Source organism: Pseudomonas sp. B12(2026) (assembly GCF_057767015.1).
The window spans coordinates 5,765,001-5,822,164 of the sequence record NZ_CM173430.1 but is presented as its reverse complement, the minus strand read 5'-3'; the positions used below and the strand labels follow the sequence as shown (position 1 = coordinate 5,822,164).

The window sequence follows — 57,164 nt, the reverse complement described above, 5'->3', positions numbered from 1 at the left end:
AAAAGCCTGATGGACGTCTCCGGCCTCAGTGACCAGCTGCAGCTTTCCAGCGCGCCGCTGGCCAGCGAGGAAGACCTGCTGCGGGTGCACCCGGCCAGCTACCTGGAGCGCTTCAAGGCCTGCAGCGAAGCCGGCCACGGCGACATGGGCGAGGAAACCATGGTCAGCCACGGCACCTACGACATCGCCCGGCAGTCCGCTGGCCTGACCATCGCCGCGGTGGACGCCGTGCTGCGCGGCGAGCTGGACAACGCCTACGCGCTGTCCCGTCCGCCGGGCCACCATTGCCTGCCGGATCGCGGCATGGGCTTCTGCTACCTGGCGAACATTGCCGTGGCGGTGGAGACGGCCAAGGCGCGCCATGGCATCCAGCGCGTGGCGGTGCTGGACTGGGACGTGCACCACGGCAACGGCACCGAGGCGATCTTCTACGGCCGCGACGACGTGCTGACCCTGTCGATCCACCAGGCCGACTGCTACCCCACCGGCTCCGGCGCGGTGGACGACATCGGCGCGGGCGCGGGCAAGGGCTACAACCTCAACGTGCCGCTCTATCCGGGCAGTGGCGATGACGCCTATCGCGTGGCGATGGAGACCATCATCGTGCCGGCGCTGGAGCGTTTCCGGCCGCAGCTGATGGTGGTCGCCAGCGGCTTCGACGCCAACGGCGTGGACCCGCTGGCGCGCATGCTCGCCCACAGCGAGACCTTCCGCTTCATGACCGCCGCCGTGCGCGCCGCCGCCGAGCGCCTGTGCGACGGCCGCCTGGTGGTGGTCCACGAGGGCGGTTACGCCGAAGCCTACGTGCCGTTCTGCGGCCACGCGGTGATCGAGGAAATGGCCGGCGTGCGCACCGAGGTGGTCGATCCCTTCCTGCCGATGCTCGAAGGCCAGCAGCCGGACGCGGAGTTCCGCGCCTTCCAGCGCCAGGCGCTGGCGCGGATGGCGGGGAAGTTGCTGGGCTGACGGTTTGGCCGGGTGGCGTATAACCGGGAACGGTTATGCGCCCTACGGACCGATCCCGCCCCGAAGCTGCCCGGCGTTCGCGCCGGGCATCGGTCCCGCGTTCCGCGCCATGACGACGACACCCGCCAGGCGCGGTGATCGCCGGTCCTGGCATGGCGGCTGACCTTCGCCGTCAATGGCCGGGCGGTGCCCCGCTACGGTGTCCGAGCTGCTAGGGTGGGGGCCAAATCCAGAAGAACGGATCGCCTCCCCATGAAGCTTCTGCTCCTGCCCCTCGGCCTGCTGGCCGCCTCCACCGCCGCCCAGGCGGCCGACTGTGCCAATCCCATGGACCAGGCCACCTTCAATGCTTGCGCCGCCCGGGAATATGCCGCCGCCGACAAGCGCCTCAACCAGGCCTACGACGCCTATCGCCAGCGCCTCGACGCGAAACAGAAGGAGGGCCTGAAGGATGCCCAGCAGGCCTGGTTGCATTACCGCGACCTGCACTGCAAGTTCGCCGCCTCTTCGGTGGAGGGGGGCTCGGCCTACGCCATGGTGTTCGACGGCTGCCTGGCCGAAGTCACCGATGCGCGGGTGAAGGAGCTCAAGGGGCTGTCCAGTTGCGAGGAAGGCAGCTTCGACTGCCCCGCGCCGAAGCCTTGATGCGGCTCTTGCGGGAGCGAGCTTGCTCGCGAACGGGGTTCGCAGCTGGGCGGTTCGCGAGCAAGCTCGCTCCTACAGGATTTCACCTGTGATCTGCGGTGCGCCTGGGCGGCTCTCGTAGGAGCGGATCTTATCCGCGATCCGCACGGCACGGCGCTGGGCCGGGACATCGCGGACAAGGTCCGCTCCTACACGAGGCTTCACCTGTGGTTTGCGGTGCGCCCGGGCGGCTCTCGTAGGAGCGGATCTTATCCGCGAACCGCAAGGCACGGCGCTGGGCTGGGACATCGCGGACAAGGTCCGCTCCTACGGGCGCGCCGTGGCGTACGGCAAAAAAAGAGGGAGCCCGAAGGCTCCCCTGGAGAGACGGCCGCGGAAGTGGATCGCGGCCGTGGGCGGGTGCGCCGTCAGGCGGCGCGGAACAGGTTGTGCGGGTCGATGACGAATTTCTTCGGCACGCCGGCATCGAACTCGCCGTAGCCTTTCGGCGCGTCGTCCAGGGTGATGACTTCCACCCCGACGATGTCGGCGATCTTGATGCGGTCCCACATGATCGCCTGCATCAGCTGGCGGTTGTACTTCATCACCGGGGTCTGGCCGGTGTGGAAGCTGTGCGACTTGGCCCAGCCCAGGCCGAAGCGGATGCTCAGCGCGCCATGCTTGGCGGCCGCGTCCACCGCGCCCGGGTCCTCGGTGACGTACAGGCCCGGAATGCCGATCTTGCCGGCCACGCGGGTGATGCCCATCAGCGAGTTCAGCACGGTGGCCGGAGCCTCGTGCTGCGAGCCGGAGTGACCGTGGCCACGGGCTTCGAAGCCCACCGCGTCGACCGCGCAGTCCACTTCCGGCTCACCCAGCAGGTCGGCGATCTGCTCGTGCAGCGGGGTGTCCTTGGATAGGTCGGCGATCTCGAAGCCCTGCGCCTTGGCGTGGGCCAGGCGGGTCGGGTTGACGTCACCGACGATCACCACGGCGGCGCCCAGCAGGCGGGCCGAGGCAGCGGCGGCGAGGCCGACGGGACCGGCGCCGGCGATGTAGACGGTGCTGCCCGGACCGACGCCGGCCGTGACCGCGCCGTGATAGCCGGTGGGCAGGATGTCGGAGAGGCAGGTCAGGTCGCGGATCTTCTCCATCGCCGCGTCGCGGTTCGGCAGCTTCAGCAGGTTGAAGTCGGCGTAGGGCACCAGCACGTATTCCGCCTGGCCGCCGACCCAGCCGCCCATGTCGACGTAGCCGTAGGCGCCGCCGGCGCGGGCCGGGTTGACCGTCAGGCAGACGCCGGTGTGCTGCTCCTTGCAGGTGCGGCAGTGGCCGCAGGCGACGTTGAACGGCACCGAGACCAGGTCGCCGATCTTCATGGTTTCCACGCCACGGCCGATCTCGACCACCTCGCCGGTGATCTCGTGGCCCAGCACCAGGCCCTGCGGCGCGGTGGTGCGGCCACGGACCATGTGCTGGTCGGAGCCGCAGATGTTGGTGGAGACCACGCGCAGGATCACCCCGTGGTCGATCTGCTTGCCTTGCGGGTCCTGCATCTTCGGATAGGGGATGTTCTGCACTTCGACCTTGCCCGGGCCGAGATAAACCACACCACGATTGCCAGACATACGCATTCCTCATTGTTTGTGGGTACAAATGCGGCCCTTGGGGCGCGCGGTTTTGCACTGGGATGTCGTGTGTTGCGCGACAGGGCCGGAACAGCGGGCAGCCGGCGGTTCTGTCGGTGTTGCTCGGTGGTCGGGTGAGCGCTGGAAGAGCCTCTCACCCCGGCCCTCTCCCGGAGGGAAAGGGGTGTTTGTCGATGTTCCGGCTTCAGCCGGCTTGCGTTGCGTGCATGGGTTCGCGAGCGCCGCAGGGTTACAGCACCACCGTCCGGTTGGCGTTCAGGAACACTCGTTTCTCGATGTGGTAGCCCACGGCCTTGGCCAGGGTCAGGCACTCCACGTCGCGGCCCTTGGCGATCAGGTCCTCGGGGTAATGGGCGTGGTCCACCGGCTCGACGCCCTGGGCGATGATGGGGCCCTCGTCGAGGTCGTTGTTGATGTAGTGGGCGGTGGCGCCGACCAGCTTCACGCCCTTCTGGTAGGCCTGGTGGTACGGCTTGGCGCCCTTGAAGCCGGGCAGCAGCGAGTGGTGGATGTTGATCGCCCAGCCGTCCAGGCGCCGGCACAGCTCGGGGGAGAGCACCTGCATGTAGCGGGCGAGGATCACCAGCTCGGCGCCGGACTCCTCGATCACCCGCCAGACCTTCGCCTCCTGCGCGCCCTTGTCCTTCGGGTCGAGGGCGAAGTGGTGGTAGGGGATGCCGTGCCAGCGCGCCAGGGGTTCCAAGTCCGGGTGGTTGGAGACCACCGCCACCACGTCCATCGGCAACTGGCCGATGCGCTGGCGGTAGAGCAGGTCGTTCAGGCAGTGGTCGGCCTTGGAGACCATGATCACCACCTTGCTGCGGTAGCCCGGCGGGGTCAGCTCGACGTTCATCTGGAAGGGCGAGACGCGCTCGGCGAGGCCGGCGCGGAAGGCCGCCTCGTCGAAGCCGTCGGCGGCACGGAACTCGATGCGGATGAAGAAACGCTGCGCCAGGCGGTCGTCGAAGGAGTGGTGCTCGGTGACGTAGCAGCGCTGCTCGAACAGGTAGCGCGTGACCACGTCGACCGTGCCCAGCAGGCTCGGGCTGTCGGCGGTGAGGATCCAGGTATCGGGAGTGCGGCTCATGCTCTGGCTCCGATGGGGTAGCGCCCCTCTCCCGGCGGGAGAGGGGACCGGGCGCGGCTCAGGCGGCGACCTGCAGGCCGTACTCGGCGCAGGCGTCCTGCAGCCACAGCCAGAAGTAGTCGGAGAAGCTGCGGCGCACCACCAGCTCCCAGGTGTGCTCGCCGGTGTGGCGGATCACCAGCTGGGACTTGGCGAAATTGGTGCCGACCGCCTTGCCCACCGGGAAGTTGCTCGGATGCACGTCGTAGCCGGTGGACTTCATCAGCACGTCGCGGACCTTGGCGCCTTCCAGCTCCAGCAGGGTCTGGCCGCCGCTGACGTTGATCACCGAGTAGTGCAGGTCCTCGCCCAGGGCCTCGCGCAGCCGCTGTTCGACGGCGAATTCCTCACCGCCGGGGACGATCAGCAGCCACTCGTCCGGGCCGAGCCACTGCAGCGAGGTGTCGCCGCTGGCCACCAGGGTCAGGGCCACCGGCAGCTCCAGGCCCAGCGCCTTGTGCACGCCGCCGGCGAAGGCCGGGTCGTGGGCGTCGCCACGCAGGGTCAGGTGGCCGAGGAATTTCTTCTCGCGCAGGGTCACGCCGGCATTGGCCACCTTGCGCGCGGCGAGCCGGTCCAGCTCGGCGTGGTGCAGGGGCGATTCGGCCTGGATGCCGTCTTCGGGGCGTTGCTGGTAGAGGTTGGCTTTGCTCATGTTCTGTTCACCTTGGGGCGCGCTGCGCCTGGAAATCGGTCAGCCCGCTCCGCTGCCGGAGCGGGCGCGATGGATCAATCCACGTTCTGCCGTTCGCCTTTCGGGTCGTAGAACACCGAGCTGCAGATCTCCGCTTCCACCACACGGCCGTCGGCCAGCGGGGCGTAGACCTTCTCGCCCATGCGCTTGAGGCCGCCCTTGACCACCGCCAGGGCGAAGCCGTGGCCGAGGCTGCTGCTCATGTAGCTGGAGGTGACGTGGCCGACCATGTTCATGGGGATCGCCTGCTGGGTGCTGAACACCAGCTGCGCGCCCTCGGGCAGGACGTCCATGGGATTGCTGGGTTTGAGGCCGACCAGCTGCTTGCGGTCGTCGCGCAGGCAGTCGGAGCGGTTCATGCCGCGCCAGCCGATCCAGGAGAACGGCTTGGTGCGGCCCACCGCCCAGCCCATGTTGAGGTCGTCCGGGGTGACCGAGCCGTCGGTGTCCTGGCCGACGATGATGAAGCCCTTCTCGGCACGCAGGACGTGCATGGTCTCGGTGCCGTACGGCGTCAGGCCGTACTTGGCGCCGTGCTCGACCAGGGCCTCCAGCACGCCCATGGCGTAGTTGGCCTGGATGTTCACCTCGTAGCTCAGCTCGCCGGTGAAGGAGATGCGGAACACCCGCGCCGGCACGCCGGCGACCTTGCCTTCCTTCCAGGTCATGAAGGGGAAGGCGTCCTTGTCCAGGTCGATGTCGGTGACTTCGGCCAGCAGCTTGCGGCTGTTCGGGCCGGACAGGGTGAGGGTCGCGTAGTGGTCGGTGACCGAGGTGAAGTACACCTTCAGCTCCGGCCATTCGGTCTGGTGGTACAGCTCCAGCCACTCCAGCACGCGGGCGGCGCCGCCGGTGGTGGTGGTCATGACGAAGTGGTTGTCGGCGAGGCAGGCGGTGACGCCGTCGTCGAAGACCATGCCGTCTTCCTTGCACATCAGGCCGTAGCGCGCCTTGCCCACGTCGAGCTTGGTCCAGGCGTTGGTGTAGACGCGGTTGAGGAACTCGCGGGCGTCCGGGCCCTGGATGTCGATCTTGCCCAGGGTCGAGGCGTCGAGCAGGCCGACGCTTTCACGCACGGCGCGGCATTCGCGGGCCACGGCGGCATGCATGTCTTCGCCGCGCTTGGGGAAGTACCAGGGGCGCTTCCACTGGCCGACGTCCTCGAACTCGGCGCCGTTCTTCACGTGCCAGGCGTGCAGGGCGGTGAAGCGCACCGGCTCGAACAGGTGGCCGCAGTGACGGCCGGCGACGGCGCCGAAGGTCACCGGGGTGTAGTTCGGGCGGAACATGGTGGTGCCGGTGTCGGCGATGCTCTTGCCCTGGGCGCGGGCGGCGATGGCCAGGCCGTTGATGTTGCCCAGCTTGCCCTGGTCGGTGCCGAAGCCCAGCGCGGTGTAGCGCTTGACGTGCTCGATGGACTCGAAGCCCTCGCGGCAGGCCAGTTCGATGGCGGCGGCGGTGACGTCGTTCTGGGTGTCGACGAACTGCTTGGGCGCCCGCGAGGTGGACTTCTCGTGGGGCACCTGGAACAGCGCCAGGGTGGCGTCCTCGGCACGCTCGGCAGCGGCCGGCAGGTCGCCGTCCACTGCCTTGAAGCCCGCGTCGACAGCCGCCTGGCTGCCGGCCTGGTAGCCGTCGGCCAGGGCCTCGGCGAGGCGGAACACGCCGTTCACCGCGCCGGCGCAGATACGCTTCTGGAAGGCCAGGCCGGGGACGAAGGCAAGGATGTCCTCGCGCCATTCCGGCTTGCCGCCCAGGTGCGAGGCCAGGTGCACCACCGGGCTGTAGCCGCCGGAGCTGGCGATCAGGTCGCAGTCCAGCCATTCGCCCGGGGCGGTGACCTTGTGGCGGAAGGTGTCGATGGCGGCGACTTTCGCACCGCTCACGCGCTTGCTGCCGCGGGCCTCGATCACCGCGCTGCCGGTGATCACGCGCATGCCGCGCTTGCGTGCTTCCTCGACCCACTGGCCCTGCGGGTTGGGGCGCGCGTCGGCGATGGCGACCACCTGCAGGCCGGCTTCCTGCCAGTCCAGGGCGACGCGGTAGGCGTAGTCGTTGTTGGTGGACAGCACCAGCTTCTTGCCCGGCGCCACGCCGTAGCGGCGCACGTAGGTGGAGACGGCGCCGGCGAGCATGTTGCCCGGCACGTCGTTGTTCGCGTAGACCAGCGGCCGCTCGTGGGCGCCGGCGGCCAGCACCACGCGCTTGGCGCGCACGCGGTGCACGCGCATGCGCACCTGGCCCAGCGGCGCGGTCTCGCCGAGGTGGTCGGTGCGGCGCTCGTGGATGGTGAGGAAGTTGTGGTCGTGGTAGCCGTTGACCGTGGAACGCGGCAGCAGGATCACGTCCGGGCAGGCTTCCAGCTCGGCGATGGCCTTGGCCACCCATTCCTCGGCCGGCTTGCCGTCGAGGGTTTCGCGGGTGTCGAGCAGGCTGCCGCCGAATTCTTCCTGTTCGTCGGCGAGGATCACCCGCGCGCCGCTGCGCGCGGCGGCCAGGGCGGCGGCGAGACCGGCGGGGCCGGCGCCGACGATCAGCACGTCGGCGTGGTGGTTCATCCAGTCGTAGCTGTCCGGGTCCACTTCGGTGGGCGCGCGGCCAAGGCCTGCGGCCTTGCGGATGTACTTCTCGTAGGTCAGCCACATGGACTGCGGGTACATGAAGGTCTTGTAGTAGAAGCCGGGCGGCATCATTTTCCCGCCGACCTTGCCGAAGATCCCCATGAGGTCGTTCTGCACGTTCGGCCAGCCGTTGGTGGCGGTGGCCACCAGGCCGCTGTACAGCGCCTGCTGGGTGGCGCGCACGTTGGGCACCTGGGTCGCTTCGCGCGAGCCGATCTGCAGGATGGCGTTGGGCTCCTCGGCGCCGGCGGCGACGATGCCGCGCGGGCGCGAGTACTTGAAGCTGCGGCCGAGGATGTCGACGCCGTTGGCCAGCAGGGCGGCGGCCAGGGTGTCACCGGCGAAGCCCTGGTAGCTCTCGCCGTTGAAGCTGAAGGTCAGCGGCTTGTTGCGGTCGATGCGACCGCCACGGGACAGGCGATTGATCTGGCTCATGACTAGGCCTTCTCCACGGCGGGCTGGACGGCGGATTTCTTCTCGGCACCGGCGGCGGTGATGCTGGGTTTTTCGCCGATCTTGTAGGTTTCGAGGATTTCGTAGGTCACCGTGTGGCGGGTGACGTTGAAGTACTGGCGGCAGCCGGCGGCGTGCACCCACAACTCGTGGTGGATGCCGCGCGGGTTGTCGCGGAAGAACATGTAGTCGCCCCACTGCTCGTCGGTGCAGGCGCCGGGGTCGAGCGGGCGCGGGATGTGCGCCTGGCCCTTGGCGTGGAATTCCTCTTCGGAACGCAGCTCGCCGCAATGGGGGCAGAAGATGTTCAGCATGGTCGGGGCCCTCTTAGTGCGCGACGGCGGCAGCGCCGTGTTCGTCGATCAGCGCGCCGTTGTGGAAGCGTTCGATGGAGAAGGGCGCGGCCAGCGGATGCGGCTCGCCCTTGGCGAGGGTGGCGGCGAAGACGTTGCCCGAGCCGGGGGTGGCCTTGAAGCCGCCGGTGCCCCAGCCGCAGTTGAAGAACAGGTTCTTCACCGGGGTCTTGCCGATGATCGGGCAGGCGTCCGGGGTGGTGTCGACGATGCCGCCCCACTGGCGGTTCATGCGCACGCGGGAGAGCACCGGGAACATCTCGACGATGGCCTGCAGGGTGTGCTCGATCACCGGGTAGGAACCGCGCTGGCCGTAGCCGTTGTAGCCGTCGATGCCGGCGCCGATGACCAGGTCGCCCTTGTCCGACTGGCTGATGTAGCCGTGCACGGCGTTGGACATGATCACGCTGTCGATGATGGGTTTCAGCGGCTCGGAGACCAGCGCCTGCAGCGGGTGGGATTCGATCGGCAGGCGGAAGCCGGCGAGCACCGCCATGTGCCCGGAGTTGCCGGCGGTGACCACGCCGACGCGCTTGGCGCCGATGAAGCCGCGGTTGGTCTCGACGCCGATCACCGCGCCGTCCTGCTTGCGGAAGCCGATCACTTCGGTCTGCTGGATCAGGTCCACGCCCAGGGCGTCGGCGGCACGGGCGAAGCCCCAGGCCACGGCGTCGTGACGGGCCACGCCGCCACGGCGCTGCACGGTGGAACCCATGATCGGGTAGCGCGCGCTCTTGGTGCAGTTCAGGTAGGGAATCTCTTCGGCCACCTGCTGGGCGTTGAGCAGCTCGCCGTCCACGCCGTTCAGGCGGTTGGCGCTGACCCGGCGTTCGCCGTCGCGCATGTCCTGCAGGGTGTGGCAGAGGTTGTAGACGCCGCGCTGGGAGAACATGACGTTGTAGTTGAGGTCCTGGGACAGGCCTTCCCACAGCTTCATGGCGTGTTCGTAGAGGTGCGCGGCTTCGTCCCACAGGTAGTTGGAACGCACGATGGTGGTGTTGCGCGCGGTGTTGCCGCCGCCCAGCCAGCCCTTCTCGATCACCGCGACGTTGGTGATGCCGTGCTCCTTGGCCAGGTAGTAGGCGGTGGCCAGGCCATGCCCGCCGCCGCCGACGATGACCACGTCGTACACCGGCTTGGGCGTGGGCGTGCGCCACATGCGTTGCCAGTTCTCGTGGTGGCTCAGGGAGTGCTTGAACAGGCCGAAGCCGGAGTAGCGTTGCATGGGGTGCTCCTGAATATCTCGTGTCGCGGCGTTCTGCCTGTAGGAGCGAGCTTGCTCGCGAACCCGCTGCGGGGGTATTCGCGAGCAGGCTCGCTCCTACAAAAGAGCCTCGGGAAATCTCAACGGTAGACCGGGAAGTCCGCGCACAGCCCGGCGACCTGGGTGGCCACCTTGGCCTCGACGTCGGCGTCGCCCAGGTGGTCGAGCACGTCGCTGATCCAGCCGGCCAGCTCGCGGCACTGTTCTTCCTTCAGCCCGCGGGTGGTCACCGCCGGGGTGCCGATGCGGATGCCGGAAGTGACGAACGGGCTCTGCGGGTCGTTCGGCACGGCGTTCTTGTTCACCGTGATGCCGACGCGGCCGAGGGCGGCGTCGGCTTCCTTGCCGGTCAGGCCCTGCTTCACCAGGCTGATCAGCATCAGGTGGTTGTCGGTGCCGCCGGAGACCACGTCGTAGCCGCGCTGGATGAACACCTTGGCCATGGCCTGGGCGTTCCTGATCACCTGGGCCTGGTAGTCCTTGAAGCCGGGCTCCAGCGCTTCCTTGAAGCACACCGCCTTGGCGGCGATCACGTGCATCAGCGGGCCGCCCTGGGCGCCGGGGAACACCGCGGAGTTGAGCTTCTTCTCGATCTCCTCGTTGCCGCGCGCCAGGATCAGGCCGCCGCGCGGGCCGCGCAGGGTCTTGTGGGTGGTGGTGGTGACCACGTCGGCGTAGGGCAGCGGGTTCGGGTAGAGGCCGGCGGCGACCAGGCCGGCGACGTGGGCCATGTCGACGAACAACAGCGCCCCGACCTTGTCGGCGATGGCGCGGAAGCGCGGGAAGTCGAGGGTCTTGGAGTAGGCGGAGAAGCCGGCGACGATCATCTTCGGCTTGTGCTCCACGGCCAGGCGCTCGACCTCGTCGTAGTCGATCAGCCCGGTGGCGGTGTCCAGGCCGTACTGCACGGCGTTGTACAGCTTGCCCGAGGACGACACCTTGGCACCGTGGGTCAGGTGGCCGCCGTGGGCCAGGCTCATGCCCAGGATGGTGTCGCCGGCATTGAGCAGCGCGAGGTACACGGCGGCGTTGGCCGAGGAGCCGGAGTGCGGCTGGACGTTGGCGTAGTCGGCGCCGAACAGCTGCTTGGCGCGGTCGATGGCCAGCTGCTCGACTTTATCCACATGCTCGCAGCCGCCGTAGTAACGCTTGCCCGGATAGCCTTCGGCGTACTTGTTGGTCAGCCCGCTGCCCTGGGCCTGCATGACGCGCTTGCTGGTGTAGTTCTCCGAGGCGATCAGCTCGAGGTGGTCCTCCTGGCGGGCCTCCTCGGCATCCATTGCCGCGAGCAGTTCGTCGTCATAGCCCTGGATCTGGTCGTGCTTGCTGAACATCGCTGGGTCTCCTGCGGCGCGGGACGTGCGCCAATGGCTGGTGCGGGACCGAGCGGCCCCCTTGACTGCGATGGTATGACCGGCCCTGCGGGCCCAGATGCCTATGTACGCCACGGGGAAGTGCGTTTGCGACATGGTTGTCGCACGGGGGAAGGCCGGATACTCGTCGCGTCGGGGCCGAAGAGGCTGCCAGTTGCGACACGGACGCACTAAACTGCGCGTCTTACGAAACGCGAGGACGCCATGAACCGTTCCCTGACCCTGCTTTCCGCCCTGCTGGTCGCCGCGACCCTGCAGGGCTGCGGCGACGACAGCAAACCCGTGAAGGCCGCCACCCCCGAGGCCGCCCCCGCCGCCGCGGCCACCCCGGCCGGCGACAGCTGCACCGGCCACGAGCTGGAACAGGCGCTGCCGCCGACCAAGGCCGTCTACGGCTATCCCTATCTCTCCCGCGAGTGCGGCTACGACGACGCCACCATCGTCTACGGCAAGGCCGACGGCAGCCAGCGCCTGGTGGTGACCCTCACCGATACCGGCATGCCGGCGCCGGGCGCCGACCAGCAGGGCGAGGCCGCCCGGCAGTACCTGGCCGCCCAGGCCAAGGTGCGCGAGACCACCAGCAAGAACATCGCGCTGCTCAACTCCGCGCGCCAGGCCGCGCTGCAGAACGGCACCGCCGCGCAGTTCGGCGGCGAGCAGTACCTGCCGGTGATCGACAGCACCCGCATGGGCGACCCGCTGGCGATCAGCGTGCCGGGGCCGGACGACAAGACCGGCGAGTCGACCCTCACCGGCCTGATCAAGGGCCGTTACGTGCTCAACATGAGCTCGGTGGACAAGCCCAACGGCGGCACCACCCAGTCCCTGCGCGAGCTGTTCGTGCCGATCTCCGAGCAGATGGCGCTGACCAAGCTGCCCTGATCGACCGCCAGGCCTCTCGCACAGAGAGGCCCCGCGCCCCCTCCGGCGGCGAGCGACTATCCGTTGCTACGCTGCTGCCAGACGTACCACGTTTTCCGAGGCCGCCCATGACCGACAACACCCAGCAGTTCGCCAGCGACAACTATTCCGGTATCTGTCCCGAGGCCTGGGCCGCCATGGCCGAGGCCAACCGCGGCCACGAGCGCGCCTATGGCGACGACCAGTGGACCGCCCGCGCCTCCGACCATTTCCGCGAGCTGTTCGAGACCGACTGCGAAGTGTTCTTCGCCTTCAACGGCACCGCGGCCAACTCCCTGGCCCTGGCGTCCCTGTGCCAGAGCTACCACAGCGTGATCTGCGCCGAGACCGCCCACGTCGAGACCGACGAGTGTGGCGCGCCGGAGTTCTTCTCCAACGGCTCCAAGCTGCTGCTGGCGCGCACCGACGCCCAGGGCAAGCTGACCCCGGAGGCGATCCGCGAGATCGCCCTCAAGCGCCAGGACATCCACTACCCCAAGGCGCGCGTGGTCACCATCACCCAGGCCACCGAGGTCGGCACCGTCTACCGCCCGGACGAGCTGCAGGCGCTCAGCGCCACCTGCCGCGAGCTGGGGCTGCACCTGCACATGGACGGCGCGCGCTTCTCCAACGCCTGCGCCTCGCTGGGAGCGACGCCGGCGGAGCTGACCTGGAAGTCCGGCGTCGAGGTGCTCTGCTTCGGCGGCACCAAGAACGGCATGGCGGTGGGCGAGGCCATCCTGTTCTTCAACCGCGAGCTGGCCGAAGGCTTCGACTACCGCTGCAAGCAGGCCGGCCAGCTGGCCTCGAAGATGCGCTTCCTCGCCGCGCCCTGGGTCGGCGTGCTGCAGGACGACGCCTGGCTGCACTACGCCAACCACGCCAACCAGTGCGCGCGCCTGCTGGCCGAGCGCGTGGCGGACGTGCCGGGCGTCAGCCTGATGTTCCCGGTGGAGGCCAACGGAGTCTTCCTGCAGATGTCCGAGCCGGCGCTGGAAGCCCTGCGCCAGCTGGGCTGGCGCTTCTATACCTTCATCGGTGCCGGCGGCGCGCGCTTCATGTGCTCCTGGGACACCGAGATCGCCCGTGTCGAGGCGCTGGCCGCCGACATCCGCAGGGTGATGAACGCCGTCTGACTTGTCCCCAGGCGCTGGGGACGGTTGCTCGCGCAAGCTGTCCCCTTCCTGTGGATGAATGGCTGCAAGCCACGGTGGGCGTGGCTTGCAATGACGCGATCAAAATTCGATCAGTGGCGCTCTTCGTAGGAGCGAGCTTGCTCGCGAACCGAGGTCCGCCCGCCTCCCATATTTGCCAGGAATGAGCGGATGTTCGCGAGCAAGCTCGCTCCTACGAGGGGCCGGCAGTTCGGAGCAGGCTGCCGCTGGCCATCAAATCCTGGACAGCCTTGTGATAATGCTGTGGATAAGGTTTGCGGAAAGGCCCGCTGCCCACTGCCCGGCGAACCTCCCTAAAAGTCGCGTGTGGATTCGTGAAGGCCATATACGGCGCGGCTTTCAGCGCTTTTTCGGCGACTACCGAAACACTCCACAATGACTGTGGAGCCAACGCTGGCAAAACTGTGGATAGACTGTTGGCGCGTGGCTGCGAGGCAGGCGTGGCGTGCCTCCGGAAAGGTTGCCTGTTTTTTGATCAACCGCGGTTTTTCAATGGCTTGCGAGCCTGTGTATCGATTCTCCGGACTTTCCTGTGTACGGCTTGTCCTCCGCTATCCCCGGAATGTGTTGACCTCGCTGTGCGGCACCTGTGGAAAAGAGCCCGGGAGGCGCGACTGGCGGGGCCTCCGCAGGGTTGTACGAATATTGACCAGGCGTTTGCGCAAGTCATTGATCCACAGATGCTTTTCCCCAGCCAGCGGGGCTGCGCAAAACTTTCCACAATGCCTGTGGGGCGAATCCCGCAGAAGGTGTGGACAACCTGTACCCAGATCGCTGGACGCCTTGCCGGGCGCGGCTCCGTCGCGTCAGGTCGTTTTTTGACCAATCGCTGCGGGCCCGATGGATTCTGGCTTCCGGCGGATTTCGCGCGATGTTTTCCACACTGGCTGTGCAGCGTTCTGCCGGGAAGGTGTGGGCGGGTTGTGGATGGATCGCTGTAGCAGCGATGGCTGCTGGGTTGCGCCGGGGTGATCAATTTTCATCCATGGGCGCCGGAGGTGACTGCCTATAATCCATGAACTGCGAAGCAGGAACCCTGGGGGCGGGAGATCAGCATGTCCAGTTACTCGGTGGAACAGATCCGCACGGTCGCCCTGGTCGGCCACGGCGACAGCGGCAAGACGCTGCTCGCGGAAGCGCTGCTGCAAGGCAGCGGCGCGATCACCAGCATGGGTTCGCTGGAGCGCGGCGACACGCTCTGCGATTCCGATCCCATGGAACGTGATTACCATCACTCGCTCGCCGCCGCCCTGGCGCATTTCGAGTACGAGGGCGCGCACGTGCGCCTGATCGATACGCCCGGCTATCCCGACTTCATCGGCCATGCGCTGCCGGCGCTGGCGGCGGTGGAGACCGCGCTGGTGGTGGTCAACGCACAGAACGGCATCGAGCTGACCACCCGGCGGATGATGGACTGGGCCGGCGAGCGCGGCCTGTGCCGGATGCTGGTGGTGAACAAGATCGATGCCGAGCGCGTCGACCTGCCGGCGTTGCTGGCGGATTTGCGCGAGGCGTTCGGCAAGGAAGTCCTGCCGCTGAACCTGCCCGCCGAGGGCGGCGCACGGGTGGCGGACTGCTTCTTCGAGCCCGATGGCGAGGCCGACTTCTCCTCCGTGGCCGAGGCGCACCAGGCGCTGGTGGACCAGGTGGTGGAAGTCGACGAGGCGCTGATGGCGCATTACCTGGAAGAGGGCGAGGTGGCGCCCGAGGCGCTGCACGAGCCCTTCGAGCGGGCGCTGCGCGAGGGCCACCTGATTCCGCTGTGCTTCGTCTCGGCGCGCACCGGCGCGGGCATTGCGGAGTTGCTCAGGGTGCTGGCGCGGCTGGCGCCCAACCCCGCCGAGGGCAACCCGCCGCTGTTCGTGCGCACCGACGAGAGCGGCGCGGTGCATGACTTCCGTTCCTCGCCAGATCCCGATGGCCATGTCCTGGCCCATGTGTTCAAGGTGGTGATCGACCCCTTCGTCGGCCGCCTGGCGGTGTTCCGCGTGCACCAGGGCACGCTGCAGCGGGACATGCAGCTGTTCGCCGGCGATGGCCGCAAGGCGTTCAAGGTCGGCCACCTGCTGCGCCTGCAGGGGCGGAAGCATGAAGAGGTGCCGCACCTGATCCCCGGCGACTTCGGCGCCCTGAGCAAGGTCGACGAACTGGAGTACGGCGTGGTCCTGCACGACTCCCACGACGAGGACCACATCCGCCTCAAGCCGCTGAATTTCCCCACGCCCATGCAGGGCCTGGCGATCGATGCCAGCCGCCGCGGCGACGAGCAGCGCCTGGCGGAGGTGCTGCAGCGCCTGCAGGCCGAGGACCCCTGCGTGCGCCTGGACTACAACGCCTCCACCCAGGAAACCGTACTGCGCGGCATGGGCGAGCTGCACCTGCGCTACCTGCTGGAGCGCATGTCCGGCCAGTACAAGCTGGAGGTGCAGACCCGCGCGCCCAGCGTGCCGTACCGGGAAACCGCCACGCGCATGGCGGAGGGGCACAGCCGGCACAAGAAGCAGACCGGCGGCGCCGGGCAGTTCGGCGAGGTGTTCCTGCGCGTGGAACCGCTGCCGCGCGGCGGCGGCTTCGAGTTCATCGATGCGGTCAAGGGCGGGGTGATTCCCGGCCAGTTCATCCCCTCGGTGGAGAAGGGCGTGCGCTCGGCGCTGGCGGCGGGGCCGCTGGCGGGCTTCCCGGTGGCCGACGTCAGGGTCACCGTCTACGACGGCAAGAGCCATTCGGTGGACTCCAAGGACATCGCCTTCCAGGCCGCCGGGCGCAAGGCGATGCTCGATGCGCTGCGCAACGCCGGCGGGATCGTCCTGGAGCCGGTGGTGAGCATCGAGGTGACCGCGCCGGATGCGCGCCTGGGCGATATCACCGCCGACCTGACGGGCCGCCGCGGCCAGGTGATGGGCACCGAGTCGCTGTCGAGCCATGTCGCGCTGGTCCGCGGCCAGGTGCCGCTGGCCGAGCTGGAGGGCTACGCCAACCGGCTCAAGTCGATCACCGCCGGGCAGGGCCTCTACGACCTCTCGCCCAGCCACTACAGCGCGGTGCCGCAGGATGTGCAGCAGCGCCTGTCCAGCAGCTACAAGGCGGCGCCGGAAGAAGACTGAAGCGGTGTGGATATTCGTCGCGGCCGGGACGTGGAACGCGCCCCGGCTGCGCTGTCGCGCGCCCGTTGCGGGCGTGCCCGCGCGGGTTGACAAAGTCAGGTGGCATGCGGGTTGCAGACGGGATCGGGACGGCCAGCCGGTCCGGCCGCGGGTGTCTCCGGCCTTGCGCCGGCACCTCCGCAGCCTGTGGATAACCCGGTGGGTAACGTGTGCGGCGGGTGGGGGCAGGCTGTGATCAGTCTTCGCCCGCCGGGTCCTCGCCGGCGATGCCGCCGCCCTGCGCCATGGCCGTCGCGGGGTGAGGCCCCTGGTGGCCGGCCGGGGGCTTGATTACCCTTGCGCTTTTGCCAGGGGAGCACGAAGGATCATGGACGGACGGACGACGGATGCGTCCCTGGGGCAACTGTTGCTGAAGGGATTGCTGGAGGTTGCCTGGATCGGTGTCCTGATGGCGCTCGCTGCGCTGTTGCCGCTGGCCTGGATGGCCCTGGGCTGGCTGGCGCTGCTGGGCGCGGAATGGGCGACGGACCGCTGGCGCGGCAAGGTGCCGTTCCGTCTGCAGCAGGCGCTGTTCTTCTGGATCCTGGGTGGCGGCCTGGCACTGAGCCAAGCATTGCCGGGATTCTGGACGGGGCTCGGCGCCGGCCTTGGGCTGATCATCGTCTGCCTGCTGGTGCAGATGCGTTTCGAGCGTGGCTTGCGCCTGGAGCGCCAGAGCCCCGAGCCGCTGGACGTCCCGTTGCCGCCCGGCGCCAGCGCCTGGGGCGGCGGGGAACCGCAATGCACGCCGGAGGGCGAGCCGATCCGGGTGATCGGCGGTGGCGAGATCGCCATGGGCGGCCCGGTCATCTGCGACTACCTGATGCCCGACGGCTGTTTCATTCCCGACGGCAACCCTTCGGCGCGCTTCTCCAGCGACGGCCGCCATTTCGTTTCGCCGATGCCCAGCCGGGGCGCGTGGGGGCTGCTGATCTTCGACCGCCGGGAGCGCCTGCTCTACCGCTGCCCCGTGAGCGATTTCTGGGAGCTGGACAGCGTCAGCGAAACCGAGGTGATCGGCCGCTGCAGCCCCCTGACCTCGAACGCGCCGCAGCGCCTCGACCTGCAAGCGCTCAAGGCCACCGCCGAGGCCGAGCCCTTCGTCGCCATCGGTGATCTCTGGCTGCCGCAAGGCGAGTGGCAGCGCTGGGCCGTGGACCTGCAGCCGCAAGCGCTCCCGGCGCCGGCCGGAGGCCCGCGCCTGGAAAGCCGCCCCTGGCTGCCGGACAGCCTGCTGGCGCTGGACGATCCCTTCGAGCCCTTGCGCGCCTGCCCGGCCGAGCTGTGGATAAACGGCCAGGCCAGCGGCCTGTACCTGTCCAGTCGGCAACCGGCGATGGCCTGGCGCGATGACGCTCAGGCGCTGCTGTTCCAGGCCGCGCGCGAGCCACTGGGCCGCGCGCGCTACTGGCTGTGGCGGCACGCGGGCGGCGTACAGCCGTTGGGCGAGCCGTGGACCGCGTTGCCTGACGAGCCCCATGTCGGCGCTCCCGAGCTGCTGGCGCTGGAAGACGGCCGGGCCCGCTTCGGCCTGGTGCTCGCCCAGCCCTGCCTGTCGTACGAGCAGCATGGCTCGCTGGGGTCGTACAGCTACTCGACCCTCTTCCTGCTCCAGGGCCACGGGCCGGACGACCGCCCGCGCTGGGTCGAGTCCGACATGCCGCGCCTGGATCTCCTGCTGCCCCTCGATGGGCCGGGCGGCAGGCCGGGCTGCCGGTTGCAGAGCGCACCGCTGGCCGACGGCCGGCGAGCGACCTGGGAATGGCGGCGCGATGACCCCGATGCGGAGCGTGGCGCCTATGCGCTGCGGCTCGGTGACTGGCAGCTGGACGGCGAATGGCTGATCGACCACCGGGTATCCGATTGCGGCCGCTACCTGGCCCTGGTCGCCTTCGCCGAGGCGCCGACGCTGCCGCAACGCCTGGCCATCCTCGACTGCCAGGAGCGCCGCCTGGACTGGCTCGACGAGCCGCTGGCCGATCTCCACCTGCAAGGCTTCGTCGACGGCAAGGTGCATCTGGTGCGTCTGCTCGGGCGCAACGCCTACCAGCCGCCGAGCGGGCCGGGCGAGGGGGATCCCGGCCTGCTGCGGCGTTTCGACGAGGCCCTGCCGGCAGCGCAGGCGTGGCACGCGTTCAGCCGCGGGCACGACGACTGGCGGCTCTATTACGAGCAGGAGCGGGTGGCCTTCGACGGCCTTGCCTGGCGGCGGCAGGCCAGGGTGCGCTGGCTGGATGCGCCGCCACGCGCCTGGAGCGACGGCGGCTTCGTCCTGCCGGCAGCGGTCGCGGGGGATGCGGCCTGGGGCTTCGGCTTCGACTACGACGCCGTCCACCGGGACGAGGACGTGCGCGCCGGCTTCAGCCGCGCCGGTTACCTGCTCACCGCCTCGGGCATCGGTATCGCCGGGCTGGCGGCGCCGATGATCTGGTCCGCCGATGGCCGCTACCTGGCGCTGACCCGGCACGTCGGGCGCTACGAGGAAAGAGGCCTGGAGGCGGACCAGTGGCGTCTGCTGCTGCTCGACGTGCGGGAGCGCACGCTGCGCCGCTATCGCGACAACCTGGGCGGATGGCCGTGCTTCGAGGCCTTCGATGCCGACCTGCAGTTCCGCAGCGGCAGCGACGATCCGCGTGCAACCGCCAGGTCAGGGCGCTACGTGCTCGACCTGGACGCCCTGCTGAAGGCGCCCGCCGAGCCGCTGCGGGCCTGCGGCGAGCGCTGGCTGCCGGCGGAGGAGCTGCCGCGGCGGGAGTACTGGGAGCGCCTGGCGTTTCCGCCGCGGCCTTAGTATTCGATCACCACGTCGCCCTTGGGGATGCTGCAGCAGGACAGGATGTAGCCTTCGGCCACGTCTTCGTCGGTGATCCCGCCGTTGTGCTCCATCTCCACTTCGCCGGAGCGCTTCATCACCTTGCAGGTGCCGCAGATGCCCATGCCGCAGGCCTTGGGGATGTGCAGGCCGAGCTTGGCGGCGGCGGCGTGGACGGTCTCGCCCGGCGCCACGCGGATGCTCTTGCCGGTTTCGGTGAATTCCACCTGGTGCTGGTCGGCCACCGGCACGTCCGCCGCCTCGGCGGCTTCGGCGGCGAGTTCCTTCACCTCCTCGCGGACTTCCGGCGGCGTCGGGCCGAAGGCCTCCTCGTGGTAGCGGGACATGTCGAAGCCTTCGGCTTCGAGCAGGCGCTTGACCGCGTGCATGTAGGGCGTGGGGCCGCAGCAGAAGATTTCCCGTTCGAGGAAGTCGGAGGCGATCATCTGCAGCATCGGCTTGTTCAGGTAGCCACGGTAGCCGGCCCAGGTCTCGCCGATCTCGTACTTCTCGCAGATCAGGTGCAGCTTGAAGTTGGCGATCCGCGAGGTCATGTGGTCGAGCTCGCGGTGGTAGATGATGTCCTTGGGCGTGCGCGCGCTGTGCACGAAGATCATGTCGACGTTGCCGTTGGTGTCGAAGAACCAGCGCGCCATGGACATCACCGGGGTGATGCCGACGCCGCCGGAGAGGAACAGCACCTTCTCCGCCGGGAAGTCGATGGCGTTGAAGTTGCCCACCGGGCCGTGCACCGGGATCTGGTCGCCTTCCTTGAGGTTGTCGTGCAGCCAGTTGGAAACCTTGCCGCCGGGCACGCGCTTGATGGTGATGGAGAAGCTGTAGGGCACCGAGGGCGAGCTGGAGATGGTGTAGGAGCGCATGATCGGCTGGCCGTCGATCTCCAGCTCCAGGGTGACGAACTGCCCGGGCTTGAAGAAGAACATGATCGGCGCATCGGCCATGAAGCAGAAGGTGCGCACGTCCCAGGTTTCCTGGATGGCCTTGACGCAGCGCACCAGGTGGCGGCCGTTGGTCCAGGTCTGGGTATTCACCGGATTGAGGAAGTTGTTCGTCGACATGCTGTCTCTCCGCGCACGCGGGCCGCGTGCGGCCTGATGGGGCAGCGCCGGGGCCGGTGCGCGTCGCGGACGACGCCGGGAGCACGGGCCTTCCGGCATGCCTGATGGGGCCGATTGTGTGCACGAGGCCGCCGCGTCCATTTACCTGCCAGCGACATTTGCATGCTCATCGCGACCTGCCACCTGGGGTGCGGGCTTGCGCGTCGGAAACGGATGCGGTCGTGTCGCCCATGGATAAGGGTCCTGCCGGGGCGCGGCGCCACACTCAGCCCCAGCCGAGCAACCCATTGTGGTTGAACGAGGACGATGGGCAACGGCGCTCTCGGCGCGCCTCGCACCCGTCGCATCTGCGCCCTGCGTGGCAAACCGTATCAGCCACTTAATTTCCGCCGGCAGCCCGACGGCTGCGGCATGAGGACCCACCGATGGACGTCACCACTACGCTGAGTCTGGGCGATCCGCTGGAACCGGCCCGCAAGGCCACCGCCGAGATGCTGCAGAGCCGCGACCACAGCTTCTCGCTGCCACAACCCTTCTACAGCGACGAGCGCCTGTTCCAGATCGACATGCAGGAGATCTTCCACAAGGAGTGGCTGATCGCCGGCATGACCTGCGAGATCCCCGCCAAGGGCAACTTCCTCACCCTGCAGATCGGCGACAACCCGATCATCGTCCTGCGCGGCGCCGAGGGGCAGATCCACGCCTTCCACAACGTCTGCCGCCACCGTGGCTCGCGCCTGTGCGTCAGCGACAAGGGCAAGGTCGCCAAGCTGGTCTGCCCCTACCACCAGTGGACCTACGAGCTGGACGGCCGCCTGCTGTTCGCCGGCACCGAGATGGGCGCCGACTTCGACATGAAGGACTACAGCCTGAAACCGGTGAACGTGAAGACCGCCGGCGGCTACATCTTCGTCTCCCTGGCCGAGAACCCGCCGGCCATCGACGACTTCCTGCGTACGCTCGAGCACTACATGGAGCCGTACGACATGGAGAACACCAAGGTCGCGGTGCAGACCACGATCCGCGAGGCGGCCAACTGGAAGCTGGTGATCGAGAACAACCGCGAGTGCTACCACTGCAACGGTTCGCACCCGGAATTGCTCAAGACCCTGCTGGAGTGGGACGACGTCACCGATCCGCGCGCCAGCCAGGCCTTCAAGGACCAGGTCGCCGCCTGCACCAAGGCCTGGGACGAGGAGCAGATTCCCTACGCCCACGCCAGCTTCGGCCTGCGCAACCGCATCGTGCGCATGCCGCTGCTCGACGGCACCGTGTCCATGACCATGGACGGCAAGCAGGGCAGCAAGAAGCTGATGGGCCGGATCAAGAACCCGGACCTGGGCTCCATGCGCATCCTGCACCTGCCGCATGCGTGGAACCACTGCATGGGCGACCACATGATCGTCTTCACCGTGTGGCCGATCAGCGCGCAGGAAACCGTGGTCACCACCAAGTGGCTGGTGCACAAGGACGCGGTGGAGGGCGTCGACTACGACGTGCAGCGCCTGCGCGAAGTCTGGGACGCCACCAACGACCAGGACCGCCGCCTGGCCGAAGAGAACCAGCGCGGCATCAACTCCAGCGCCTACCAGCCGGGGCCGTACTCCAAGACCTACGAGTTCGGCGTGATCAACTTCCTCGACTGGTACAGCGAGCGGATGCTCAACAACCTGGGCGAGAAATCCGCCCACGCCCGGCTGGTCGCCGGCGAGTAACCGCCCCATCCGGCGCCCCTTCGCGGGGCGCCGTCGTTTCGGAGGATTCGGCGTGGACGCACTGCTCTTCTACAGCAGCTCCGCCTTCGTCACCGGCCTGGTGGCGTGGAACCTCTTTGCCTGCTGGCGCAAGCGCTGAAGCCGCTGACGCGGCCCGCTCTCCTGTAGGAGCGAGCTTGCTCGCGAACCCGCTTGGCGCCGGTCCTGCCGGCGGATCGCGGAGAAGCTCTTGCTCTTCGTACGGTGAATGACACTTTGCGTTATCCACCGTTCTTTGTGATCGGTGTTTCTGCGCCGCTTCGGCGTGTGCTGGGAGATTTTGTTTCGCCCTCCCGGGCGAGTCCCTTTTGGCGTCCCAAAAGGAACCAAAAGGACCCGTCCCGACATCCGGGTCTTCGCTGCGCTCAGACTGCCCTCCTTCCGGTATCGCTCCGAGGGTCGGCGTACAAGGGCCGTCCCTGGCCCTTTACGCCTCTCGCGCAATACCTCCACTCGGCCTCCTGACGGGACTCTGCGCGCGCCGGATGTTTCGGTGTGACAGGCAGAGCCGGAGCTGAAGGATCGCTCTTCGTAGGATGGCGTGGAGCGAAGCGATACCCATCAAGGTGGATAACGCTGCGCGTTATCCACCCTACGAAGAGTAAGAGCATCGCGGACAAGGGCTAGGCGCCCCCGTCTCTCCTACAGGGTGCACCGCTTTTGTAGGAGCGGAGCTTCTCCGCGATCCGCCGGCCGGGCCGGGCCAGGCAGGTTCGCGAGCAAGCTCCTACAGGTGCGGGCGCGGCGGCTCCCGTAATCCCCGACTTCCTGCCCGGCTTCCCCCGCTGCGCCGCAAACGCTGTCGCCCATGTCGCCAGGTTGACGCTTTCGGTACGACCCTGGTCGCTTTCGAACCGGGTCGCCCCCGGAGGCGGGGATATCCTGCCTCAAAGCGTCGGCACAAGTCCCGGCGCACCACGCCCGACAAGCCTTGCCTGATATAGAGAGACGCCAAGATGAGCCCAGCCGAACTTCACGCCGACAGCATCGTCATCGATGGCCTGATCATCGCCAAGTGGAACCGCGAGCTGTTCGAGGACATGCGCAAGGGCGGCCTGACCGCCGCCAACTGCACCGTCTCGGTGTGGGAAGGCTTCCAGGCCACGGTGAACAACATCGTCGCCAGCAACAAGCTGATCCGCGAGAACAGCGACCTGGTGATCCCGGTGCGCACCACCGCCGACATCCGCAGGGCCAAGGAACAGGGCAAGACCGGCATCCTCATGGGCTTCCAGAATGCCCATGCGTTCGAGGACCAGCTCGGCTATGTGGAGATCTTCAAGCAGCTGGGCGTGGGCATCGTACAGATGTGCTACAACACCCAGAACCTGGTCGGCACCGGCTGCTACGAGCGCGACGGCGGCCTCTCCGGCTTCGGCCGCGAGATCGTCGCGGAGATGAACCGCGTCGGCATCATGTGCGACCTGTCCCACGTCGGCTCGAAGACCTCCGAGGAAGTCATCCTCGAGTCGAAGAAGCCCGTCACCTATTCCCACTGCCTGCCCTCGGGCCTGAAAGAGCACCCGCGCAACAAGTCCGACGCCGAGCTGAAGTTCATCGCCGACCACGGCGGCTTCGTCGGCGTGACCATGTTCGCGCCGTTCCTCGCCAAGGGCATCGACTCGACCATCGACGACTACGCCGAGGCCATCGAGTACGTGATGAACATCGTCGGCGAGGACGCCATCGGTATCGGCACCGACTTCACCCAGGGCCACGGCCAGGACTTCTTCGAGTGGCTGACCCACGACAAGGGCTACGCCCGCCGCCTGACCAGCTTCGGCAAGATCGTCAACCCGCTGGGCATCCGCACCGTGGGCGAGTTCCCCAACCTCACCGAGACGCTGCTCAAGCGCGGCATGCCCGAGCGCGTGGTGCGCAAGGTCATGGGCGAGAACTGGGTACGCATCCTCGGCGAAGTCTGGGGCGAGTAATCCACTTTCCCCCTCTCCCTCTGGGAAGAGGGCCGGGGTGAGGGCTGCCGGCCGTAGGGTGGATGACGCTCTTTTCATCCACCGGCCCCCGCGCGGTGATCGACCTTTCCGGTGGATGGATAAAGCGCCATCCACCCTACATCTGACTTGATTCTGGAGTTACCCACATGTCCACCCACGCCCCCGAACTGCCCATCGAAGTCGACAGCGAAACCGGCGTCTGGACCACCGACGCCCTGCCGATGCTCTACGTGCCGCGGCATTTCTTCGTCAACAACCACATGGGCATCGAGGAGGAACTGGGCGCCGAGCGCTACGCCGAAATCCTCTACAAGGCCGGCTACAAGTCCGCCTGGCACTGGTGCGAGAAGGAAGCCGAGTGCCACGGCCTGGTCGGCGTGGAGGTCTTCGAGCACTACATGAAGCGCCTGTCCCAGCGCGGCTGGGGCCTGTTCCAGATCGAGCAGATCGACCTCGATGCGGGCACCGCCCAGGTGCGCCTGAAGCACTCGGCCTTCGTCTACGTCTACGGCAAGGTCAACCGCAAGGTCGACTACATGTTCACCGGCTGGTTCGCCGGGGCCATGGACCAGATTCTCCAAGCGCGCGGCAGCAGCATCCGCACCGTCGCCGAGCAGGTCTACAGCGGCGCCGAGGACGGCCACGACGACGGCCTGTTCGTCGTCAAGCCCCTCTGACCCGAACATCGGCAAACGCGGCCCGAGCGGGCTGCCACCACAACAAGAAACCTCTGATCCCGTGAGGATGCCGCAATGGCTTTCGAGGCAATGTTCCAGCCGATCCAGATCGGCAAGCTGACCATCCGCAACCGCGTGCTCTCCACCGCCCACGCCGAGGTCTACGCCACCGACGGCGGCATGACCACCGAGCGCTACGTGAAGTACTACGAGGAGAAGGCCAAGGGCGGCATCGGCCTGGCCATCTGCGGCGGCTCCTCGGTGGTCGCCATCGACAGCCCGCAGGGCTGGTGGAAGTCGGTGAACCTGTCCACCGACCGCATCATCCCGCACTTCCAGAACCTGGCCGACGCCATGCACAAGCATGGGGCCAAGATCATGATCCAGATTACCCACATGGGCCGCCGCTCGCGCTGGGACGGTGAGCACTGGCCGACCCTGATGTCGCCGTCGGGTATCCGCGAGCCGGTGCACCGCGCCACCTGCAAGACCATCGAGGAAGAAGAAATTTGGCGTGTCATTGGCAACTACGCACAAGCTGCCAGACGCGCAAAGGCGGGCGGCCTGGACGGCGTCGAGCTGTCCGCCGTGCACCAGCACATGATCGACCAGTTCTGGAGCCCGCGCGTCAACAAGCGCACCGACGAATGGGGCGGCACCTTCGAGGGCCGCATGAAGTTCGGCCTGGAAGTGCTCAAGGCGGTGCGCAAGGAAGTCGGCGACGACTTCTGCGTCGGCATGCGCATCTGCGGCGACGAGTTCCACCCGGACGGCCTGACCCATGAAGACATGAAGCAGATCGCCAAGTACTACAGCGACACCGGCATGCTCGATTTCATCGGCGTGGTCGGCTCAGGCTGCGACACCCACAACACCCTGGCCAACGTCATCCCGAACATGACCTATCCGCCGGAGCCCTTCCTGCACCTGGCCGCCGGTATCAAGGAAGTGGTCAACGTGCCGGTGCTGCACGCGCAGAACATCAAGGACCCGAACCAGGCCACGCGCATCCTCGAAGGCGGCTACGTGGACATGGTCGGCATGACCCGCGCGCACATCGCCGACCCGCACCTGATCGCCAAGATCAAGATGGGCCAGGTCGACCAGATCAAGCAGTGCGTCGGCGCCAACTACTGCATCGACCGCCAGTACCAGGGCCTGGACGTGCTGTGCATCCAGAACGCCGCCACCTCCCGTGAATACATGGGCGTGCCGCACATCATCGAGAAGACCACCGGCGTGAAGCGCAAGGTCGTGGTCGTCGGTGGCGGCCCGGCCGGCATGGAAGCGGCGCGCGTCGCCGCCGAGCGTGGCCACGACGTGACCCTGTTCGAGAAGAAGGACCAGCTTGGCGGGCAGATCACCACCGCCTCGAAAGCCCCGCAGCGCGACCAGATCGCCGGCATCACCCGCTGGTACCAGCTGGAGCTGGCGCGGCTGAACGTCGACCTGCGCCTGGGCACCGGCGCGGACGCCGACACCATCCTCGACCTGCGCCCCGACGTGGTGGTGCTGGCCAACGGCGGCCACCCGTTCCTGGAGCAGAACGAACACTGGGGCGCCGCCGAAGGGCTTGTGGTCAGCAGCTGGGACGTGCTCGACGGCAAGGTCGCGCCGGGCAAAAACGTGCTGGTCTACGACACCATCTGCGAATTCAGCGGCATGTCGGTGGCCGACTTCCTCGCCGACAAGGGCGCCCAGGTCGAGATCGTCACCGACGACATCAAGCCCGGCGTGGCCATCGGCGGCACCACCTTCCCGACCTACTACCGCAGCATGTACCCCAAGGAAGTGATCATGACCGGCGACCTGATGCTGGAGAAGGTCTACCGCGAGGGCGACAAGCTGGTGGCGGTGCTGGAGAACGAATACACCGGCGCGAAAGAGGAGCGGGTGGTCGACCAGATCGTCGTCGAGAACGGCGTGCGGCCGGACGAGAGCCTCTACTACGCGCTCAAGCAAGGCTCGCGCAACAAGGGCCAGATCGATGTCGAGGCGCTGTTCGCGATCCAGCCGCAGCCGTGCCTGAGCGAGCCGGGGGATGGCTACCTGCTGTTCCGCATCGGCGACTGCGTGGCCCAGCGCAACACCCATGCGGCGATCTATGACGCCCTGAGGCTGTGCAAGGACTTTTAAGAGCAGCGCCAAGCTGCAAGCTGTAAGCCGCAAGCAAGAGCCGGAGCGGGATTTGGCTCTTGCTTGCAGCTTGAGGCTTGTCGCTTGCAGCTGCGGCCAAGGTGGTTATCCATGTTGAGCACACTGCTTCCTATCCTCCTTTTCTCCGCCGTGGCACTGGCCGCCCTGGGCGCCGTGAAGCGCTTCGCGATGTGGCGCCGCGGGCGACCGGCCCAGGTCGACTGGATCGGCGGCCTGCTGAAGATGCCGCGCCGCTACCTGGTGGACCTGCACCACGTGGTCGAGCGCGACAAGTACATGTCGAAGACCCACGTGGCCACCGCCGGTGGCTTCGTCCTCGCCGCGCTGCTGGCGATCCTCGTGCACGGTTTCGGCCTGCACAGCCGCATCCTCGGTTTCGCCCTGCTGGCCGCCACCGCGCTGATGTTCTGCGGCGCGCTGTTCGTCGCCAAGCGCCGCCTCGACCCGCCGCCGCGCCTGTCGAAAGGCCCGTGGATGCGCCTGCCGAAGAGCCTGCTGATGTTCTCGGCGAGCTTCTTCATCGCCACCCTGCCGGTGGCGGGCATCCTGCCGGAAGGTTTCGGTGGCTGGTTCCTCGCCGCGATCCTCGCCGTCGGCGTGGCCTGGGGCGTGTCCGAGCTGTTCTTCGGCATGACCTGGGGCGGGCCGATGAAGCACGCCTTCGCCGGCGCCCTGCACCTGGCCTGGCACCGCCGCGCCGAGCGCTTCGGCGGTGGCCGTTCCACTGGCTTGAAGCCCCTGGACCTGGAAGACCCGATGGCGCCGCTGGGCGTGGAGAAACCCACCGATTTCACCTGGAACCAGCTGCTCGGCTTCGACGCCTGCGTGCAGTGCGGCAAGTGCGAGGCCATGTGCCCGGCCTTCGCCGCCGGCCAGCCGCTGAACCCGAAGAAGCTCATCCAGGACATGGTCATCGGCCTCGCCGGTGGCAATGACGCCAAGTTCGCCGGCAGCCCGTACCCGGGCAAACCGCTCGGCGAACACAGCGGCGGCCCGCACCAGCCCATCGTCGCGCTGGACGGCAAGGCCCTGGTGGACGCCGAGACCCTCTGGTCCTGCACCACCTGCCGCGCCTGCGTCGAGGAATGCCCGATGATGATCGAGCACGTCGACGCCATCGTCGACATGCGCCGCCACCTCACCCTGGAAAAGGGCGCGACCCCGAACAAGGGCGCCGAGGTGCTGGAGAATCTCATCGCCACCGACAACCCCGGCGGCTTCGCCCCCGGCGGCCGGCTGAACTGGGCGGCGGACCTGAACCTGCCGCTGCTGGCCGACAAGCAGCAGACCGACGTGCTGTTCTGGGTCGGCGACGGCGCCTTCGACATGCGCAACCAGCGCACCCTGCGTGCCTTCGTGAAGATCCTCAAGGCCGCCCACGTCGACTTCGCCGTGCTCGGCCTGGAAGAGCGCGACAGCGGCGACGTGGCCCGCCGCCTGGGCGACGAAGCCACCTTCCAGACCCTGGCCAAACGCAACATCGCCACCCTGGCCAAATACCGCTTCAAGCGCATCGTCAGCTGCGACCCGCACAGCTTCCACGTGCTGAAGAACGAATACGGCGCGCTGGGCGGCGACTACCAGGTGCTGCACCACAGCACCTTCATCGACGAACTGGTGCAGGGCGGCGCGCTGAACCTCGGCCAGAGCAAGGCCGACAGCGTGACCTACCACGACCCGTGCTACCTCGGCCGCTACAACGGCGAGTACGAAGCGCCGCGCAACGTGCTCAAGGCCATCGGCATCGAAGTCAGGGAAATGGCCCGCTCCGGCTTCCGCTCGCGCTGCTGCGGCGGTGGCGGCGGCGCGCCGATCACCGACATCCCCGGCAAGCAGCGGATCCCCGACATGCGCATGGCCGACATCAGGGAAACCGGCGCCGAGCTGGTGGCCGTCGGCTGCCCGCAGTGCACCGCGATGCTCGAAGGCGTGGTCGCGCCGCGTCCGGAGATCAAGGACATCGCCGAACTGGTCGCCGAGGTCCTCATCGAGGCCACCGAGGTGCCGGCAAAAAAGCCCTCGCTGGCGCGCCGTGAAGAAGCGGCGGAGGTGCATTGATGATCCCGTTGCACAGACCTGAACCTGTACCTGTAGGAGCGAGCTTGCTCGCGAACCTCGCCACTCCTGAGCTGGGTTTGTTCGCGAGCAATGACGAAGGCGTCCCCCTCGGTCCTGCAAAAACGCCCCTCACGTCGGAGGCCCAGTCATGAGCGACATCATCCGCCGCGACCCACGCGCCGAGTGGATCGCCCGCAACCGCCTGCATCCGCTGCACGCGGCCATGCAATCGGCCCAGGGCGGCGAGAGCCGCTGGATGGGCCCCAACGGCGTGATCCGCAAGAACCCCCACGCGGTTGGCTTCATCGGGCCGAACGGCGTCAAGCGCATCGACCGCTCCGGCAGCCAGCAGGGCACCGGCGGCAAGCGCAGCAGCGCGCCGGAGGTGGTGCAGCTGCCGCTGGTGACGATCGAGCAGCCGGCCTTCCTCATCGCCGTGGTGCCGGACATGGTCGGCGGCCGCCTCTCCAGCCACGATCGCGACCTGCTGGGCCTGGCCCGCAAGCTGGCCGGCAGCGACGGCGCGGTGCTGGCCGTGGTGTTCGGCGAACACAAGGAAACCACCTTCGACACCGCCGGCGTCGACCGCCTGCTGCGCATCGAAGGCAACGAATACGACGGCTACGCCCCGGAACAGCGGGTGCTGGCGCTGCGCTCGGCGAACAGCCAGTTCGCCCCGCGCCACTGGCTGCTGCCGGATAGCCGCAGCGGTGGCGGCGAGCTCGGCCGCCGGCTGGCCGCGAGCCTCGGCGAACGCCCGGCGACCCGCGTCTGGCAGGCCGAGGGCGAGCGCTGCGTCGGCCGCGCCGGCGCCGGCCGGCAGGACCTGCACCGCGACCTGCCACGCCTGATCCTGGCCGCCGCCGAGTGCGCCGAGCCGGTCAGCGAGACCCGTCATGAAGCCCGCGCCGTCGAGCTGGAAAGCAGCGTCGCACGCAATCTCCCGCGCATCGAGGACCTCGGCCCGGTGGCCGTGGACCCGGCACGGATTCCCATGGCCGAGGCGGAGTTCATCCTCTCCGGCGGCAACGGCGTGAAGGACTGGGAGCTGTTCCACCGCGCCGCCGTCGCCCTCGGCGCCACCGAAGGCGCCTCCCGCGTGGCGGTGGACGACGGCCACATGCCGCGCGCCCGCCAGGTCGGCGCCACCGGCACCTGGGTCACCGCGCGGGTCTATCTCGCCGTGGGCATTTCCGGGGCGATCCAGCACCTGCAGGGCATCGGCTCCTGCGACAAGGTGGTGGCGATCAACATGGATCCGGGCTGCGACATGATCAAGCGCGCCGACCTCTCGGTGATCGGCGATTCCGCCGCGATCCTCAAGGCGCTGATCGCGCTGGCCGACGCCCATCGCAATGGAGCGGCGCGCGATGCGGCGTAAGGCCCTGAACCATCTTTCCGTGGGCGACGCACGGCGCCGCTCGCATTTCGAGGTTTCGCCATGAACGACCTGAACATCGTCACCCTGGTCTCCATCGGCGCCCATCCGGCCTCCGGCCGCGCGCGCCGTGCCGAGCAGGATGCCCGCGCGGTGGAGCTCGGCCTGCGCCTGGCCGGCAAGCGCCTGCACGTGGTGCATGCCGGCGACGCCGGGGAAGAAGCGCTGCGCGGCTACCTGGGCATGGGCCTGGACGAGCTGTCGGTGCTGGAACAGCCCGCCGGCGCCGACGCCCTGCCGCCGTTGGCCGCCTACCTGGCGGACAGCGACGCGCAACTGGTGCTCACCGGCACCCAGGCGGAAACCGGCGAAGGCTCCGGCATGCTGCCCTTCCTGCTCGCCGAGCGCCTCGGCTGGCCGCTGGTGGTCGGGCTGGCGGAAGTGGAGAAGGTGGAGAACGGCAGCGCCCAGGTGCTGCAGGCCTTGCCGCGCGGCCAGCGGCGCCGGCTGAAGGTGCGTCTGCCCTTCGTCGCCAGCGTCGACAACGCCGCGCCGGTGGCCCGGCAAAGCGCCTTCGGCCCGGCGCGGCGCGGCTATCTGGAAGCCCACGATGTGGAAGTGGTGGACGATCCGCTGCTCGCCGAGGGCAACCTGCAACCCGCGCGCCCGCGTCCCAAGCGCCTGAAGGTGATCAAGGCCAAGACCGGCGCCGAACGGATGAAGGCCGCCACCGCCAAGGCTTCCGGCGGCACCGGGCAGGTGCTCAAGGACCTGTCGCCCGAGGCCGGCGCCGAGGCGATCTTCAAGCTGCTGCGCGAGGAAGGCGTCATCCGCGTCTGACCATAGAATCGACGGATACCGGTCGCGGACAAGGTCCGCTCCTACGCACGGAGCCTCCTGTAGGAGCGGACCTTGTCCGCGATTTTCCGGTCGAAATCGCCGATGGCGCCGGAAACTATTGAAACAACAAGAGAAAGAATCTCTAAGCCATTGAATTGACAGCATACGGCTCATCCGAAGATCGCCGTTTTCGCTGGCCCCGAGGCGCCCCTTTCTTTATCCTCCGCACCCTTTGAACGGCTTTGCGGAGGCTCCCATGCTCGATTCCACCCTCGAACAACTTGAACAGCTGGTCGCCGAACTGCTGCAGCAGAACGAAGTGCTGGTGCAGGACAACGCCGCCGTGCGCGAGGAGCTGCTCAAGGCCCGCGAGGAAAACGACAGCCTGCAACTGTCCCTCATGGAGCAGGAAGAGAAGCACAACGCCACCGCCACCCGCCTGCAGGCGCTGATCCGCCGCGTCAGCGACAGCCGCGCCCACGCATGAGCGGCGACGGTGTCCGCGTCCTGCGCATCCTCGGACGCGAGTACAGCGTCCGGGCGCCGGCCGGTGAAGAGCGCCGGCTGCAGGATGCGGCCGCGCTGCTGCAGGCGGAGATCGCCGCCAGCAAGAAGAAATTCCCCTACGTCACCAGCAATGAATTGATGGTGCTCTCCGCGCTCAACCTCTGCGCCCGCCAGCTCGGCGCGCAGGATCAGGACCAGGAGTGCGACGAGGCGGACGCCGTGCAGCGTATCGCCGCCCTCAACCGCCGGATTCTCGATCACCTGCAGCGGCAGGATTGAGCCCCCGCGCGTCTATTTCAGGCCGGTTCATACCGCGAACCACGGCTGATCGCGGACGAGGTCCGCTCCTGCGAAACCTGCTCCCTGCGTAGGAGCGGGCTGAAGTGGTCAAGCTCCGTCCGCGATGCTTTTCGCTGGGCCCCGGATCACAGGCAAAAAAAAGGGACACCGGGTAAGCGGTGTCCCTTCGAATGGAGAGTGGGCCGGGAGCCCCCTCAACCGGTGAGACATGGCGCCTCGGGTAAACCCGCGGCGCCGGGTGTAAAAGAAGGGACCGGGGGTAACCAATCCCTGAAAGGTGAGGAAGGAGTACTCCCCCTCAACCGGTGAGACGTGCCCGGCTCGCGCCGGGCGGGTGATCAGGCGCGCAGCGGAATCAGGCGCGGGGCGATCATGTTTTCCGGCTTCAGGATGTCGGCCAGGGTGGCTTCGTCCAGCAGCTTCTCCTCGCGTACCAGCTCCAGGACGCCGCGGCCGGTTTCCAGCGCGGTCTTGGCGATACGGGTGGAGTTCTCGTAGCCGATGTAGGGGTTCAGCGCGGTCACCAGGCCGATGCTGTGCTCCACCAGCTTGTGGCAGTGCTCGACGTTGGCGGTGATGCCGGTGATGCAGTGCTCGCGCAGCATGTCCATGGCGCGCTGGAGCAGGCGGATCGAGTCGAGGACCTTGTAGGCGATCAGCGGCTCCATCACGTTCAGCTGCAGCTGGCCGCCTTCGGCAGCGATGGTCAGCGCCAGGTCGTTGCCCATGATTTCGAAGGCGCACATGTTCACGGCCTCCGGGATCACCGGGTTGACCTTGCCCGGCATGATCGAGCTGCCCGGCTGGCGCGGCGGCAGGTTGATCTCGTTGATGCCGGTGCGCGGGCCGCTGGAGAGCAGGCGCAGGTCGTTGCAGATCTTCGACAGCTTGACCGCGGTGCGCTTGAGCATGCCGGAGAACAGCACGAAGGCGCCCATGTCGGAGGTGGCTTCGATCAGGTCGGCGGCCGGGACGACCGGCTGGCCGCTGATGGCCGCCAGGCGCTCGACGGCGAGCTTCTGGTAGCCGGGGTCGGCGTTGATGCCGGTGCCGATGGCGGTGCCGCCGAGGTTCACTTCGGTCAGCAGCTCCGGCGCCAGGCGACGCAGGCGGTCGAGGTCTTCGCTCAGGGTGGTGGCGAAGGCATGGAATTCCTGGCCGAGGGTCATCGGCACCGCGTCCTGCAGCTGGGTACGGCCCATCTTCAGCACGCTGGCGAACTCGACGCTCTTGGCGGCGAAGGCCTGGATCAGGCTGTCGAGGCTGGCCAGCAGGGTGTCGTGGCCGAGCAGCAGGCCCACGCGGATGGCGGTCGGGTAGGCGTCGTTGGTCGACTGCGCCATGTTCACGTCGTTGTTCGGGTGCAGGTACTTGTACTCACCCTTGGCGTGGCCCATGGCTTCGAGCGCGATGTTCGCGATGACTTCGTTCGCGTTCATGTTGGTCGAGGTGCCGGCGCCGCCCTGGATCATGTCCACCACGAACTGGTCGTGGAAGTCGCCACGGATCAGGCGGGCACAGGCCTCGCTGATGGCGGCGTGCTTCTCGTCCGACAGGTGGCCGAGCTTGTGGTTGGCATCGGCTGCCGCCTGCTTGACCATCGCCAGGCCAATCACCAGTTTCGGGTAGTGCGACAGCGGCACGCCCGAAAGGTGGAAGTTGTTCATGGCGCGCAGGGTCTGGATGCCGTAGTAGGCGTCAGAGGGGACTTCGAGGGTGCCGAGGAGGTCTTTCTCGATGCGGAACGATGCAACAGGGGACATGACGTGGGTTGTCTCGGAAGAACACGGCCAGTGCCGCGATGCCCGGTAGACTAGGGTTTTCGCCTTTCGTCGGCCAATGCTGTTAAAAGCTGCCTCATGCACAAACGGCATAATGTAGGCTGTGACGAATGGATGACGGCGAGCGTGCGCCTGTGTTACGCGCGCCCGGCTCCTGACCTATCGATCAGCATGTCGCCGCTGGAGTTGACGTGAACCTCGAAACCAAATGGCTGGAAGATTTCAGCACCCTGGCCGCCACCCGCAGCTTTTCCCAGGCGGCGGAGAAGCGCTTCGTCACCCAGCCGGCGTTCAGCCGGCGCATCCGCAGCCTGGAGGATGCCCTGGGCCTGACCCTGGTGAACCGCCAGCGCACCCCCATCGAGCTGACCGAGGCCGGGCAGCTGTTCCTGGTCACCGCGCGGGCGGTGGTCGAGCAGCTCGGCCAGGTGGTGCGCCACCTGCACCACCTGGAGGGCGGGCAGGGCGAGGTGCTGCAGTTCGCCGCCGCCCACTCGCTGGCGCTGGGCTTCTTCCCGGCGTGGATCGCGCGCCTGCGCTCGGAGGGCCTGAACATCGCCAGCCGCCTGGTGGCGACCAACGTCGGCGAGGCGGTGCACCTGCTGCGCGAAGGCGGCTGCGACCTGATGCTGGCCTTCTACGATCCCGACGCCGCCTTGCAGATGGACCCGGAAGTCTTCCCCTCGCTGCACCTGGGCCGCACCGAGATGCTCCCGGTGTGCGCGGTGAACTCCGCCGGGCTGCCGCTCTACGACCTGGACAGCGGCCAGAGCGTGCCGCTGCTGGCCTACAGCGCCGGCGCCTTCCTCGGCCGCGCGGTGAACCTGCTGCTGCGCCAGCGCAACCTGCGCTACACCACCGTCTATGAAACGGCGATGGCCGACAGCCTGAAGAGCATGGCCCTGCAGGGCATGGGCGTGGCCTGGGTGCCGCGCCTGAGCATGGAGGCGGAACTGGCGCGCGGCGAGTTGGCGGTGTGCGGCGGCCCGCACTGGGTCGTGCCGCAGGAAATCCGCCTGTACCGCTGCGCCCTGGTGCGCAAGGCGCAGATCCGCCTGCTGTGGCGCAAGCTGGAAGGCGGGCTGGGGCTGGACGAGACGCCCTGAGGCGGCGGACGATCGGGGGTTGTTGGATTTATTTGATAAGCATTATCATTTGCGGCTTTCCAGGGTCTTCCCCTCGCGCAGGCTCCGGCGCGGACCACTGGCGAGCGCCAATCCCCGATGTCCCATTCCGACCGACCGGCCGAATCCTGCGCCGCGGACGCCCCGGCGCCCGCCGATTCGCTGCCGCGCGAGGATTTCCTGCGGGTATTCCTGTCCCAGCGCCCGCGCATGGAAGCCCTGGTGCAACGCCGCGTCGGTTGTCGCGCCACGGCGGCGGACCTGGTGCAGGACCTGTTCCTGCGCTTCTGGAAGCGCCCGCAGGCCCCGGTGGAGGAGCTCGGCAGCTACCTGCTGCGCAGCGCCCGCAACCTGGCCATCGACCACCTGCGCGGCGAAGACGCCCGCGGCCGCACCCTGAGCGCGCTGCTGCACGATGACGACGGCGCGCAACCTTCGCCGGAGCAGGCGGTGCAGGCCGGCGCCGAACTGGCGCGCATAGAAGACGCCTTGCGCCAGTTGCCCGGACGTACCCGCCACATCTTCCTGCTCAGCCGCGTGCATGGCCGCACCTATGGCGAGATCGCCACGGCCATGGGGCTTTCCCGGAGCGCGGTGGAAAAACATATGATGCGCGCCCTCGATGCCTGCAAGGCGAGCCTGACGCCCGCTGCGCCGACCGATCGCCGTGGAGCCGCCGACCGATGAAGCCCGAAATCGCCACCTCGCCAGAGGATGCCCGGCGCCAGGCGCGCCAGTGGCTGCTGCGCCTGCAGGATGGTGGCGGCGAAGCCTGGCTGGGGGCTTTCCAGGCCTGGCTGGCGGCCGATCCGCAGCATGCTCGCGCCTATGCCGAGGCCGACGCGCTCTGGCAGGCCAGCGCTGCCCCTGCGCAACGGCTGGCGACGGAGGAGGGCGCTGTTCTGAACGCCTACCTGACCGCGATGGAGTGCCCTGCGCCGCGCCGCGCCCAGCGCAATCACCGGCGCTGGGCCTACCCGCTGGCCAGCGCCGCCTGCCTGCTGCTGATGCTCTGGGCCGGCGGCTGGTGGAAGCCGGGCAACGGGTTCACCGACCTGTCCGCCGATTACGTCAGCGCGCCGGGCGAGGTGCGCGAGATCACCCTGGCCGACGGTTCGCGCCTGACCCTCGATGCCGACAGCGCCGTCGCCGTGTCGCTCGCTGGCGAACAGCGCCGGGTCGAGCTGCTGCGCGGCGCCGCGTCCTTCGCCGTGAAGCATCTGTCCAGGCCCTTCGTGGTGCGCGCCGGAGAAGGCGAGGCGCGGGTGCTGGGTACCGAATTCGAAGTGCGCCGCCTGGGTGAGCGGACCCGCGTCACCGTCGCCGAAGGCCGCGTCTCGGTGCGCGCCAGCCACGCCGTGGGCCTGCCGGAAGTGGTGCTCGGTGCGGGCGAGCGGGTCAGCATCGATGGCGCGAAGCTGGGCGATATCCAGCCTGCTGACGCCCAGGCCGCCCTGGCCTGGCGCCAGGGATGGCTGACCTTCTACCGCGAGCCCCTGGGCGACGTACTGGAGCGCCTGGGCACCTACTACCCGGGCCGTATCGTGTTGCTCGATGGCGAACTGGCAAAGCGCCGGGTCAGCGGCAGTTTCCGCAGCGCCGACCCGCAGGCGGCGCTGGATGCGTTGCAGGCCGTGGTCGGTTTTCGCCAGCAACCGCTGCTCGGGCGTTTCCTGCTGATTCGCTGAACGAGGGAAAAAATTTCGAAAAGGCGGTGAGGTACTCCTGCGGCTGCTCCGTGTAGTGGTCATTAATGCGATTTATTCGCATGTGGAAAACGACCTTTCGAGCAAGAGAGCCTCCGATGATCCCGCTTTGCCGCGCTGTCCCCGAACTGTCCCTGAAACCGCTTGCCGCCTTGGTGCTCGGTGCCGCGCTGGCCGCCGCCCAGGCTCCGGCCGCATGGGCCGCATGGGCCGCAGACGCTGCCGCCGGCGCCGCGCTGCAGGCGCGCTTCAGCTTCGCCATCGCCGCCCAGCCCCTGCCCCAGGCGCTCAGCGAATTCAGCCGGGTGACCGGCCTCGGCGTGGTCTACACCGACGAGGCGCCCTATGACCTCGAGGCTCCGCTGGTGACCGGCCAGCTGAGCGCCAATGACGCGCTGAACCGTCTGCTCGCCGGCTCCGGCTACCGCTTCCGCGTCCTGGACGGCCACACCCTGACCCTGGAGCGCGCGCCCGCCGATACCCTGAGCCTGAGCGACACCACCGTCGTCGGCGAGACCGCGTCCGACAGCTACCAGCCGGCGCCGGTGGCCTCCATCGGCCGCACCGACACGCCGGTGCTGGAAACCCCGCAGAGCATTGTCACCGTCCCGGGGCAGGCGCTGCGCGACCAGAAGCCGCGCAACCTCGACGACGTCCTCGGCAACGTCAGCGGCGTGACCCAGGCCAACACCCTCGGCGGCACCCAGGATGCGGTCATGAAGCGCGGCTTCGGCGACAACCGCGACGGCTCGATCATGCGCGACGGGCTGCCTTCGGTGCTGGGCCGCAACCTCACCGCCACCGCCGACCACGTCGAAGTGCTCAAGGGCCCGGCCTCGCTGCTCTATGGCATCCAGGACCCGGGCGGCGTGGTCAACGTGGTGAGCAGGAAGCCACAGCTGCAGCAGTACAACGCCGTGACGTTGCGCGGCTCGACCTTCGCCCACGGCAAGCAGGGCAGCGGCGCGCAGATCGACACCACCGGCCCGCTGGGCGAGAGCAACCTGGCCTACCGGCTGATCGTCGATCACCAGGACGAGAACTACTGGCGCAACTTCGGCCAGCAGCGCGAGACCCTGGTGGCCCCCTCGCTGGCCTGGTTCGGCGAGGACACCACGGTCAACCTGAGCTACGAGCACCGCGAGTTCAAGACGCCGTTCGACCGCGGCACCGCCATCGACCCGCGCACCAACAAGCCGCTGGATATCCCGCGCACCCGCCGGCTGGACGAGCCGTTCAACATCACCGAAGGCCGTTCCGACCTGAGCCGCCTGGACATCGAGCACCGCCTCGACGACGCCTGGACGGCACACTTCGCCTACGGCTGGACGCGCGAGACCTACGACGACAACCAGGCGCGGGTCACCAAGGTCAACAGCAACGGCACCGTCACCCGCCGCGTCGACGGCACCCACGGCGCGGTGAGCAGCGACAGCTTCGCCACCGCCAGCCTGAACGGCGACCTGCAACTGGGCGGCTTTCGCCACGAACTGGTGGTCGGCATCGACAGCGAGAAGCGCAAGATCTACCGCGCCGACCTGATCCGCGACACCAGGAGCACCACCTTCGATTACCGCGACCCGGTCTACGGGCAGATTTCCCCCGCTACCAACGTCAGCCCCGGCGACAGCGACCAGACCGACAAGCTGCGTAGCGACTCGCTGTTCCTGCAGGACTCCTGGCACCTGGACGAGCACTGGATCCTGGTCGCCGGCGGCCGCTACCAGATGTACGACCAGTACGCCGGGCGCGGCCGGCCGTTCAAGGCCAACACCGACATCAACGGACAGAAGTGGGTGCCGCGCGCGGGCCTGGTCTACAAGGTCAACGACGAGGTCTCGCTGTACGGCAGCTACACCCGGTCGTTCAAGCCCAACTCCACCATCGCGCCGCTCTCCTCGGGCGAGGTGATCGACTCGGCGATCCAGCCGGAAGAGGCGTCGTCCTGGGAAATCGGCGGCAAGCTCGACATCCCCGGCCGCGTCACCGCCAACCTGGCGTTCTTCGACATCCGCAAGCGCAACGTGATGGTCACCCAGCTCGACGCCAACGGTGACAGCCGCGTCAGCACCGCCGGCAAGGTGCGCTCCTATGGCGCCGAGCTGGACCTCACCGGCCAGCTCAGCGAACGCTGGAGCCTGCTCGGCAGCTACGCCTGGCTGGACGCGGAAGTGACCGAGGACCCGGAACTGGAGGGCAACCGCCTGCAGAACGTGGCCAGGGAAACCGCCTCGCTGGCGGCGGTGTACGACGCCGGTTCACTGCTGGGCGGCGACGACCTGCGCCTGGGCGGCGGCGCCCGCTACGTGGGTAAGCGTGCCGGCGACCCGGCCAACTCCTTCGAGCTGCCGTCCTACACCGTGGCCGATGCCTTCGCCAGCTACGACACCAAACTGGGCGGACATAAGGTCGGTTTCCAGTTCAACGTGAAGAACCTCTTCGACCGCACCTACTACCCGTCGGCGGCGAACAACCTCTACGTCGCCGTGGGCGAACCGCGGCAGTTCGAGTTTTCGACCACCGTGGAGTTCTGACAGGGCGGGGACATGGCTCTCGCAGGAGCGGACCTTGTCCGCGAATTGCCCTGGCTCCGGCCTGACGATGCGGATCGCGGATGAATCCGGGGGCGCACGCTTTTGTAGGAGCGGACCTTGTCCGCGAATTGCCTCAACTCCGGTCTGTCGGCTGTATCGCGGACAAGGTCCGCTCCTACGGGTGAGGTGAGGCGCGGGACAAGGGCTGTCCCGCGCGATGGGCTTACATCTCGACCACGATCCGCCCTTCGATCTGCCCGGCGCGCATCCTGTCGAGGATGGCATTGATGTCGTCCAGCTTGCCGGCGCTGACGGTGGCCTTCACCAGGCCCTCGCCGGCGAAGTCCAGGGCTTCCTGCAGGTCGGCGCGGGTGCCGACGATGGAGCCGGTGATGTGCAGGCCCTTGAGCACCACGTCGAAGATCGGCGTGGGGAAGTCGCCCGGCGGCAGGCCGACCAGCGACACGCTGCCGCCGCGGCGGGCCATGCCGATGCCCTGGCCGAAGGCGCTGTTGGACACCGCGGTGACCAGCACGCCGTGGGCGCCGCCGATATCGCGCTGCACCACCGCCACCGGGTCCTCCTGGCGCGCGTTGACGGTCAGGCTGGCGCCCAGGCGCCGGGCCAGTTCCAGCTTGGCGTCGTCCACATCGACCGCCACCACGTGCAGGCCCATGGCCCTGGCGTACTGCACGGCGACGTGGCCGAGGCCGCCGATGCCGGAGATCGCCACCCACTGGCCGGGGCGCGCGCCGGTTTCCTTCAGGCCCTTGTACACGGTGACGCCCGCGCAGAGGATCGGCGCGATCTCGGTGAAGCCGACATTTTTCGGCAGGATGCCGACAAAGTTCGGGTCGGCCAGCACATATTCGGCGTAGCCGCCGTTCACCGAATAGCCGGTGTTCTGCTGGTGTTCGCAGAGGGTTTCCCAGCCGGTCAGGCAGTGTTCACAGCAGCCGCAGGCGGTGTACAGCCAGGGCACGCCGACGCGGTCGCCTTCCTTGACGCGGGTGACGCCGGCGCCGACCGCGGCGACGAAACCGACGCCTTCATGGCCGGGGATGAACGGCAGGCTCGGCTTCACCGGCCAGTCGCCCTCGGCGGCGTGCAGGTCGGTGTGACAGACGCCGGAGGCCTCGATCTTCACCAGGACCTGCCCGGGGCCGGGCAGCGGGACGTTGACTTCCTCGATCCGCAGCGGCTCGCCAAAGGCGTGGACGACGGCGGCTTTCATGGTCGTGGGCAGGGTCATGGACATTGCACTCGCTCCTTGAAGGGTGAGGGGCCTGCCCCATCCGGGCAGGGACGTGAAGGAAGAGTCTGAGCTTCTGGGCCTGGACGATCTTGAGCTGAGGCAAGCTTTTCCGGATGCCTGCGCACTCCGCCAGCGGGAAACGGCGGAATCGGGACGGACGGTCATGGCGGGTGCACCCCGGGGTGACCTTTGCGGTATACTGCGCCGCCTTCAAGCCGGCACTGCCCGCCGGTTTGGCCACGTACAAGCCACGCCTCCGACGAGCGTGGCTTGTTGGTTTCTGACGCGCCCAAGAGCGCACTTGAGAGAGGCACGACGATGAGCGCACTGGTTGGCGTGATCATGGGTTCCAAATCCGACTGGAGCACCCTGAGCCACACCGCGGACATGCTGGACAAGCTCGGCATTCCGTACGAAGTGAAGGTGGTTTCCGCCCACCGCACCCCGGACCTGCTGTTCCAGTACGCCGAAGAGGCCGAAGGCCGCGGCATCGAAGTGATCATCGCCGGCGCCGGCGGCGCGGCCCACCTGCCGGGCATGTGCGCCGCCAAGACCCACCTGCCGGTGCTCGGCGTGCCGGTGCAATCCTCCATGCTCTCGGGCGTCGATTCGCTGCTGTCCATCGTGCAGATGCCGGCCGGCGTGCCGGTCGCCACCCTGGCCATCGGCAAGGCCGGCGCGATCAACGCGGCCCTGCTGGCGGCGAGCATCCTGGGCGGCAAGTACCCGAAATATCACGTGGCCCTGAAGGACTTCCGGCGCGAGCAGACCGACATGGTGCTGGACAACCCGGACCCGCGTGACAGCTGAAAGAGAGCGAGCAGAACATGAAAATCGGTGTCATCGGTGGCGGTCAGCTCGGCCGCATGCTGTCCCTGGCGGGTACTCCGCTGGGCATGAACTTCGCCTTCCTCGACCCGGCTCCGGACGCCTGCGCACAGGCCCTGGGCGAGCACATCCGCGCCGACTACAGCGACCAGGAGCACCTGCGCCGGCTGGCCGATGAGGTCGACCTGGTGACCTTCGAGTTCGAGAGCGTGCCGGCCGAGACCGTGGCCTTCCTCTCGCAGTTCGTGCCGGTCTATCCGAGCGCCGAGTCGCTGCGCATCGCCCGCGACCGCTGGTTCGAGAAGTCCATGTTCAAGGACCTGGGCATTCCCACCCCGGCCTTCGCCGACGTGCAGTCCCAGGCCGGCCTCGACGCCGCCGTGGCCGGGATCGGCCTGCCGGCGGTGCTCAAGACCCGCACCCTGGGCTACGACGGCAAGGGCCAGAAGGTCCTGCGCAAGCCCGAGGACGTCGCCGGCGCCTTCGCCGAGCTGGGCAGCGTGCCCTGCATCCTCGAAGGCTTCGTACCCTTCACCGGCGAAGTCTCGCTGGTGGCGGTGCGCGCCCGCGACGGCGAGACCCGCTTCTACCCGCTGGTGCACAACACCCACGAGAACGGCATCCTGCGCCTGTCCGTGGCCAGCAGCGAACACCCGCTGCAGGCGCTGGCCGAAGACTACGTCGGCCGCGTGCTGGACAAGCTGGAATACGTCGGCGTGATGGCCTTCGAGTTCTTCGAGGTCGACGGCGGCCTGAAGGCCAACGAGATCGCCCCGCGCGTGCACAACTCCGGGCACTGGACCATCGAAGGGGCGCAGTGCAGCCAGTTCGAGAACCACCTGCGCGCCGTCGCCGGCCTGCCGCTGGGCTCCACCGCCAAGGTCGGCGAGAGCGCCATGCTCAACTTCATCGGCGAAGTGCCGCCGGTGGCCAAGGTCCTGAGCATCTCCGACTGCCACCTGCACCACTACGGCAAGGCCTTCAAGGCCGGGCGCAAGGTCGGCCACGCCACCTTGCGCTGCGCCGACCTGCCGACCCTGAAGGCGCGCATCGCCGAGGTCGAGGCGCTGATCGCCAGGGGCTGACGGCCTGCCGCTCACGGCGTCCCGAACAAGCCGCGTCGATCCCGACGCGGCTTTTTTCTGCCCGTCTCCCGCGCTGGCGCGGGTGGAACACGGAACGCCGGGGTTTTCTACACTGTCCCATGGCAGGCGCGCACCTACCGCGCTCAACCCACAAGGAGGGACTGTCATGGGCTTCATCGGAACCATCGTCATCGGCCTGATCGTCGGACTCATCGCGCGCTTCCTGAAGCCGGGCGACGACAGCATGGGCTGGATCATGACCATCCTGATCGGCATCGGCGGCTCGCTCCTGGCCACCTATGGCGGCCAGACACTGGGCATCTACGCCGCGGGCCAGGCGGCCGGCTTCATCGGCGCGATAATCGGCGCCGTCGTCCTGCTGGTCATTTACGGCCTGATCAAGAAGAATTGACGGTGATTTCCGGCCCTCTCCCGCAACGGGAGGGGGTGCTGGAGGAACTCCCGCCTGTGCCCGACCGGGCCTTTCGAGTCCACGATGCGCCGTACATTGCTCGCCTGCAGCCTGGTGCTGCTGACTTCCCTGGCATCCGCTGCCGAACTTCCCGAAACCGACTGGCTGTCCCTGATGCCGCCCAGTGACCGCAAGGCGCTGGAAGACATGCCGGAAATCACCCACAACGGCCCCGAAGCCAACGGCACCTTCACCAACAAGGGCGGCCTGAAGCAGACCGACAGGAAGATGCCGGCGGTGATGTATTCCGCCAAGACCGTCGCCGCGCTGAACGGCAAGGCGCTGCGCCTGGGCGGCTACCCGGTGCCGCTGGAGAACGACGCCAAGGGCCGCGTCACCGAATTCTTCCTGGTGCCCTACCCGGGCGCCTGCATCCACGTGCCGCCGCCGCCGCCGAACCAGATCGTGCTGGTGCGCTACCCCAAGGGCATCAAGCTCGACGACATCTACAGCCCGATCTGGGTCAGCGGCACGCTGAAGATCGAGAAGGTCAGCAACGAAATGGCCGACGCCGCCTACGCCATCGACGACGCCAGGGTGCGGCCGGTGCAAGAGAGCGACCTGTAGCCCTCGCGCCGCGCGGCTCTTCCCGTAGGAGCGAGCTTGCTCGCGAACGGATTTCCCGGCGGCTCCGGCGTCAGGCGGTTCGCGAGCACGCTCGCTCCTACGAAAAGCGGCCACAGCCTCGGCTACGCGCAGGGTTATCCGCCGTGATGGGTATCGCTTCGCTCCACGCCATCCTACGAAGAGCAATCCTTCAGCTCCGGCTCTGCCTGCCACACCGAAACATCCGGCGCGCGCAGAGTCCCGTCAGGAGGCCGAGTGGAGGTATTGCGCAGAGGGGCGAGCGGCATGGATGCCGCGAGAGGCGTAAAGGGCCAGGGACGGCCCTTGTACGCCGACCCTCGGAGCAATACCGGAGCGAGGGAAGTCTGAGCGCAGCGAAGACCCGGATGTCGGGACGGGCCCTTTTGGTTCCTTTTGGGGCCCCAAAAGGGACTCGCCCGGGAGGGCGAAACCAAATCTCTCAGCACACGCCGAAGCGGCGCATGAACACCGAACAGGACGGCGGATAACGAACGCCAGAGGCGCCATTCGCCCTACCGAATTCGCTGTCGTAGGAGCGGACCTTGTCCGCGATCCGCACGGCACGGGGCCAATCGCGGACAAGGTCCGCTCCTACGAAGAGCAAGCCTCAGCTTTTCAGCGGCTCACCCCAGATCTCCACCTTCATCGTCTCGCTGCGCCCCGGCGCGACGCTCATCACGTCGTCCCAGACCCGCGCGGTCTCGATGCACAGCATGTTCTGCCAGGCATCGTCGGGGAACTGCGACAGGCGCGCGGCCTTGTCGACCCAGGGGTTCCACACCACCGCCGAGCGCGAGCCTCTGGCCTGGATGTGGATGCCGCGCTCCCAGAGCGGATCGCGGATCACCAGGGGCTTCTCCACGTCCAGGTAGATGCGGTCGGTTTCCCCGGCGATGCGCACCAGGCCGTGCTGCTCGCGTTCTTCCCAGTTCTCCAGGGTCTCGATGTAGCGGCAGCCCTGCAGGCCGTCGATGCCGATCTCGCGGCTGTCGCTCACCGCGAAGTAGGTGTGCAGCGCCTGGCTCACCGGCAGCGGCTTGTCGCCGAGGTTGTGGGTGGTCAGCTCCAGGGCCAGGCGTTCGCCGAAGCGCATCACCAGTTCCAGGCGCGCCGAATGCGGCCAGCCGGGCAGGCCGTGGCGGGCGTCGATGCTGAAGTGCACGGCCAGCTGGCCCAGTTCGTCGGCGATGTCGTCCAGCTGCCAGTCCACGGCGCGCACCAGGCCGTGGGCCGGGGCGCTGTCGCCGGCGAAGGCGGCGCGCACATCCACCGGGTTGCGCTCCAGGCCGCCGAACCACGGCCAGCACACCGGCACGCCGCCGCGCAGGGACTGGCCGTGGCGGAACTCGGCGGTTTCGCTCAGCCACACCAGCGGCGGCTGCTCGTGGGGCTGGTAGCTCAGCAGTTGCGCGCCCTGCTGGGCGATCAGGGCCTCACCATGGGCGGTATGGATGCGCCAGCAGGGCAGTTCGTCGACCTGCACCTGCTCGACGCGGGGCGTCTGGATATCGCTGCTCATGGCGGTCTCCGGGGCTGCGATGGGAAAAGGTCAGTATCACCGATCCTCCCCGCGCCGGGCAGTTCCCGGAGAATGAAAAGATCAGCCCTGGCGCAGGTCCGCCAGGTGCGTCCGCTGCAGTCTTTCGCCGTCGAAGTTGGACGCGTCCAGCCAGGCGTCGAAGGCCCGCCGGCAGCGCGGCCATTCGCTGTCGAGGATGGAGAACCAGGCGGTGTCGCGGTTGCGGTCCTTCACCACCATGTGCTGGCGGAAGCTGCCCTCGAAGGTGAAGCCCAGGCGCTGCGCGGCGCGCATCGAGCGGGCGTTGAGCGAATTGCACTTCCATTCCAGGCGCCGGTAGCCCAACTCGAAGGCCAGCCGGGCGAGCAGGTAGACCGCCTCGGTGGAGGCCGGCGTGCGCTGCATGACGCGGCCGAAGGCGATGTGGCCGATCTCGATCACGCCGTCCTTCGGGGTGATGCGCAGGAAGCTGAGCAGGCCGACGGCGCGGCCGCTGGCGCGGTCGATCACGGCGAAGAACAGCGGGTCGGCGCTGGCCGCGTTGCCGGCGAGCCAGGCGTCGAAATCCGCGCGTTCGGTGAACGGGCCGTAGGCCAGGTAGTCCCACAGCGCCGGGTCGGAGCCAGGGCCCTGCAGCGCCAGCCACAGGTCGTCGGCGTGGCTGGCCGGGTCCAGCGGCGCCAGGTTCACGTAGCGGCCGGGCAGGGTGTGGCGTTCGGGGCTGGCGACCGGGCGCCAGTTCAGCGGTTGCTGCTCGCTCATGGGTGGCTCCGGGGTCAGATGATCTTGCGGTACTGGACGAAACCGGAGCGGTCGGCGATCCGGTCGTAGAGGAACATGGCGTCGGTGTTGCTCTCGTGGGTCAGCCAGTGCACCCGCGCGGCGCCGCTGGCGCGGGCGTCGGCGTAGACGTGCTCGATCAGCGCCGCGCCGGTGCCGCCGCCGCGCTGGCCTTCGGCGACGTACAGGTCCTGCAGGTAGACGTAGTCGCCCCGGGTCCAGCAGGAGCGGTGGTAGATGAAGTGCACCATGCCGATGGCCTCGCCGCCGCGCCAGGCGAGGGCGGCGTGCATCGGCTCGGCCGGGTCGAGGAAGCGTTGCCAGGTGAGGGCGCTGGTGGCCTCGTCGATAGTGGTCTTGTAGAAGCGCTGGTAGCCCTGCCAGAGCGGCAGCCAGGCGGCGTGATCGTCAGCGGTGATCGGGCGGATCTCGACAGCGGAAGACATGGTGACGGCCTTGTGTGTGTTGGAGTGATTCCAGACTAGGTCGGGAATTGGTTCTGCTAAAGAGCCATTCATGGTGAAATTAAAGGAACCATTATCGCCGTTCCGGAATCCGTCCCATGAGCGTCCCGCTGCCTTTCAACCCTTCCGGCATTCGTCTCGATCCCGCGCGCCCGCTGGGTCTGCAGCTGTTCCAGGCGCTGCGCGAGCGCATCCTCGACGGCCGCTTGGCGGCGCGCTCGCGGCTGCCGGCGAGCCGCGACCTGGCGGCGTCGCTGGGCGTTTCGCGCAATACCGTGGTGCGCGCCTACGAGCAGCTCTATGCCGAGGGCTACATCGAGGGCCGCACCGGCGACGGCACTTATGTGGCGGAGCGGGTGCAGCCGGCGGTGGACGCCGTGCGCGGCGAGCCGCGCAGCGTGGATGCGCCGTCGCTGGAGCGCCTGGAACGGCACCATCTGCCGTTGCCGCCCAGCGGCGCGCCGCGTGCCTTCCGGGTCGGCGTGCCGGCCTTCGACCTGTTTCCCTTCGACACCTGGGCGCGGCTGCAGGCGCGTTTCTGGCGCGACCCGCCGCCGGATTGCCTGGGCTACGGCGACCCGGCCGGCGAGCAGCGCCTGCGCGAACTGGTCGCCGCCTACCTGCGCAGCACCCGCGGCCTGCACTGCGACGCCCGGCAGATCATCATCACCAGCGGTGCCCAGCAGGGCATCGCGCTGTGCGCCCAGGTGCTGCTGGCCGAGGGCGACGGCGCGGCCATCGAGAACCCCGGCTACCGCGCCGCCGGCCACGCCTTCGCCACCGCCGGCGCGCGCCTGCACGGCGTGCCGGTGGACGGCGAGGGCCTGTGCACCGGCGCGCTGAAGGAGCTGCCCGGCTGCCGGCTGGTCTACGTCACCCCCTCGCACCAGTACCCGACCGGGGTGACGCTGTCGCTGGCGCGGCGCCTGGAGCTGCTGGAATGGGCCGAACGCAGCGGCGGCTGGATCGTCGAGGACGACTACGACGGCGAGTACCGCTACAGCGGCACCCCGCTGATGCCGCTGGCGGCGCTGGATCGCCACGACCGCGTGCTCTACGTCGGCACCTTCTGCAAGATCGCCTTCCCGGCGCTGCGCCTGGGCTACCTGGTGGTCCCGCCGGCGCTGGCGCAGGCCTTCTCCCGGCGCCGCGCGCTGGATGTGCGGCACTCCGAGGTCGGCACCCAGCGGGTGATGGCCGACTTCATCGCCGAAGGGCATTTCCAGCGTCACGTGCGCCGCATGCGCCGCGCCGCCCGCAGCCGGCGCGATGCGCTGCTGCGCGGCTGGCCGGAGGTTTCCGGCTGCGCGCCGCTGCCGGCGGTGGAGGCCGGACTGCACCTGTGCGTGCGGGTCGACAGCCGCGAGCGCGAACGCGAGCTGGTGCAGCGCGCGGCGGCCGTGGGCGTGGAGGTGAACGCGCTGAGCGACTACTGGCTGCCGGAATCCAGCGAGCCGGAAGACCGCCGCGCCGGGCTGGTGCTGGGCTTCGCGGCGGTGCCCGAGGCGCGCATCGCCGAGGCGCTGAAGGCGCTGCGCAAGGCGTGGGCCTGAGCGCTCGCCGGGCATCCGCCGTGGGCGGTTCGGGGCGGCGATGATGCTGGATAACGCTTGGGGCGTTATTCACCCCAAGGCATGGGCGATGTAACGCCAGGCTATTTGCTTAGCCGACTTACGAAGTTGGCGGCGGGCATTGCGCCCCCTAAACTGCTGCCCCTCTGCAAACGCACTGCCTGGAGGCGCCATGAGCCTAGCCCTGTCCACCGTACCCGAGCGCAAATCCGGCGCGCTCTGGGTTGCCCTGCTGTTGCTGCTGGCGGGCGCGCTGTTTCTCGCGCAGGCGGCGAGCGGTCGCCTGGCCCTGCTGTTCCTGGTCGGCGGCGCGTTGGGGCTGACGCTTTACCACGCCGCCTTCGGCTTCACCTCGGCCTGGCGTGTGTTCATCCGCGAACGCCGGGGCGCCGGGCTGCGCGCGCAGATGGTGATGCTGGCGCTGGCGGTGCTGCTGTTCTTCCCCGCACTCGCCGCCGGCACCCTGTTCGGCGAGCCGGTGAAGGGGCTGGTGTCGCCGGCGGGCACCTCGGTGATCGTCGGCGCCTTCCTGTTCGGCATCGGCATGCAGCTGGGCGGTGGCTGCGCCTCCGGCACGCTGTTCACCGTGGGCGGCGGCAATGCGCGGATGCTGGTGACCCTGCTGTTCTTCATCGTCGGCTCGCTGGTCGCCACGCATCACATCGGCTGGTGGTTCGCCCTGCCGTCGCTGCCGCCGACGTCCATCGTGCAGTCCCTCGGCCTGTTCCCGGCGCTGGCGCTGAGCCTGGCGCTGTTCGCCGCCATCGCCGCGGTCAGCGTGGTGCTCGAACGCCGCCGCCATGGCGTGCTGGAGCTGATCGCCAGCAACGGCGAGCACGGCGCCGGCCGCTTCCTGCGCGGCCCCTGGCCGCTGGTGTGGGGCGCGGTGGCGCTGGCGCTGCTGAACTTCGCCACCCTGGCGCTGGCCGGGCGGCCGTGGGGCGTCACCTCGGCCTTTGCCCTGTGGGGCGCCAAGGCTGCCGAGACACTGGGCCTGTCGGTCCACGACTGGGCCTTCTGGCAGGCGGAGGCGAATGCCAAGGCGCTGGCCGCGCCGGTCTGGCAGGACATCACCAGTGTCATGGACTTCGGCATCATGCTCGGCGCGCTGCTGGCCGCCGGCCTGGCCGGGCGTTTCGCGCCGAACCTGAAGATCCCGGCGCGCTCGCTGGCGGCGGCGGTGATCGGTGGCCTGCTGCTCGGCTACGGCGCGCGCCTGGCCTACGGCTGCAACATCGGCGCGTACTTCAGCGGCATCGCCTCGGGCAGCCTGCATGGCTGGCTGTGGCTGGTCGCGGCCTTTTTCGGCAATGCCGTGGGGGTGCGCCTGCGTCCGCTGTTCTTCCCCGCCGAGCGAGTGGAAGAGCGCCTGACCGGCTGCTGAGTCAGGCGGGGCGGGGCGTCTCGCGTTCCGCCCAGTAGGTCTGCCGGTGCCCGCGCGCCTGGTAGTCCCGCGCCAGGGCTTCGGCCTCGGCGCGGGTCAGCTGGCGGCGCATGACGAAGCGGTTGCCGTTGTCGTCCAGGCGCAACAGGCACCAGTCCCGCTCAGGCATCGAGGGTCGAGGTCTTGCGCAGGCGCAGGGCGAGCATCACCAGCATCACCCCGAAGAACACCGAGTAGGCGCCGATCACCCACACCACCGCGACCGCGCCGGCGCCGGGGTTGGCGATCATCATCACGCCGAACAGCACCGACAGCACCCCGGAAAGCCCCATCCACCATTCGTTGGCCAGCGCCTTGCGCAGGCGGATCGCCGCGCTGATCTGCAGGATGCCGGTGAACAGCGCCCAGATGGCGATCAGCATGAGCAGGCTGAGCGCCGTCAGCGCCGGCCAGAAGAACGCCACCAGCCCCGCGCCGACGCCCAGCAGGCCGACCAGCACCAGTGGCCAGATCGGCCGTCCCGACTCGCGCATGCGCGCGGCGGCGAGCAGGGTGAACACCCCGTCGACGAAGGCGTAGGCGCCCCAGACCAGCACCAGCACGGCGAGCGCGATGGTGGGCGAGGCGATGGCCAGGATGCCGAAGATCACCGCCGCCACGCCGCGCAGGGCAATCCATTTCCAGTGCTGGCCGAGGGTCTGCCAGAGGGGGTGGTCGTTCATGACTGTCTCCCGGGAGGTTTCGCTGAAACCATAGTCGCTCGCCCGGGCCTGCGCCCGGGCGGCCCAGGTCAAGGATGCGGAAAAGAAAAGCCCGGCGCGTAGCCGGGCAAAAGGGCCTGCCGGGGCAGGCGAGCGGCGTCGGGCGACGCCGCTGGGGAGATCAGGCCGCCGGTGCCAGTACCGGCGGCGCGGCGTGGCCGTGGAGCGCCTCGTAGTCCGCCTTCATGGCCTTGTAGAGGCCGAACATGAACAGGATCAGCACCGCCGAGAAGGGCAGGCCGGCCAGCACCACCACCGTCTGCATGGCGGTGAAGTTGCCGGCGAACAGCAGGCCGATGGTCACCAGGGTGATCACCACCGACCAGAGGATGCGCAGCCAGTGCGGGGCGTCCTCGTCGAGGTCGCCGCCCTGGCGCGACAGGTTGGCCAGCATCACCGAGCCGGAGTCGGCCGGGGTGAGGAACAGCACGAAGCCGACGAAGATCGACAGGCCGATCACCACCTTGGCGAAGGGGTAATGCTCCAGCAACAGGTAGATCGACATCGACGGCTGCTCCAGCGCGGCCTTGCCGAGGTCGGCGGCGCCCTGGTTCATCACCAGCTCCAGCGCGCTGTTGCCGAACACCGAGAGCCAGGCGAGGGTGAAGCCCAGCGGGATCAGCAGCACGCCCATGACCAGTTCGCGCACGGTGCGGCCACGGGAGATGCGGGCGATGAACATGCCGACGAAGGGCGCCCAGGAAATCCACCAGGCCCAGTAGAACAGGGTCCACAGGCCCAGCCACTCCTCGTTCTTGCCGGCGCCGCCGCCGGTGTAGACGTAGAGGTCGAAGGTCTTGAGCACCAGGCCGTTGAGGTAGTCGCCGAGGTTCTGCACGAAGCCGTTGAGCAGCTCCAGGGTGGAGCCGCAGACCAGCACGAAGAGCAGCAGCGAACTGAACAGCACGATGTTCAGGTTGGACAGCCGGCGGATGCCTTTCTCGATGCCCGAGACCGCGGCCAGCGTGGCCACCAGGCTCATCACCAGCAGCACGACCAGCAGGGTGCTTTTCGAGTGCTGCATGCCGGTCAGGTACTCGATGCCGGAGGATACCTGCAGCGCGCCGATCCCCAGGTTGGTGACCAGGCCGAGCAGGGTGACGAAGATGCCGAAGCAGTCCACCGCATGGCCGGCCGCGCCCTTCACCCAGCGCTCGCCGAGGATCGGCAGCAGCGCCGAACGCAGGGCCAGCGGCTGGCGGTGGCGGTAGGCGAAGTAGCCGACGGCGAGGCCGACCAGCGCGTAGATCGCCCAGCCGTGCACGCCCCAGTGCAGGAAGGTCAGTTGCAGCGCCTGGCGTGCCGCCTGCGGGCTGCCGGCGACGCCTTCCGGCGGATGGTAGAGGTGGTCGATGGGCTCGGAAGCGGCGAAGTACAGCAGCGAGATGCCGATGCCGGAGGAAAACAGCATGCCGGCCCAGGCGCCGTAGCTGAAGTCCGGCTTCTCGTGGTCGGCGCCCAGCTTCAGGGTGCCGTAGCGCGAGAACGCGACCCAGAGGACGAAGAACAGATAGGCCCCGATGGCCAGCATGTAATACCAGCCGAAACTGTGCGAGAGCCACGTCTGCGTGCGGCCCAGGACCGCGCCGGCGCTGTCGGGAAAGAGAATGAGGGCGGCGGTCAGAACCAGGATCAGCGCGGTGGAGGCGTAGAACACGATCGGATTCAGACGTACCTGCTCGTTTGTTTTTATTGGCGAAGCAGTACTCATTTGGAGGATGACCCCATGGCAGTGAACGCATGGCGGCCGGCGGCGGTGCATAAGGCACGGCGACGGGCCGCGAACTACAGACACAACATTGCCGCCGCGACACTTCCGGCCCGGATTCTGCGATCCTTGGGGGTTGGAAAGCGACGCGGTGTTGAACGGCCCGGGCCTGCATGCACGCAAGGCTCGGAGCGGTTCACGGAGCGCAGCTTATTCTTAGTTGATTGAACGTTCAATAAAAACAAAATAGACTGGCCCAAGAAGTCGCCGGGCGGCACAGGTACGTCCAGGCGAAGAGGAGAGACGAAATGCCCAAGGTCGGTATGCAGCCGATTCGCCGTTCCCAGCTGATCCACGCCACGCTCGAGGCGGTGGACCAGGTGGGCATGGGCGACGCCAGCATCGCCCTGATCGCCCGTCTGGCGGGGGTCTCCAACGGCATCATCAGCCACTACTTCCAGGACAAGAACGGACTCCTGGAAGCGACCATGCGCCACCTGATGGCGGCGCTGAGCAAGGCCGTCGGCGAGCGCCGCAAGGCCCTGAAGAACGACGAGCCACGCTCGCGCCTGCGCGCGATCATCGAAGGCAACTTCGATTCGAGCCAGGTCAACGGGCCGGCGATGAAGACCTGGCTGGCCTTCTGGGCGGCCAGCATGCACCAGCCGTCGTTGCGCCGCCTGCAGCGGATCAACGACCACCGCCTGTATTCGAACCTGTGCTGCGAGTTCCGCCGGGTCCTGCCGCTCGCACAGGCGCGCGCGGCGGCCCGCGGGCTGGCGGCGCTGATCGATGGACTGTGGCTGCGCGGCGCGCTCTCGGGCGATGCCTTCGACACCGTGCAGGCGCTGTCCATCGCCTACGACTACCTCGATCAACAACTGGCCAAGCAGACCGGATAGCCCGCTGCGTCAGCCTTGCGTACTGACACCTAATAAGAGAGGACACTCGCACCATGGCTCGATTCGAAGTACAGAAGCTCTACATTGGCGGTCGCTACGTGGAAGCCACCAGCGGCGCCACCTTCGAGACCATCAATCCGGCCAATGGTGAAGTCCTCGCCCAGGTCCAGCGCGCGTCGAAGGACGACGTCGAGCGCGCCGTGCAGAGCGCGGTGCAAGGGCAGAAGGTGTGGGCGGCGATGACCGCCATGCAGCGCTCGCGCATCCTGCGCCGCGCGGTGGAAATCCTCCGCCAGCGCAACGATGAACTGGCCGAGCTGGAAACCCTCGACACCGGCAAGCCGCTGGCCGAGACCCGCAACGTCGACATCGTCACCGGCGCCGACGTGCTCGAGTACTACGCCGGCCTGGTTCCGGCCATCGAGGGCGAGCAGATCCCGCTGCGCGAGACCAGCTTCGTCTACACCCGCCGCGAGCCGCTGGGCGTGGTTGCCGGTATCGGCGCCTGGAACTACCCGATCCAGATCGCCCTGTGGAAATCCGCACCGGCCCTGGCCGCCGGCAACGCGATGATCTTCAAGCCCAGCGAGGTCACCCCGCTGAGCGTGCTGAAACTCGCCGAGATCTACACCGAGGCCGGCCTGCCCGACGGCGTGTTCAACGTCCTCACCGGCAGCGGCCGCGAAGTCGGCCAGTGGCTGACCGAGCACCCGCTGATCGAGAAGATCTCCTTCACCGGCGGCACCTCCACCGGCAAGAAGGTCATGGCCAGCGCGTCCAGTTCCTCGCTCAAGGAAGTCACCATGGAGCTGGGCGGCAAGTCGCCGCTGATCATCTTCGAGGACGCCAACCTCGACCGCGCCGCCGACATCGCCGTCATGGCCAACTTCTTCAGCTCCGGGCAGGTGTGCACCAACGGTACCCGCGTGTTCATCCCGCGCAACCTGCAGGCGCGCTTCGAGGAGAAGGTGGTCGAGCGGGTGAAGCGCATCCGCCTCGGCAGCCCGCAGGATGAAAACACCAACTTCGGCCCGCTGGTGAGCTTCCCGCACATGGAGAGCGTGCTCGCCTACATCGAGTCCGGCAAGGAACAGAAGGCCCGCCTGTTGTGCGGCGGCGAACGCGTCACCCAGGGCGCGTTCGGCAAGGGCGCCTATGTCGCGCCGACCGTGTTCACCGACTGCCGCGACGACATGACCATCGTCCGCGAGGAAATCTTCGGGCCGGTGATGAGCATTCTCGTCTACGACAGCGAGGACGAGGTCATCCGCCGCGCCAACGACACCGAATACGGCCTGGCGGCCGGCGTGGTCACCCAGGACCTGGCCCGCGCGCACCGGGCGATCCATCGCCTCGAGGCGGGCATCTGCTGGATCAACACCTGGGGCGAGTCGCCGGCCGAGATGCCGGTTGGCGGATACAAGCAATCGGGTGTCGGTCGCGAGAACGGTCTGACCACCCTGGCTCATTACACTCGCATCAAATCCGTGCAGGTAGAGCTGGGCGACTACGCCTCGGTGTTCTGACCGCCGCGAGCGAGCCCTGAACGGCCGGTCGCAGGCCCCACTCCCTGACCACCGGCCATCCCGAATACGCAGACACCGGCGCGCACGCGTCGCGGGTGGTGTCGTGCCCGAAAAAGAGGAAGGCCTGCATGTCCCAGGAATTCGACTACATCATCATCGGCGCCGGCTCGGCCGGTAACGTACTGGCCACCCGCCTGACCGAGGACGCCGACGTCAGCGTCCTGCTGCTCGAAGCCGGCGGCCCGGACTACCGCGCCGACTTCCGCACCCAGATGCCCGCCGCGCTGGCCTACCCGCTGCAGGGCCGCCGCTACAACTGGGCCTATGTGACCGACCCCGAGCCGCACATGAACAACCGCCGCATGGAGTGCGGGCGCGGCAAGGGCCTGGGCGGCTCCTCGCTGATCAACGGCATGTGCTACATCCGCGGCAACGCCATGGACTTCGATGGCTGGGCCAAGGCCAAGGGCCTGGAAGACTGGACCTACCTCGACTGCCTGCCGTACTTCCGCAAGGCCGAGACCCGCGACATCGGGCCCAACGACTTCCACGGCGGCAACGGCCCGGTCAGCGTCACCACGCCCAAGGCCGGCAACAACCCGCTGTTCCACGCCATGGTCGAGGCGGGCGTGCAGGCCGGCTATCCGCGTACCGAAGACCTCAACGGCTACCAGCAGGAAGGCTTCGGTCCGATGGACCGCACCGTCACCCCGCAGGGCCGCCGTTCCAGCACCGCGCGCGGCTACCTGGACCAGGCCCGCGAGCGTGCCAACCTGACCATCGTCACCCACGCGCTGACCGACCGCATCCTGTTCAGCGGCAAGCGCGCCATCGGTGCCACCTATCTGCATGGCGATGACAATGCGCTGAAGGAGGTCCGCGCCCGCCGCGAAGTGCTGGTGTGCTCCGGCGCCATCGCCTCGCCGCAGCTGCTGCAGCGTTCCGGCGTCGGTCCGGCGGCATTGCTGCGCGACCTGGGCATCGAGGTGGTGCACGACCTGCCCGGCGTCGGCCAGAACCTGCAGGACCACCTGGAGATGTACCTGCAGTACGCCTGCAAGCAGCCGGTCTCGCTGTACCCGGCGCTGCAATGGTGGAACCAGCCGCAGATCGGCGCGGAGTGGATGTTCCTCGGCACCGGCCTGGGCGCCAGCAACCAGTTCGAGGCGGGCGGTTTCATCCGCACCCGTGCGGAGTTCGAATGGCCGAACATCCAGTACCACTTCCTGCCGGTGGCGATTAACTACAACGGCAGCAACGCGGTGAAGGAGCATGGCTTCCAGGCCCACGTCGGCTCCATGCGCTCGCCCAGCCGCGGCCGCATCAACGCGGTCTCCCGCGACCCGCGCAAGCACCCGAGCATCCTGTTCAACTACATGTCCACCGAGCAGGACTGGCAGGAATTCCGCGATGCCATCCGCGTCACCCGCGAGATCATGAACCAGCCGGCCCTCGACCCCTATCGCGGTCGCGAGCTCAGCCCGGGGCTGGACAAGCAGAGCGATGCCGAACTGGATGCGTTCGTCCGCGAGCATGCGGAGACCGCCTTCCATCCCTCCTGCTCCTGCAAGATGGGCGAGGACGACATGGCGGTGGTCGATGGCGAGGGCCGTGTGCACGGCATGCAGGGGCTGCGCGTGGTGGATGCCTCGATCATGCCGCTGATCATCACCGGCAACCTCAACGCCACCACCATCATGATGGCCGAGAAGATCGCCGATAAGGTCCGTGGCCGCGAGGCCCTGCCCCGCAGCAAGGCCGAGTACTACAAGGCTGACGGAGCTCCGGTGCGCGGAAAGTCGTTGCGCTGATCGATTGCGAAGGGCAAGGACGGAAACGCCGGCATGACAGTCGGCGTTTCAGTTTTCAGCCACGGCGCGGTGGAACCGGACGGGTGCGGCCACTGCCGTCGATGGCGACGAAGACGAACACCGCTTCGGTGACCTTGCGCCACTCGCTGGACAGCGGATCGTCGCTCCATACCTCGACCAGCATGCGGATCGAGCTGCGGCCGACTTCCAGCGATTGCGTATAGAAGGAGAGCTGCGCGCCGACCGCGACCGGGACCAGGAACGCCATGCGATCGATGGCCACGGTGGCGACGCGGCCCCCGGCGATGCGGCTGGCCATGGCGGTACCGGCGAGATCCATCTGCGCCACCAGCCAGCCACCGAAGATGTCGCCAAAGCCGTTGGTCTCGCGCGGCAGGGCGGTAATCTGCAGGGCAAGGTCACCCTGCGGGATGGGATCTTCTTGTTCGAGCTCGATCATAGGTCAGGGCCTCTTGCCCCCGGCATTCTCATGGTGAGGTTGTGGAAAAGCTCTCCCAAGACACCTGACGGCGCAAGGCCTTGGGACAGCTTTTGATCGGCCTGCCCGCATTATATAGAGCCAGGTCCTCTACGACGACCTTGGGGTTCGGCTTTGCCCCGGGCGTGCACGCCTGTGTCGTCCCTGTGCAATTTGCTATGGTGCGGCACCGGTGGCTCGCCGTCGCCGTCATCCGCCTTGCCTGTCGAGAATAATCATAATGCCTTCTGTGAACGCTCCTGCCGTGCCGGCGTCACGTCCGTTGACCCGCAGCGACTACAAGACCCTGGCCCTGTCCGCCCTGGGCGGCGCCCTGGAGTTCTACGACTTCATCATCTTCGTGTTCTTCGCCACTGTGGTCGGCAAGCTGTTCTTTCCCGCCGACATGCCGGAGTGGTTGCGCCAGCTGCAGACCTTCGGCCTGTTCGCTGCCGGCTACCTGGCGCGGCCGCTGGGCGGGGTGATCATGGCCCACTTCGGCGACCTGCTGGGCCGCAAGAAGATGTTCACCCTGAGCATCTTCCTGATGGCGGTTCCCACGTTGATCATGGGCCTGCTGCCGACCTACGTGCAGATCGGCATCTGGGCGCCGCTGGCCCTGTTGCTGCTGCGCGTCATCCAGGGCGCCGCCATCGGTGGCGAAGTGCCCGGGGCCTGGGTATTCGTCGCCGAGCACGTCCCGCGCCGTCATGTGGGCTACGCCTGCGGCACGCTCACTTCGGGTCTGACCGCCGGCATCCTCATCGGTTCGCTGGTGGCGACGCTGATCAACAGCCTGTTCAGCGCCGAAGAAGTGCAGGGCTATGCCTGGCGGATTCCATTCCTGCTCGGTGGCATCTTCGGCCTGCTCTCCGTCTACCTGCGTCGCTGGCTGCACGAGACCCCGGTGTTCGCCGAGCTGCAACTGCGCAAGCAACTGGCCGAGGAAGTGCCGTTGGGCGTGGTCGTGCGCGAGCATCGCCCGGCGGTGGTGCTGTCCATGCTGCTGACCTGGGTGCTGTCGGCGGG

The 57,164-nt window shown here is 68.0% G+C and carries 46 protein-coding genes (2 of these 46 cut by a window edge); 29 read left to right on the top strand and 17 right to left on the bottom strand.

Features of this window, described 5'->3' with window-relative positions:
* Both AC3B6A_RS26990 and AC3B6A_RS26985 read left to right on the top strand, forming a co-directional pair.
* Positions 1–966, top strand: partial view of a histone deacetylase-like amidohydrolase gene (locus AC3B6A_RS26990; RefSeq protein ID WP_488400155.1) — the 3' portion only. It extends 147 nt beyond the left edge of the window; 966 of the gene's 1,113 nt are visible here — the last part of the coding sequence; its start codon lies off the left edge, out of view; it ends in the stop codon at positions 964–966.
* A gap of 252 nt (positions 967–1,218) precedes the next feature.
* Positions 1,219–1,611: a lysozyme inhibitor LprI family protein gene (locus AC3B6A_RS26985; protein WP_488400154.1), complete on the top strand. Its 393-nt coding sequence runs from the start codon at positions 1,219–1,221 to the stop codon at positions 1,609–1,611.
* A 407-nt stretch (positions 1,612–2,018) separates the two neighbouring features.
* Here AC3B6A_RS26985 and fdhA read toward each other — a convergent pair whose 3' ends face one another.
* The 7 genes from fdhA to glyA form a co-directional block, all read right to left on the bottom strand.
* A complete protein-coding gene (gene fdhA / locus AC3B6A_RS26980; protein WP_488400153.1) occupies positions 2,019–3,218 on the bottom strand; it encodes a formaldehyde dehydrogenase, glutathione-independent in 1,200 nt (399 codons plus the stop codon).
* Positions 3,219–3,468: 250 nt separating this feature from the next.
* Positions 3,469–4,326, bottom strand: coding sequence for a formyltetrahydrofolate deformylase (locus tag AC3B6A_RS26975; protein WP_488400152.1), 858 nt, complete (start codon positions 4,324–4,326; stop codon positions 3,469–3,471).
* A 58-nt stretch (positions 4,327–4,384) separates the two neighbouring features.
* On the bottom strand, positions 4,385–5,020 hold the full coding sequence (locus tag AC3B6A_RS26970; protein WP_488400151.1) for a sarcosine oxidase subunit gamma: 636 nt from the start codon (positions 5,018–5,020) through the stop codon (positions 4,385–4,387).
* Positions 5,021–5,094: 74 nt separating this feature from the next.
* Positions 5,095–8,115, bottom strand: a complete 3,021-nt coding sequence (locus AC3B6A_RS26965; protein WP_488400150.1) for a sarcosine oxidase subunit alpha — start codon at positions 8,113–8,115, stop codon at positions 5,095–5,097.
* Positions 8,116–8,117: 2 nt separating this feature from the next.
* Positions 8,118–8,447 (bottom strand): sarcosine oxidase subunit delta, encoded by a 330-nt coding sequence (locus tag AC3B6A_RS26960; RefSeq protein WP_488400149.1) that lies wholly within the window; start codon positions 8,445–8,447, stop codon positions 8,118–8,120.
* A 13-nt stretch (positions 8,448–8,460) separates the two neighbouring features.
* Positions 8,461–9,711 carry a sarcosine oxidase subunit beta gene (locus tag AC3B6A_RS26955; RefSeq protein ID WP_488400148.1) on the bottom strand — a complete coding sequence of 417 codons (1,251 nt, stop codon included), beginning with the start codon at positions 9,709–9,711 and terminating at the stop codon, positions 8,461–8,463.
* A 119-nt stretch (positions 9,712–9,830) separates the two neighbouring features.
* Positions 9,831–11,084: a serine hydroxymethyltransferase gene (gene glyA / locus AC3B6A_RS26950; RefSeq protein ID WP_488400147.1), complete on the bottom strand. Its 1,254-nt coding sequence runs from the start codon at positions 11,082–11,084 to the stop codon at positions 9,831–9,833.
* Positions 11,085–11,327: 243 nt separating this feature from the next.
* Here glyA and AC3B6A_RS26945 point away from each other — a divergent pair, with 243 nt between their 5' ends.
* From AC3B6A_RS26945 to AC3B6A_RS26930, 4 genes are all read left to right on the top strand, one after another.
* Entirely contained in the window at positions 11,328–12,005 is a 678-nt protein-coding gene (locus AC3B6A_RS26945; protein WP_488400146.1) for a hypothetical protein, read from the top strand.
* Between the two features lie 107 nt (positions 12,006–12,112).
* Positions 12,113–13,159, top strand: a complete 1,047-nt coding sequence (locus tag AC3B6A_RS26940) for a threonine aldolase family protein (protein ID WP_488400145.1) — start codon at positions 12,113–12,115, stop codon at positions 13,157–13,159.
* Between the two features lie 1,094 nt (positions 13,160–14,253).
* Positions 14,254–16,302: an elongation factor G gene (gene fusA / locus AC3B6A_RS26935; RefSeq protein WP_488400144.1), complete on the top strand. Its 2,049-nt coding sequence runs from the start codon at positions 14,254–14,256 to the stop codon at positions 16,300–16,302.
* Positions 16,303–16,669: 367 nt separating this feature from the next.
* Positions 16,670–19,132, top strand: a complete 2,463-nt coding sequence (locus tag AC3B6A_RS26930; protein WP_488400143.1) for a ferredoxin — start codon at positions 16,670–16,672, stop codon at positions 19,130–19,132.
* Here the strand turns inward: AC3B6A_RS26930 and gbcB are convergent.
* Positions 19,129–20,232 carry a glycine betaine monooxygenase reductase subunit gene (gene gbcB, locus AC3B6A_RS26925; RefSeq protein WP_488400142.1) on the bottom strand — a complete coding sequence of 368 codons (1,104 nt, stop codon included), beginning with the start codon at positions 20,230–20,232 and terminating at the stop codon, positions 19,129–19,131. The genes AC3B6A_RS26930 and gbcB overlap by 4 nt on opposite strands.
* 425 nt (positions 20,233–20,657) lie before the next feature.
* On the opposite strand from gbcB, the gene gbca reads away from it, so the two are divergent.
* From gbca to AC3B6A_RS26880, 9 genes are all read left to right on the top strand, one after another.
* Entirely contained in the window at positions 20,658–21,947 is a 1,290-nt protein-coding gene (gene gbca / locus AC3B6A_RS26920; RefSeq protein ID WP_488400140.1) for a glycine betaine monooxygenase oxygenase subunit, read from the top strand.
* Positions 21,948–22,942: 995 nt separating this feature from the next.
* Positions 22,943–23,920, top strand: coding sequence for a dipeptidase (locus AC3B6A_RS26915; RefSeq protein WP_488400139.1), 978 nt, complete (start codon positions 22,943–22,945; stop codon positions 23,918–23,920).
* A 167-nt stretch (positions 23,921–24,087) separates the two neighbouring features.
* Positions 24,088–24,618, top strand: coding sequence for a DUF5943 domain-containing protein (locus tag AC3B6A_RS26910; protein WP_488400138.1), 531 nt, complete (start codon positions 24,088–24,090; stop codon positions 24,616–24,618).
* Between the two features lie 75 nt (positions 24,619–24,693).
* A complete protein-coding gene (dgcA, locus tag AC3B6A_RS26905; RefSeq protein WP_488400137.1) occupies positions 24,694–26,754 on the top strand; it encodes a dimethylglycine demethylation protein DgcA in 2,061 nt (686 codons plus the stop codon).
* 111 nt (positions 26,755–26,865) lie between these two features.
* A complete protein-coding gene (gene dgcB, locus AC3B6A_RS26900; RefSeq protein ID WP_488400136.1) occupies positions 26,866–28,833 on the top strand; it encodes a dimethylglycine demethylation protein DgcB in 1,968 nt (655 codons plus the stop codon).
* Positions 28,834–28,981: 148 nt separating this feature from the next.
* On the top strand, positions 28,982–30,214 hold the full coding sequence (gene etfA / locus AC3B6A_RS26895) for an electron transfer flavoprotein subunit alpha (protein WP_488400135.1): 1,233 nt from the start codon (positions 28,982–28,984) through the stop codon (positions 30,212–30,214).
* Positions 30,215–30,274: 60 nt separating this feature from the next.
* On the top strand, positions 30,275–31,051 hold the full coding sequence (etfB, locus tag AC3B6A_RS26890; protein WP_488400134.1) for an electron transfer flavoprotein subunit beta: 777 nt from the start codon (positions 30,275–30,277) through the stop codon (positions 31,049–31,051).
* Between the two features lie 256 nt (positions 31,052–31,307).
* Complete coding sequence (locus AC3B6A_RS26885) at positions 31,308–31,538, top strand: hypothetical protein (RefSeq protein WP_138213642.1); 231 nt, start codon at positions 31,308–31,310, stop codon at positions 31,536–31,538.
* Positions 31,535–31,837, top strand: a complete 303-nt coding sequence (locus AC3B6A_RS26880) for a cell division protein ZapA (protein WP_488400133.1) — start codon at positions 31,535–31,537, stop codon at positions 31,835–31,837. The genes AC3B6A_RS26885 and AC3B6A_RS26880 overlap by 4 nt, the downstream gene beginning before the upstream one ends.
* Before the next feature lie 359 nt (positions 31,838–32,196).
* Here AC3B6A_RS26880 and AC3B6A_RS26875 read toward each other — a convergent pair whose 3' ends face one another.
* Complete coding sequence (locus AC3B6A_RS26875; protein WP_488400132.1) at positions 32,197–33,621, bottom strand: aspartate ammonia-lyase; 1,425 nt, start codon at positions 33,619–33,621, stop codon at positions 32,197–32,199.
* Between the two features lie 209 nt (positions 33,622–33,830).
* Here AC3B6A_RS26875 and AC3B6A_RS26870 point away from each other — a divergent pair, with 209 nt between their 5' ends.
* The 4 genes from AC3B6A_RS26870 to AC3B6A_RS26855 all read left to right on the top strand — a co-directional run bounded on the left by AC3B6A_RS26870 (position 33,831) and on the right by AC3B6A_RS26855 (position 39,003).
* A complete protein-coding gene (locus tag AC3B6A_RS26870; RefSeq protein ID WP_488400131.1) occupies positions 33,831–34,745 on the top strand; it encodes a LysR substrate-binding domain-containing protein in 915 nt (304 codons plus the stop codon).
* A gap of 117 nt (positions 34,746–34,862) precedes the next feature.
* Entirely contained in the window at positions 34,863–35,450 is a 588-nt protein-coding gene (locus AC3B6A_RS26865; protein ID WP_488400130.1) for an RNA polymerase sigma factor, read from the top strand.
* Positions 35,447–36,451: a FecR family protein gene (locus AC3B6A_RS26860; RefSeq protein ID WP_488400129.1), complete on the top strand. Its 1,005-nt coding sequence runs from the start codon at positions 35,447–35,449 to the stop codon at positions 36,449–36,451. Before AC3B6A_RS26865 ends, AC3B6A_RS26860 begins: the two co-directional genes overlap by 4 nt.
* A 116-nt stretch (positions 36,452–36,567) precedes the next feature.
* The gene (locus AC3B6A_RS26855) at positions 36,568–39,003 is read left to right on the top strand and encodes a TonB-dependent siderophore receptor (RefSeq protein WP_488400128.1); all 2,436 of its coding nucleotides are present in this window, start codon (positions 36,568–36,570) and stop codon (positions 39,001–39,003) included.
* 223 nt (positions 39,004–39,226) lie between these two features.
* On the opposite strand, the gene adhP is transcribed toward AC3B6A_RS26855, so the two are convergent.
* Positions 39,227–40,255 (bottom strand): alcohol dehydrogenase AdhP, encoded by a 1,029-nt coding sequence (adhP, locus tag AC3B6A_RS26850; protein ID WP_488403729.1) that lies wholly within the window; start codon positions 40,253–40,255, stop codon positions 39,227–39,229.
* Between the two features lie 321 nt (positions 40,256–40,576).
* Here adhP and purE point away from each other — a divergent pair, with 321 nt between their 5' ends.
* The 4 genes from purE to AC3B6A_RS26830 all read left to right on the top strand — a co-directional run bounded on the left by purE (position 40,577) and on the right by AC3B6A_RS26830 (position 43,210).
* Positions 40,577–41,068: a 5-(carboxyamino)imidazole ribonucleotide mutase gene (gene purE, locus AC3B6A_RS26845; protein WP_488400127.1), complete on the top strand. Its 492-nt coding sequence runs from the start codon at positions 40,577–40,579 to the stop codon at positions 41,066–41,068.
* Between the two features lie 17 nt (positions 41,069–41,085).
* A complete protein-coding gene (locus AC3B6A_RS26840) occupies positions 41,086–42,171 on the top strand; it encodes a 5-(carboxyamino)imidazole ribonucleotide synthase (RefSeq protein ID WP_488400126.1) in 1,086 nt (361 codons plus the stop codon).
* Between the two features lie 166 nt (positions 42,172–42,337).
* Entirely contained in the window at positions 42,338–42,583 is a 246-nt protein-coding gene (locus tag AC3B6A_RS26835; RefSeq protein ID WP_488400125.1) for a GlsB/YeaQ/YmgE family stress response membrane protein, read from the top strand.
* Positions 42,584–42,667: 84 nt separating this feature from the next.
* Positions 42,668–43,210 carry a DUF3299 domain-containing protein gene (locus AC3B6A_RS26830; RefSeq protein WP_488400124.1) on the top strand — a complete coding sequence of 181 codons (543 nt, stop codon included), beginning with the start codon at positions 42,668–42,670 and terminating at the stop codon, positions 43,208–43,210.
* Positions 43,211–43,838: 628 nt separating this feature from the next.
* Here AC3B6A_RS26830 and AC3B6A_RS26825 read toward each other — a convergent pair.
* The 3 genes from AC3B6A_RS26825 to AC3B6A_RS26815 form a co-directional block, all read right to left on the bottom strand.
* The gene (locus AC3B6A_RS26825) at positions 43,839–44,750 is read right to left on the bottom strand and encodes a D-hexose-6-phosphate mutarotase (protein ID WP_488400123.1); all 912 of its coding nucleotides are present in this window, start codon (positions 44,748–44,750) and stop codon (positions 43,839–43,841) included.
* 81 nt (positions 44,751–44,831) lie between these two features.
* On the bottom strand, positions 44,832–45,512 hold the full coding sequence (locus AC3B6A_RS26820; RefSeq protein WP_488400122.1) for a GNAT family N-acetyltransferase: 681 nt from the start codon (positions 45,510–45,512) through the stop codon (positions 44,832–44,834).
* Between the two features lie 14 nt (positions 45,513–45,526).
* The gene (locus AC3B6A_RS26815) at positions 45,527–45,976 is read right to left on the bottom strand and encodes a GNAT family N-acetyltransferase (RefSeq protein ID WP_488400121.1); all 450 of its coding nucleotides are present in this window, start codon (positions 45,974–45,976) and stop codon (positions 45,527–45,529) included.
* Between the two features lie 116 nt (positions 45,977–46,092).
* On the opposite strand from AC3B6A_RS26815, the gene pdxR reads away from it, so the two are divergent.
* Positions 46,093–47,547 carry a MocR-like pyridoxine biosynthesis transcription factor PdxR gene (gene pdxR / locus AC3B6A_RS26810; RefSeq protein WP_488400120.1) on the top strand — a complete coding sequence of 485 codons (1,455 nt, stop codon included), beginning with the start codon at positions 46,093–46,095 and terminating at the stop codon, positions 47,545–47,547.
* Between the two features lie 190 nt (positions 47,548–47,737).
* Complete coding sequence (locus AC3B6A_RS26805) at positions 47,738–48,949, top strand: YeeE/YedE family protein (RefSeq protein ID WP_488400119.1); 1,212 nt, start codon at positions 47,738–47,740, stop codon at positions 48,947–48,949.
* Between the two features lies 1 nt (position 48,950).
* Here the strand turns inward: AC3B6A_RS26805 and AC3B6A_RS26800 are convergent, their stop codons facing one another.
* From AC3B6A_RS26800 to AC3B6A_RS26790, 3 genes are all read right to left on the bottom strand, one after another.
* Complete coding sequence (locus AC3B6A_RS26800; RefSeq protein ID WP_488400118.1) at positions 48,951–49,118, bottom strand: hypothetical protein; 168 nt, start codon at positions 49,116–49,118, stop codon at positions 48,951–48,953.
* On the bottom strand, positions 49,111–49,671 hold the full coding sequence (locus AC3B6A_RS26795; protein ID WP_488400117.1) for an HdeD family acid-resistance protein: 561 nt from the start codon (positions 49,669–49,671) through the stop codon (positions 49,111–49,113). Before AC3B6A_RS26795 ends, AC3B6A_RS26800 begins: the two co-directional genes overlap by 8 nt.
* Positions 49,672–49,831: 160 nt before the next feature.
* Positions 49,832–51,367: a BCCT family transporter gene (locus AC3B6A_RS26790; RefSeq protein WP_488400116.1), complete on the bottom strand. Its 1,536-nt coding sequence runs from the start codon at positions 51,365–51,367 to the stop codon at positions 49,832–49,834.
* Between the two features lie 359 nt (positions 51,368–51,726).
* Between AC3B6A_RS26790 and betI the strand changes: the two genes are divergently transcribed.
* From betI to betA, 3 genes are all read left to right on the top strand, one after another.
* The gene (betI, locus tag AC3B6A_RS26785; RefSeq protein WP_488400115.1) at positions 51,727–52,320 is read left to right on the top strand and encodes a transcriptional regulator BetI; all 594 of its coding nucleotides are present in this window, start codon (positions 51,727–51,729) and stop codon (positions 52,318–52,320) included.
* Between the two features lie 53 nt (positions 52,321–52,373).
* A complete protein-coding gene (gene betB / locus AC3B6A_RS26780) occupies positions 52,374–53,846 on the top strand; it encodes a betaine-aldehyde dehydrogenase (protein ID WP_488400114.1) in 1,473 nt (490 codons plus the stop codon).
* Positions 53,847–53,974: 128 nt separating this feature from the next.
* Positions 53,975–55,657 (top strand): choline dehydrogenase, encoded by a 1,683-nt coding sequence (gene betA / locus AC3B6A_RS26775; RefSeq protein ID WP_488400113.1) that lies wholly within the window; start codon positions 53,975–53,977, stop codon positions 55,655–55,657.
* A 55-nt stretch (positions 55,658–55,712) separates the two neighbouring features.
* Here the strand turns inward: betA and AC3B6A_RS26770 are convergent, their stop codons facing one another.
* Entirely contained in the window at positions 55,713–56,117 is a 405-nt protein-coding gene (locus AC3B6A_RS26770; RefSeq protein ID WP_015479588.1) for an acyl-CoA thioesterase, read from the bottom strand.
* Between the two features lie 259 nt (positions 56,118–56,376).
* Here AC3B6A_RS26770 and AC3B6A_RS26765 point away from each other — a divergent pair, with 259 nt between their 5' ends.
* On the top strand, positions 56,377–57,164 hold the 5' portion of the coding sequence (locus AC3B6A_RS26765; protein ID WP_488400112.1) for an MFS transporter. It continues 532 nt past the right edge of the window; 788 of the gene's 1,320 nt are visible here — the first part of the coding sequence; the start codon lies at positions 56,377–56,379; the stop codon falls past the right edge of the window.

Excerpts from the sequence above, each read along its gene's own strand:
- AC3B6A_RS26985 (WP_488400154.1), top strand. The coding sequence starts at position 1,219 with ATGAAGCTTCTGCTCCTGCCCCTCGGCCTGCTGGCCGCCTCCACCGCC.
- fdhA (WP_488400153.1), bottom strand. The coding sequence starts at position 3,218 with ATGTCTGGCAATCGTGGTGTGGTTTATCTCGGCCCGGGCAAGGTCGAA.
- AC3B6A_RS26975 (WP_488400152.1), bottom strand. The coding sequence starts at position 4,326 with ATGAGCCGCACTCCCGATACCTGGATCCTCACCGCCGACAGCCCGAGC.
- AC3B6A_RS26970 (WP_488400151.1), bottom strand. The coding sequence starts at position 5,020 with ATGAGCAAAGCCAACCTCTACCAGCAACGCCCCGAAGACGGCATCCAG.
- AC3B6A_RS26965 (WP_488400150.1), bottom strand. The coding sequence starts at position 8,115 with ATGAGCCAGATCAATCGCCTGTCCCGTGGCGGTCGCATCGACCGCAAC.
- AC3B6A_RS26960 (WP_488400149.1), bottom strand. The coding sequence starts at position 8,447 with ATGCTGAACATCTTCTGCCCCCATTGCGGCGAGCTGCGTTCCGAAGAG.
- AC3B6A_RS26955 (WP_488400148.1), bottom strand. The coding sequence starts at position 9,711 with ATGCAACGCTACTCCGGCTTCGGCCTGTTCAAGCACTCCCTGAGCCAC.
- glyA (WP_488400147.1), bottom strand. The coding sequence starts at position 11,084 with ATGTTCAGCAAGCACGACCAGATCCAGGGCTATGACGACGAACTGCTC.
- AC3B6A_RS26945 (WP_488400146.1), top strand. The coding sequence starts at position 11,328 with ATGAACCGTTCCCTGACCCTGCTTTCCGCCCTGCTGGTCGCCGCGACC.
- AC3B6A_RS26940 (WP_488400145.1), top strand. The coding sequence starts at position 12,113 with ATGACCGACAACACCCAGCAGTTCGCCAGCGACAACTATTCCGGTATC.
- fusA (WP_488400144.1), top strand. The coding sequence starts at position 14,254 with ATGTCCAGTTACTCGGTGGAACAGATCCGCACGGTCGCCCTGGTCGGC.
- AC3B6A_RS26930 (WP_488400143.1), top strand. The coding sequence starts at position 16,670 with ATGGACGGACGGACGACGGATGCGTCCCTGGGGCAACTGTTGCTGAAG.
- gbcB (WP_488400142.1), bottom strand. The coding sequence starts at position 20,232 with ATGTCGACGAACAACTTCCTCAATCCGGTGAATACCCAGACCTGGACC.
- gbca (WP_488400140.1), top strand. The coding sequence starts at position 20,658 with ATGGACGTCACCACTACGCTGAGTCTGGGCGATCCGCTGGAACCGGCC.
- AC3B6A_RS26915 (WP_488400139.1), top strand. The coding sequence starts at position 22,943 with ATGAGCCCAGCCGAACTTCACGCCGACAGCATCGTCATCGATGGCCTG.
- AC3B6A_RS26910 (WP_488400138.1), top strand. The coding sequence starts at position 24,088 with ATGTCCACCCACGCCCCCGAACTGCCCATCGAAGTCGACAGCGAAACC.
- dgcA (WP_488400137.1), top strand. The coding sequence starts at position 24,694 with ATGGCTTTCGAGGCAATGTTCCAGCCGATCCAGATCGGCAAGCTGACC.
- dgcB (WP_488400136.1), top strand. The coding sequence starts at position 26,866 with ATGTTGAGCACACTGCTTCCTATCCTCCTTTTCTCCGCCGTGGCACTG.
- etfA (WP_488400135.1), top strand. The coding sequence starts at position 28,982 with ATGAGCGACATCATCCGCCGCGACCCACGCGCCGAGTGGATCGCCCGC.
- etfB (WP_488400134.1), top strand. The coding sequence starts at position 30,275 with ATGAACGACCTGAACATCGTCACCCTGGTCTCCATCGGCGCCCATCCG.
- AC3B6A_RS26885 (WP_138213642.1), top strand. The coding sequence starts at position 31,308 with ATGCTCGATTCCACCCTCGAACAACTTGAACAGCTGGTCGCCGAACTG.
- AC3B6A_RS26880 (WP_488400133.1), top strand. The coding sequence starts at position 31,535 with ATGAGCGGCGACGGTGTCCGCGTCCTGCGCATCCTCGGACGCGAGTAC.
- AC3B6A_RS26875 (WP_488400132.1), bottom strand. The coding sequence starts at position 33,621 with ATGTCCCCTGTTGCATCGTTCCGCATCGAGAAAGACCTCCTCGGCACC.
- AC3B6A_RS26865 (WP_488400130.1), top strand. The coding sequence starts at position 34,863 with ATGTCCCATTCCGACCGACCGGCCGAATCCTGCGCCGCGGACGCCCCG.
- AC3B6A_RS26860 (WP_488400129.1), top strand. The coding sequence starts at position 35,447 with ATGAAGCCCGAAATCGCCACCTCGCCAGAGGATGCCCGGCGCCAGGCG.
- AC3B6A_RS26855 (WP_488400128.1), top strand. The coding sequence starts at position 36,568 with ATGATCCCGCTTTGCCGCGCTGTCCCCGAACTGTCCCTGAAACCGCTT.
- adhP (WP_488403729.1), bottom strand. The coding sequence starts at position 40,255 with ATGACCCTGCCCACGACCATGAAAGCCGCCGTCGTCCACGCCTTTGGC.
- purE (WP_488400127.1), top strand. The coding sequence starts at position 40,577 with ATGAGCGCACTGGTTGGCGTGATCATGGGTTCCAAATCCGACTGGAGC.
- AC3B6A_RS26840 (WP_488400126.1), top strand. The coding sequence starts at position 41,086 with ATGAAAATCGGTGTCATCGGTGGCGGTCAGCTCGGCCGCATGCTGTCC.
- AC3B6A_RS26835 (WP_488400125.1), top strand. The coding sequence starts at position 42,338 with ATGGGCTTCATCGGAACCATCGTCATCGGCCTGATCGTCGGACTCATC.
- AC3B6A_RS26830 (WP_488400124.1), top strand. The coding sequence starts at position 42,668 with ATGCGCCGTACATTGCTCGCCTGCAGCCTGGTGCTGCTGACTTCCCTG.
- AC3B6A_RS26825 (WP_488400123.1), bottom strand. The coding sequence starts at position 44,750 with ATGAGCAGCGATATCCAGACGCCCCGCGTCGAGCAGGTGCAGGTCGAC.
- AC3B6A_RS26820 (WP_488400122.1), bottom strand. The coding sequence starts at position 45,512 with ATGAGCGAGCAGCAACCGCTGAACTGGCGCCCGGTCGCCAGCCCCGAA.
- AC3B6A_RS26815 (WP_488400121.1), bottom strand. The coding sequence starts at position 45,976 with ATGTCTTCCGCTGTCGAGATCCGCCCGATCACCGCTGACGATCACGCC.
- pdxR (WP_488400120.1), top strand. The coding sequence starts at position 46,093 with ATGAGCGTCCCGCTGCCTTTCAACCCTTCCGGCATTCGTCTCGATCCC.
- AC3B6A_RS26805 (WP_488400119.1), top strand. The coding sequence starts at position 47,738 with ATGAGCCTAGCCCTGTCCACCGTACCCGAGCGCAAATCCGGCGCGCTC.
- AC3B6A_RS26800 (WP_488400118.1), bottom strand. The coding sequence starts at position 49,118 with ATGCCTGAGCGGGACTGGTGCCTGTTGCGCCTGGACGACAACGGCAAC.
- AC3B6A_RS26795 (WP_488400117.1), bottom strand. The coding sequence starts at position 49,671 with ATGAACGACCACCCCCTCTGGCAGACCCTCGGCCAGCACTGGAAATGG.
- betI (WP_488400115.1), top strand. The coding sequence starts at position 51,727 with ATGCCCAAGGTCGGTATGCAGCCGATTCGCCGTTCCCAGCTGATCCAC.
- betB (WP_488400114.1), top strand. The coding sequence starts at position 52,374 with ATGGCTCGATTCGAAGTACAGAAGCTCTACATTGGCGGTCGCTACGTG.
- betA (WP_488400113.1), top strand. The coding sequence starts at position 53,975 with ATGTCCCAGGAATTCGACTACATCATCATCGGCGCCGGCTCGGCCGGT.
- AC3B6A_RS26770 (WP_015479588.1), bottom strand. The coding sequence starts at position 56,117 with ATGATCGAGCTCGAACAAGAAGATCCCATCCCGCAGGGTGACCTTGCC.